This is a genomic window from Phaeobacter sp. S60 (assembly GCF_000826845.1).
GTDB classification, from domain to species: domain Bacteria; phylum Pseudomonadota; class Alphaproteobacteria; order Rhodobacterales; family Rhodobacteraceae; genus Phaeobacter; species Phaeobacter piscinae.
The window spans coordinates 1-57,671 of sequence record NZ_JSWJ01000005.1 but is presented as its reverse complement, the minus strand read 5'-3'; the positions used below and the strand labels follow the sequence as shown (position 1 = coordinate 57,671).

The 57,671-nt window shown below is 63.7% G+C and carries 43 protein-coding genes (1 of these 43 running past the window's edge); 14 read left to right on the top strand and 29 right to left on the bottom strand.

The features are described 5' to 3' along the window. From OO25_RS07220 to OO25_RS07200, 5 genes are all read right to left on the bottom strand, one after another. Nucleotides 1–193: the beginning of a glycosyltransferase family 2 protein gene (locus OO25_RS07220; protein WP_040179249.1), read on the bottom strand. Its footprint begins 725 nt before the window's first position; 193 of the gene's 918 nt are visible here — the first part of the coding sequence; it begins with the start codon at nt 191–193; the stop codon falls past the left edge of the window. Next, nucleotides 190–1,500, bottom strand: coding sequence for a hypothetical protein (locus tag OO25_RS07215; protein ID WP_242407000.1), 1,311 nt, complete (start codon nt 1,498–1,500; stop codon nt 190–192). The genes OO25_RS07220 and OO25_RS07215 overlap by 4 nt, the downstream gene beginning before the upstream one ends. A 147-nt stretch (nt 1,501–1,647) precedes the next feature. Next, on the bottom strand, nt 1,648–2,811 hold the full coding sequence (gene glf, locus OO25_RS07210) for a UDP-galactopyranose mutase (RefSeq protein ID WP_369808853.1): 1,164 nt from the start codon (nt 2,809–2,811) through the stop codon (nt 1,648–1,650). A gap of 148 nt (nt 2,812–2,959) precedes the next feature. Then, complete coding sequence (locus tag OO25_RS07205) at nt 2,960–3,616, bottom strand: ABC transporter ATP-binding protein (protein WP_027246738.1); 657 nt, start codon at nt 3,614–3,616, stop codon at nt 2,960–2,962. Between the two features lie 17 nt (nt 3,617–3,633). Continuing rightward, entirely contained in the window at nt 3,634–5,064 is a 1,431-nt protein-coding gene (locus tag OO25_RS07200) for a sugar transporter (protein WP_040179242.1), read from the bottom strand. Nucleotides 5,065–5,180: 116 nt separating this feature from the next. On the opposite strand from OO25_RS07200, the gene OO25_RS07195 reads away from it, so the two are divergent. Continuing rightward, nucleotides 5,181–6,089 (top strand): ABC transporter permease, encoded by a 909-nt coding sequence (locus OO25_RS07195; protein ID WP_040179268.1) that lies wholly within the window; start codon nt 5,181–5,183, stop codon nt 6,087–6,089. A gap of 8 nt (nt 6,090–6,097) precedes the next feature. Here the strand turns inward: OO25_RS07195 and OO25_RS07190 are convergent, their stop codons facing one another. Beyond that, nucleotides 6,098–7,144, bottom strand: a complete 1,047-nt coding sequence (locus tag OO25_RS07190; protein WP_040179266.1) for a glycosyltransferase — start codon at nt 7,142–7,144, stop codon at nt 6,098–6,100. A 153-nt stretch (nt 7,145–7,297) separates the two neighbouring features. Here OO25_RS07190 and OO25_RS07185 point away from each other — a divergent pair, with 153 nt between their 5' ends. Together OO25_RS07185 and OO25_RS07180 are read left to right on the top strand one after the other, a co-directional pair. Beyond that, a complete protein-coding gene (locus tag OO25_RS07185; protein WP_040179239.1) occupies nt 7,298–8,308 on the top strand; it encodes an NAD-dependent epimerase/dehydratase family protein in 1,011 nt (336 codons plus the stop codon). Between the two features lie 301 nt (nt 8,309–8,609). Beyond that, nucleotides 8,610–9,914, top strand: coding sequence for a UDP-glucose/GDP-mannose dehydrogenase family protein (locus OO25_RS07180; RefSeq protein WP_040175802.1), 1,305 nt, complete (start codon nt 8,610–8,612; stop codon nt 9,912–9,914). An 86-nt stretch (nt 9,915–10,000) separates the two neighbouring features. Here OO25_RS07180 and OO25_RS07175 read toward each other — a convergent pair whose 3' ends face one another. Both OO25_RS07175 and OO25_RS07170 read right to left on the bottom strand, forming a co-directional pair. Further along, nucleotides 10,001–11,128, bottom strand: a complete 1,128-nt coding sequence (locus OO25_RS07175) for a ParB N-terminal domain-containing protein (RefSeq protein ID WP_040179238.1) — start codon at nt 11,126–11,128, stop codon at nt 10,001–10,003. 102 nt (nt 11,129–11,230) lie between these two features. Then, on the bottom strand, nt 11,231–12,646 hold the full coding sequence (locus OO25_RS07170; protein WP_040175799.1) for an AAA family ATPase: 1,416 nt from the start codon (nt 12,644–12,646) through the stop codon (nt 11,231–11,233). A 496-nt stretch (nt 12,647–13,142) separates the two neighbouring features. On the opposite strand from OO25_RS07170, the gene OO25_RS07165 reads away from it, so the two are divergent. After that, nucleotides 13,143–14,156 (top strand): replication initiator protein A, encoded by a 1,014-nt coding sequence (locus OO25_RS07165; protein WP_052463968.1) that lies wholly within the window; start codon nt 13,143–13,145, stop codon nt 14,154–14,156. A 241-nt stretch (nt 14,157–14,397) separates the two neighbouring features. Here OO25_RS07165 and OO25_RS07160 read toward each other — a convergent pair whose 3' ends face one another. From OO25_RS07160 to OO25_RS07140, 5 genes are all read right to left on the bottom strand, one after another. Next, entirely contained in the window at nt 14,398–15,801 is a 1,404-nt protein-coding gene (locus OO25_RS07160; protein ID WP_040175797.1) for an HlyD family type I secretion periplasmic adaptor subunit, read from the bottom strand. Continuing rightward, complete coding sequence (locus OO25_RS07155; protein ID WP_040175793.1) at nt 15,798–17,555, bottom strand: type I secretion system permease/ATPase; 1,758 nt, start codon at nt 17,553–17,555, stop codon at nt 15,798–15,800. The genes OO25_RS07160 and OO25_RS07155 overlap by 4 nt, the downstream gene beginning before the upstream one ends. Before the next feature lie 162 nt (nt 17,556–17,717). Continuing rightward, the gene (locus OO25_RS07150; RefSeq protein WP_040179236.1) at nt 17,718–20,033 is read right to left on the bottom strand and encodes a calcium-binding protein; all 2,316 of its coding nucleotides are present in this window, start codon (nt 20,031–20,033) and stop codon (nt 17,718–17,720) included. A 380-nt stretch (nt 20,034–20,413) separates the two neighbouring features. Beyond that, entirely contained in the window at nt 20,414–21,316 is a 903-nt protein-coding gene (locus tag OO25_RS07145) for a hypothetical protein (protein WP_040179233.1), read from the bottom strand. Then, nucleotides 21,313–22,479, bottom strand: coding sequence for a helix-turn-helix transcriptional regulator (locus OO25_RS07140; protein ID WP_040179265.1), 1,167 nt, complete (start codon nt 22,477–22,479; stop codon nt 21,313–21,315). The genes OO25_RS07145 and OO25_RS07140 overlap by 4 nt, the downstream gene beginning before the upstream one ends. Nucleotides 22,480–23,453: 974 nt before the next feature. Between OO25_RS07140 and OO25_RS07135 the strand changes: the two genes are divergently transcribed. Further along, the gene (locus tag OO25_RS07135; protein ID WP_040179231.1) at nt 23,454–24,317 is read left to right on the top strand and encodes a helix-turn-helix transcriptional regulator; all 864 of its coding nucleotides are present in this window, start codon (nt 23,454–23,456) and stop codon (nt 24,315–24,317) included. A gap of 123 nt (nt 24,318–24,440) precedes the next feature. Here the strand turns inward: OO25_RS07135 and OO25_RS07130 are convergent, their stop codons facing one another. Then, nucleotides 24,441–25,685: a glycosyltransferase family 4 protein gene (locus OO25_RS07130; RefSeq protein ID WP_040179230.1), complete on the bottom strand. Its 1,245-nt coding sequence runs from the start codon at nt 25,683–25,685 to the stop codon at nt 24,441–24,443. A gap of 311 nt (nt 25,686–25,996) precedes the next feature. Between OO25_RS07130 and OO25_RS07125 the strand changes: the two genes are divergently transcribed. The 5 genes from OO25_RS07125 (at nt 25,997) to OO25_RS07105 (ending at nt 35,257) form a co-directional block, all read left to right on the top strand. Continuing rightward, nucleotides 25,997–28,006: a polysaccharide pyruvyl transferase family protein gene (locus OO25_RS07125; RefSeq protein ID WP_040179229.1), complete on the top strand. Its 2,010-nt coding sequence runs from the start codon at nt 25,997–25,999 to the stop codon at nt 28,004–28,006. A 402-nt stretch (nt 28,007–28,408) separates the two neighbouring features. Further along, nucleotides 28,409–32,800: a non-ribosomal peptide synthetase gene (locus OO25_RS23400; protein ID WP_040179228.1), complete on the top strand. Its 4,392-nt coding sequence runs from the start codon at nt 28,409–28,411 to the stop codon at nt 32,798–32,800. A gap of 245 nt (nt 32,801–33,045) precedes the next feature. Continuing rightward, a complete protein-coding gene (locus tag OO25_RS07115; RefSeq protein ID WP_052465602.1) occupies nt 33,046–33,822 on the top strand; it encodes an amino acid ABC transporter substrate-binding protein in 777 nt (258 codons plus the stop codon). A gap of 8 nt (nt 33,823–33,830) precedes the next feature. Continuing rightward, the gene (locus tag OO25_RS07110) at nt 33,831–34,505 is read left to right on the top strand and encodes an amino acid ABC transporter permease (protein ID WP_040179226.1); all 675 of its coding nucleotides are present in this window, start codon (nt 33,831–33,833) and stop codon (nt 34,503–34,505) included. After that, nucleotides 34,502–35,257, top strand: coding sequence for an amino acid ABC transporter ATP-binding protein (locus tag OO25_RS07105; RefSeq protein WP_040179223.1), 756 nt, complete (start codon nt 34,502–34,504; stop codon nt 35,255–35,257). The genes OO25_RS07110 and OO25_RS07105 overlap by 4 nt, the downstream gene beginning before the upstream one ends. A 140-nt stretch (nt 35,258–35,397) precedes the next feature. Here OO25_RS07105 and OO25_RS07100 read toward each other — a convergent pair whose 3' ends face one another. From OO25_RS07100 to OO25_RS22125, 6 genes are all read right to left on the bottom strand, one after another. Continuing rightward, entirely contained in the window at nt 35,398–35,604 is a 207-nt protein-coding gene (locus OO25_RS07100) for a hypothetical protein (RefSeq protein WP_040175777.1), read from the bottom strand. A gap of 181 nt (nt 35,605–35,785) precedes the next feature. Continuing rightward, nucleotides 35,786–36,511: a YjbF family lipoprotein gene (locus OO25_RS07095; protein ID WP_040175775.1), complete on the bottom strand. Its 726-nt coding sequence runs from the start codon at nt 36,509–36,511 to the stop codon at nt 35,786–35,788. Next, nucleotides 36,508–38,721 carry a YjbH domain-containing protein gene (locus tag OO25_RS07090; protein WP_242406999.1) on the bottom strand — a complete coding sequence of 738 codons (2,214 nt, stop codon included), beginning with the start codon at nt 38,719–38,721 and terminating at the stop codon, nt 36,508–36,510. The genes OO25_RS07095 and OO25_RS07090 overlap by 4 nt, the downstream gene beginning before the upstream one ends. A 304-nt stretch (nt 38,722–39,025) precedes the next feature. Next, nucleotides 39,026–40,900: a nucleoside-diphosphate sugar epimerase/dehydratase gene (locus OO25_RS07085; protein WP_040179221.1), complete on the bottom strand. Its 1,875-nt coding sequence runs from the start codon at nt 40,898–40,900 to the stop codon at nt 39,026–39,028. A 502-nt stretch (nt 40,901–41,402) separates the two neighbouring features. Beyond that, entirely contained in the window at nt 41,403–42,014 is a 612-nt protein-coding gene (locus OO25_RS07080; RefSeq protein ID WP_040179218.1) for a sugar transferase, read from the bottom strand. Further along, nucleotides 42,011–42,991, bottom strand: a complete 981-nt coding sequence (locus tag OO25_RS22125; protein ID WP_242406998.1) for an NAD(P)-dependent oxidoreductase — start codon at nt 42,989–42,991, stop codon at nt 42,011–42,013. The genes OO25_RS07080 and OO25_RS22125 overlap by 4 nt, the downstream gene beginning before the upstream one ends. A 108-nt stretch (nt 42,992–43,099) precedes the next feature. On the opposite strand from OO25_RS22125, the gene OO25_RS07070 reads away from it, so the two are divergent. Then, nucleotides 43,100–44,239, top strand: coding sequence for a polysaccharide biosynthesis/export family protein (locus OO25_RS07070; protein WP_040175838.1), 1,140 nt, complete (start codon nt 43,100–43,102; stop codon nt 44,237–44,239). 286 nt (nt 44,240–44,525) lie between these two features. Beyond that, nucleotides 44,526–45,413 (top strand): CatB-related O-acetyltransferase, encoded by an 888-nt coding sequence (locus OO25_RS23395; RefSeq protein ID WP_052463970.1) that lies wholly within the window; start codon nt 44,526–44,528, stop codon nt 45,411–45,413. Here OO25_RS23395 and rfbA read toward each other — a convergent pair whose 3' ends face one another. The 5 genes from rfbA to rfbC form a co-directional block, all read right to left on the bottom strand. Next, complete coding sequence (gene rfbA, locus OO25_RS07060) at nt 45,414–46,304, bottom strand: glucose-1-phosphate thymidylyltransferase RfbA (RefSeq protein ID WP_040175836.1); 891 nt, start codon at nt 46,302–46,304, stop codon at nt 45,414–45,416. After that, entirely contained in the window at nt 46,301–47,149 is an 849-nt protein-coding gene (gene rfbD / locus OO25_RS07055; RefSeq protein WP_040179216.1) for a dTDP-4-dehydrorhamnose reductase, read from the bottom strand. The genes rfbA and rfbD overlap by 4 nt, the downstream gene beginning before the upstream one ends. After that, complete coding sequence (locus OO25_RS07050) at nt 47,146–47,619, bottom strand: metal-dependent hydrolase (protein WP_040179215.1); 474 nt, start codon at nt 47,617–47,619, stop codon at nt 47,146–47,148. The genes rfbD and OO25_RS07050 overlap by 4 nt, the downstream gene beginning before the upstream one ends. An 88-nt stretch (nt 47,620–47,707) precedes the next feature. Next, a complete protein-coding gene (rfbB, locus tag OO25_RS07045) occupies nt 47,708–48,760 on the bottom strand; it encodes a dTDP-glucose 4,6-dehydratase (protein ID WP_040179213.1) in 1,053 nt (350 codons plus the stop codon). Between the two features lie 3 nt (nt 48,761–48,763). Then, the gene (gene rfbC / locus OO25_RS07040; protein ID WP_040179211.1) at nt 48,764–49,318 is read right to left on the bottom strand and encodes a dTDP-4-dehydrorhamnose 3,5-epimerase; all 555 of its coding nucleotides are present in this window, start codon (nt 49,316–49,318) and stop codon (nt 48,764–48,766) included. A gap of 210 nt (nt 49,319–49,528) precedes the next feature. Here rfbC and OO25_RS07035 point away from each other — a divergent pair, with 210 nt between their 5' ends. Beyond that, complete coding sequence (locus tag OO25_RS07035) at nt 49,529–50,980, top strand: M10 family metallopeptidase (protein ID WP_040179209.1); 1,452 nt, start codon at nt 49,529–49,531, stop codon at nt 50,978–50,980. A gap of 81 nt (nt 50,981–51,061) precedes the next feature. Here the strand turns inward: OO25_RS07035 and OO25_RS07030 are convergent, their stop codons facing one another. Further along, a complete protein-coding gene (locus OO25_RS07030) occupies nt 51,062–53,257 on the bottom strand; it encodes a calcium-binding protein (RefSeq protein WP_242406997.1) in 2,196 nt (731 codons plus the stop codon). Nucleotides 53,258–53,529: 272 nt separating this feature from the next. Here OO25_RS07030 and OO25_RS07025 point away from each other — a divergent pair, with 272 nt between their 5' ends. Then, complete coding sequence (locus OO25_RS07025) at nt 53,530–54,798, top strand: DUF2793 domain-containing protein (RefSeq protein WP_242406996.1); 1,269 nt, start codon at nt 53,530–53,532, stop codon at nt 54,796–54,798. Between the two features lie 31 nt (nt 54,799–54,829). Here the strand turns inward: OO25_RS07025 and OO25_RS07020 are convergent, their stop codons facing one another. The 3 genes from OO25_RS07020 to OO25_RS07010 form a co-directional block, all read right to left on the bottom strand. Continuing rightward, nucleotides 54,830–56,251 (bottom strand): mannose-1-phosphate guanylyltransferase/mannose-6-phosphate isomerase, encoded by a 1,422-nt coding sequence (locus OO25_RS07020; RefSeq protein WP_040175826.1) that lies wholly within the window; start codon nt 56,249–56,251, stop codon nt 54,830–54,832. 126 nt (nt 56,252–56,377) lie between these two features. Beyond that, nucleotides 56,378–57,367 (bottom strand): GDP-L-fucose synthase, encoded by a 990-nt coding sequence (locus OO25_RS07015; RefSeq protein WP_040179205.1) that lies wholly within the window; start codon nt 57,365–57,367, stop codon nt 56,378–56,380. A gap of 4 nt (nt 57,368–57,371) precedes the next feature. Further along, a partial coding sequence (locus OO25_RS07010; RefSeq protein ID WP_040179204.1) for a GDP-mannose 4,6-dehydratase occupies nt 57,372–57,671 on the bottom strand: 300 nt, incomplete at its 5' end.

Genomic DNA, 57,671 nt, shown 5'->3' with positions numbered 1-57,671 from the left:
CATGCTGAAACCGGGGGTCGTCCTGTTGCAGTTGGGTCAACCAGCTGCCGGTCTCATCGGTGGAGGCATTGTCGATCACAAAAACCCGCTCCGGCAGGCAGGTCTGCGCCTGCAGGGCCGCGATCACGCGCTTCAGCTTGTCCAGCCGGTTGTAGGTCACGATGACCGCAGCAAGGGAGGAACGGATATTCATGGCTGATCCTTCTGTGGCGCAGCGCCTGCGGCGGCATCTGCGAGGACGCGCGCGGGCGGTGACGGTGGTGTCTGGGCCGGCGTGTCAGATGTGGGTGTGGCGCTCTGGGTGGCGGGAGAGGCTGCGGTCTCGGATCCGGCAGGCATCTCTGCATCCACCTCCGGCTCCAGCGGATCGCCGTTTTCATCCAGCCCCAGACGCGCGTTCTTGTGCCGTTCGATATCCTTGATCCGGTGGCTGTGGAAATAGGAGGGCCATTTGCCCTGCCGCTCCAGCATGCCTTCGATGATCTTGGCCATGACGGTCAGGTTGCGCAGATGTTCGGGGCTGAAAAACTGGCTCGGATCCAGCGACGGGGCGCGCGGGGCGGATTGTTTTTCCATGTCGCGCAGCGCATTGCGCAACAGCGGCCGGCCGCCGAAGAATTCGGCATCCATAACCTCGGCATCGCAGCGATAGGCAGCGGTGGCGGCCTCGGCCAGATCGCGTGCCATCACCAGTTTGCGCACCTTGGCCTCGCTGTCGCCGCGCGAGCGGTCCAGCTGGCGCGACACTTCCCAGCCCAGCGTATGGCGCAGCCAGGGGTCCTGTTCCTGAAACTGACCTTGCAGGAAATACATCAACGCCAGCTCGCGCACGGTCATGGCCTGGTTTTCCGGCTCGAATTCCTCCACCGTGCAGGGCCGCCCGTCAAAGGCCACCTCGGCAAAATCATCCAGCACCGAGCCGTTTTTCAGCTCCTTGCGGATCATCGGGCGCAGGGTGAAATCCTCGCCGAACAGCTGGCGCCACTGGGCAAAACGTGGCGCGTAGTGAAAGCGGCCGTTTTGCAGATTGTGGTCAAAGAACTCCTGCATGCTGCCCCGGTACCAGCCGATCTTGATCTGCTCGGCATAGCTCGACAGGATCCGCTGCGCATGGGGGCGCACATAGGCCACGATATGGATGCGATCGGCGCAGCCGCGAAAGAAGGTCTCGACCAGATCGTGAAATTCCGGTGCCGGGATATTCTCAAACGCCTCGGCAGACAGCACCGCATAATCCGCATCCGAGGCCGCGATCTGGGCGGCCACCTCTGTCAGACCGTCGCGATCCTCCAGATGTTTGGGCAGGGGCGTGCCCTTGCGATAGCTGGTGATAAACCCGGTCAGATAATTGTGGTTCATCTTGGCCGGGTAGAGCAGCTTGGCGTCATGCAGCTGAATGCTCCCCACAGCCAGCGCGTTCTGGATGGTGGTGGTCCCGGTCTTGTGGTCGCCGATGTGAATCACAAGCGTCTTGGGTCTGGCTCCGGTCTTGTCGCTCATCGGCTCCATCTCGTTACTTCATCAGCCTTATTTTCCGGCGCCCAAGCCCTACTCTAACATCCCCCAAGCGTCCAGACCAAGCCGCCCGCCGGGCCCGCTAAGACCGCCTACAGCGCAGATTTCCCACCGGTTTCGGACAGGATCCGCTCAGAGTGGCGCCACAAAGAACGCAGGCGCCCGGTTGCCTGCCTCCGCCGCCGCCAGAAAGCCGCGCGCGGTGTCCAGCGCCTCGCGGATGGTCACATCCATATCGAGATAGCGATAGGTGCCCAGACGCCCCACAAAGGTGACGCCTTCGGCCTGTTCAGCCAGCGCCACATACTCTCCCAGCAGCGCTTTCTCCTCGACCTGGCGGATCGGGTAATAGGGAATATCCTCCGGCTCTGCGGCGCGGGAAAACTCGCGGTAGCAGACCGACCCGTCATGGCTTTCCCAGGGGGCGAAATGCTTGTGTTCGGTGATGCGGGTGTAAGGCACGGATTCCTCGCCGTAGTTCATCACCGCGCAGCCCTGGTAATCGCCCTGATGGGTGAACCGTTCGAAATCCAGCGTCCGGTAGCCGAGCCGGCCCAGCTGGTAGTCGAAATACCCATCCAACGGCCCGGAGTAGAACACATGGTCGTAATCTGCCGCCTGCGATTGGTCAAAAACAGTCTCTAACTTGACCGTTATGCCCGGATGATCGAGGATTTTTTCAATCATCGCGGTATAGCCGTTCTCCGGCATGCCCTGATATTTATGGAAGAAGTAATTGTCGTCGTAGTTGAACCGCACCGGCAGCCGTTTCAGGATCGAGGCCGGCAGTGCGCTTGGCGCCACGCCCCATTGCTTGATGGTGTAGCCCTTGAAAAACGCCTCATAAAGATCGCGGCCCACAAAGCGCAGCGCCTGCTCTTCAAAGGTCTGCGGATCGGTGATGGAGGTATCGGCCTGCTCTTGGGTGATGAACTCATGCGCCGCTTCGGGGCGCAGGGTCTTGCCAAAGAACTGGTTGATGGTGTGCAGGTTCACCGGCAGCGAGAACACCCCGCGCCGCCCTTCGGGGTCCAGGCTGGTGGTCTTCACCCGGTTTTTATAGGGCAGGAAGGTCTCAAACCCGTTCACATAGTCCCAGACCTCCGCGTCATCGGTATGGAAAATATGCGGCCCGTAGACATGCACCATGACGCCGGTCTCCGCATCGCGCGCGGTATGGCAATTGCCGCCGATATGGTCGCGGCTGTCCAGCACCGTGATCTTGTGACCTGCCTCGGCCAGATGCCGTCCGATCACAGCGCCCGAAAGCCCTGCGCCCACCATCAGTATATTCACCCCGGCACCCCGTCCTGTTTGCGTCCCCTGCCCTTTTTGTCAAACAATCCAAAAGCATACAAGGATCGGTTTCAGCGCCGGCAAAGACCTGCATTTTACTTTGATATCAAGGCATTACGGGAACACCCGCCGGACATCTCAGCCCCCGTCAGACCGCCATCAGGCGGTGATGCTCGGCAATGGCCTCATCCAGATCGCTGAAATAGCGCAGCCGGCCATTATCCAGCACCAGGCCGGCATTGCAGAACTGGCGCAGCTGGCGCATCGAATGATTGACCAGAATGGCGCTGGAATGGCGCATCCGGTCGGTGAAGATATCGCGGCTTTTGCGCTTGAAGGCGGCATCGCCCACCGCCGTCACCTCATCCACCAGATAGGTGTCAAACTTGATCCCCATGGAGGCGCCGAATGTCAGCCGCGCCCGCATGCCGGAAGAATAGCTGCGCATCGGCATGTGGTAGAATTTGCCCAACTCGGCAAAATCTTCCACAAACCCCACCAGATCATCGGTATCCACGCCGTAAATCCGCGCGATGAAGCGGACGTTTTCCGCGCCGCTCAGATCGCCGTGAAACGACGCCGCCAGCCCCACCGGCCAGGAGATCGACCCGTCGGAGATGATCTCCCCATGATCGGGACGCATGGTGCCCGCCACCAGCTGCAGCAGGGTGGATTTGCCCGCGCCATTGCGCCCCAGAAGCGCCAGCGACCGCCCCGTCGGCAGGGTCAGGTTCAGATTGTCGATGACTACCCGCCGCTCGCCCTTGAGCCAGAAGCTCTTGGTCAGATTTTCAAACCGGATCACCGCCCTGCCCCCTCGACTTAACTGCGATCGCGGATCGAATAGTAGATCAGCGTCAGGATCGACCAGGTCAGCAGCAGGAACAGCCCGGCCAGGGCGGCCAGCACCGCGCGGCGGGGATATTCCGCCTCGGTGGCACGGGTGGGGTTGATATAGGTCGCCAGATAGCGGCTCTGACGGGCGGCATCATCGCGCGCCACCTCCAGCGCCGTCAGCGCCGCACGATAGCTTTCCTCGGCATATTCGCGGTCCACCGTCAGCCGTTCAAACTCGGAAATCAGCGACGGGTAATCCTCCCCGACGCCCCCGGTGTCGGTGTTGTTGGAGGTAAAGGTCTGCCGTTCGATATTGATACGGTCACGAATGACGTCGATATGCTGCTGCGCTTTCTTGATCCGGGGATCTGATGGGCTGACGGAGGCCAGCAACAGATCCTGCTCAATCAGCGCCTCGGCCAGTTGCTGCTGGAGATTGTTCATCACCCCCATGCGGCCTTGGATATCCGCCTCGGGATCGACAATCCGGGTGCGGGTGCGGAATTGGGTCAGCGATTGACGGGCTTCCTTCAGCCGCTCCAGCGCCTCGTCCAGATCGGCGCGGGCATAGCGCATCGCATCGGCGCGCGCCTGTTCGTTCAGCGCATTGATCCGGGTCTGGCTCTCCGCCACGATGGCTTTTGTGATCGCCTGCGCAGTCGCCGCATCAAAGGCCAGCGCCTGCACCTCGATCAGCCCCGAGCCGCTGTCAAAAGAGATGCCGACAATGCGCTGCCAATACCAGGTCAGATCCTCCAGCGAGGCCTCCGGCCAGAGCGCAAAGACCCAGTCCCGCGGCCAGAGCGCGCTGTAATGCCCCTGCAGATCCACGGCTTTGTCGACCGCCGCCACCATTTCCTGGCTCTGGATGAATTCATAGAGAATATCACTGTCCGAGGCGCTGCTGGTGCCTGCAAACTGCGCCAGACCGCCAAGCAGATCATTGGCGCCGCTGCTTTCCTGGCTGCGCACGGTAAAGCCGGCGGTGGAGGCATATTGATCCTCGGCAAAGGTCCAGAGGTAGATCATCACCGCCAGAAGCGGCGCCAGCACCAGCGCCACAAAGCTGATCACCAGCCCCCAGTGGCGTTTTTTCATACTGGCGGGGCGCGCCAGCGGATAGGCCGGGCGCTGCTCGGCCTCGGCAATGCGCGCTTCCAGCTCGGCCACCGCGGCCTCAGCCTTGCGCGCCTTGCGGCGCACCCGTTTCAGCTGTTTGACGGGATCCGGCACCCGCTGGGCGGGGGCGGCGGCCTCTGCCGTATTCGGGGCGCTGTCTGATGCTGTGGCAGCAGGAGAGACCGCGGGGGTGCCGGTCGCTGGGCTGGCTGCGGTCTCTGCCGCAGCCACCTCCTCTGAGGTCGCCTCATCTGAAGCGGGGCGTCCGGTCAGGGCCGACGGGGGCGTCTGTGTCATGATCAACCTGTCCTGGCCCAAAAGCACCCTGCCCCAAGCCGTTTGTCATTGTCTTTTGTTTCTCTCATAATACCGTTCGCGATCCGCGTTTCACAATGGGTATTCATGGGGTGTTCATGGCCAGCCTGTCTTCTTCTGCGCCCCCGGCTCAGCCCCGCCCGTCAAGCCCGCCAAAGACACAAGGCGCGGCACAGATCCCCGCTCAGATCCCCGCTCAGATCCCCACCAGCCCCGCCGCCAATCCGCACCAGCGGCACCGCCGCAGCATGGCGACACTGCGCACCGTGGCGGCACTGGTGCTGCGCGAGATGTCGACCCGCTACGGGCGCACCCCCGGCGGCTACCTCTGGGGCATTCTGGAACCGCTCGCCGCAATCCTGTTTCTGTCGCTGGGCTTCTCGCTGGTGATCCGCACGCCCTCGCTCGGCACCAGTTTCCTGTTGTTCTACGCCACCGGATTTCTGCCATTTAACCTGTATCAGACTCTCTCCGGCACCGTTGCGCGGGCGCTGGCCTATTCCCGCCCCTTGCTGCGCTACCCCGCGGTCACCTGGCTGGATGCGATCCTGGCGCGCTTTGTGCTGAACAGCCTGACCGGGATTGTCATCACCACCCTGCTGATCACCGGCATCCTTGCGGTGATCGACAGCCGCACTGCCATCGACCTGCCGCCGCTGGTCGAAGCCATCACCCTCGCCATGGTGCTGGGACTGGGCGTGGGCTGCATCAATGCGGTGCTGATGGGGCTGTTTCCCTTGTGGGATGTGGCCTGGTCGATCATCACCCGACCGCTGTTTCTGGCCTCCGGCGTGATCTATATCTACGAGGACCTGCCGCCGGTGGCGCAGGACGTGCTGTGGTATAATCCGCTGCTGCATATCACCGGCCTGATGCGCACCGGGTTCTACCCCACCTATAATGCCGATTACGTCAGCCATTCTTATGTGCTGCTGATCGGCCTGGCGCTGACCGCCCTCGGCCTGATCCTGATGCGCCGCTATCACCGGGTGATCCTGAACCGCTGATCTGCGCTTTATTCGCGGGCCTCTGCCAGCACCTCGCCGTGGCTACGCCCCAGCCGGCGCAACAGCCCATCCTGCACCGCCAGCCAGGTCAGGCGTAGATAGGCCCGGCGCACGCCGGGGTGGTGGCGCACTTTCAGCACCCATTTGGGCAGGATCAGCAACAGCACCGGCCAGAACAGCCAGCCCGCCGCCTGCCGGTACAGCAGCAGCAGATTGCGGTGATGGTAATAGACCTTCCACAACGGCCGGAACCGCTGACCGCTGTCGCCCCCGGTGAAGGTGGAGAAATCATGCTCAAACCGCACATCGGCGGCAAAGCAGATGCGCCCGCCCGCCGCACTCAGCCCCAGCGTATAAAGCGCATCATCGCCGTAGATGAACAGCTTTGGATCCGGGTAGCCCGCCCGCCGCACCGCCGCTGCTGAAATGAAGAACCCCACAAAAGAGGTCACATCAATCGCACTCAGCCCGCCCTCATAGGCGCGGCGCGGAATATGGAACCCATCGCGCCCTTTGCGCGCGGTGGAGAGGAAATGCCCGAAGCTCCAGAACGGATTGCGCGAGGGGCGGTTCATCTCGCAGATCTCGCCGCTCGGGAAATAGACCGCCGCCGCCACCGCGTCCCAATGGGCCAGCGCGCCGCTCTGCCCCATGGCGTGAAACGCCGCCAGCCCACCGGGTTCCGGGCGGCCATCATCATCCATCACCACCAGCCAGTCGGGTCTATGGGCCTCCATCGCACGGCGCATTCCCAGGGCAAAGCCCCCGGCCCCGCCCTGATTGGTGGCACTTGTGACCACATCAACCCGCGGATGCTCCGCCGCCCAGCCGGCCAGCCAGTCACCGGTCCCATCGTTGGAGGCATTGTCCACCACCACCAGCGCCGCCAGGTCCTCAGCGGGGCTCTCCAGCAGCCGCGCCAGCGTCACCTTCAGCTTCTCCAGCCGATTGTAGGTGACCACCACCGCCACCAGACGTCCGGCACCGGCTTGCTGCATATCGGCCTGCTGCATATCAGCCTGAGGCGCAGGCTCGGGGATCAAGGTTTCGTTCACAGCGACAAGGGCTCCTGCGGGCAGCGGCGGGTTTGGTTCAGAGCGCAAAACTCATAAATAGACCGGGCTGTCAATTCACCTGCCGGCGACAGGTTGGTTTCCCCCGCCGCAGGACGCATTGACACCCCGCGCCCAAGCCGCCACCTAAGGGGCATGAAAACCGCTCTTATCACCGGATCGGCCGGCTTTATCGGCTATCACCTGGCAGATCGGCTGCTGACCGCAGGCTGGCGTGTCATTGGGCTGGATTGCCTCTCGCCCTATTATGATGTCCGCCTGAAAGAACGCCGCCACGCCATGCTGGCAGCGCACGCCGGCTTCACGCCAATCATTGGCAAGCTGGAAGATCCCGGCCGCCTGATGGCACTGTTTGACACCCATAAGCCCGATGCGGTGATCCATCTGGCCGCCCAGGCCGGGGTGCGCCATTCGATTGATGCGCCGCGCGATTATCTTGAGGCCAATCTCATTGGCACCTTTGAACTGCTGGAGGCCGCCCGCGCCCATCCGCCCGCCCATATGCTGATCGCCTCCACCTCCTCGGCTTATGGCGCCAATACCCAGATGCCCTTTGATGAGCGTCAGCAGGCCGATCATCAGATGTCCTTTTATGCCGCCACCAAAAAGGCAGGCGAGACGATGGCGCATTCCTATGCCCATCTCTATGGGCTGCCCACCACGATGTTCCGCTTCTTCACCGTCTACGGCCCCTGGGGCCGGCCCGATATGGCGCTGTTCAAATTCACCAAGGCGATGCAGGCCGGTCAGCCGATCGATGTCTATAATCACGGCAGGATGAGCCGGGATTTCACCTATATCGACGATCTGGTGACCGGCATCACCGGGCTGATCGACGCGGTGCCGGGGGATCAGCCGGTCTCGGAACAGGACAATCTCAGCCCTGTCGCCCCGTTCCGAGTGGTCAATATCGGCGCCTCCAGGCCGACACCGCTGATGGAGTATATCGCGGCGCTGGAAACCGCGCTGGGACTCCCGGCCGAGAAAAACCTGATGGAGATGCAGGCCGGGGATGTACCGGCCACCTGGGCCGACACCAGCTTGCTAAGCCAGCTCACCGGCTATGAACCGCAGGTCAGTGTCGCAGAGGGCGTGGCGCGGTTTGTTGCCTGGTACCGGGCGTATTACAGCGACGCGGAAGGCTGATCCGGGGCAGGGCTAATCCGGGGCGACAGGCATCTCTGACCTGTCACCTTTCCCTAAAGACGCGCGCCGCAGGCCTGCCGATTTCTGTGAAATTGGCAGCAAGACTCTCCCCTTCAATTAGGTCAGCATGATTGACCAAATGTTTCGCACGCGAAACATTTGGTCCGAACCGGACCTATTTTGCCCACCCCCGTCAGCGGCCCAAAATTCCGGTTCCCGCCCCCCGCGCGCCCGTATATGTCTGATATCCAAAGCCCTCCCCCAAGCGAGGGCCATGAGGCAACAGCAAAGGACCACCCCCATGCGCATTGCAATGATTGGCACCGGATATGTCGGATTGGTCTCCGGCGTCTGTTTTTCCGACTTTGGCCATGACGTGGTCTGCGTCGACAAGGACGCCGCCAAGATCGCCCGGCTACAAGCCGGTGAGGTGCCGATCTATGAGCCGGGGCTGGAGGATCTGATGGCGCGCAATGTGGCGGCGGGCCGGCTCTCCTTTACCGATGATCTGGCCGCCGCCGTCGCCGAGGCCGAAGCGGTGTTCATCGCCGTTGGCACACCAACGCGGCGCGGCGATGGTCATGCCGATCTCACCTATGTGATGGCCGCCAGCGAGGAAATTGCCGCCGCCCTGCAGGGCTATACCGTGGTGGTCACCAAATCCACCGTTCCCCTCGGCACCAACCGGCAGGTGAAACAGGTGATCGCCAAATCCAATCCGGCGGCGGAGTTTGATGTGGCCTCCAACCCGGAGTTCCTGCGCGAAGGGGCGGCGATTGATGATTTCATGCGCCCCGACCGGGTGGTTGTGGGCGTGCAGAACGACCGCGCCGCTGAGGTCATGGCCGAGATCTACCGGCCATTATATCTGCGCGATTTCCCGATCCTCACCACCGATCTCGAAAGTGCCGAGATGATCAAATATGCCGCCAATGCGTTTCTGGCGACCAAGATCACCTTCATGAATGAAATCGCCGGTCTCTGTGAGCGGGTGGGATCCGACGTCAAAGAAGTCGCCCGTGGCATCGGGCTGGACGGGCGCATCGGCAATAAGTTCCTGCATGCCGGTCCCGGCTATGGCGGGTCGTGTTTTCCCAAGGACACTGCCGCGCTGGCGCGCATCGGTCAGGACCATGCCTATCCGATGCAGATCACCGAAACCGTGATGCGGGTCAATCAGGAGGTCAAGGCGCGGATGCTGGAGAAGCTGCGCGACGCCTGTGACGGCAATTTCAACGGCAAGACCATCGCGGTGCTGGGCGTCACCTTCAAACCCAATACCGATGACATGCGCGAGGCGCCGAGCCTCACCATCGTGCCGGCCCTCATTGGCGGCGGCGCCAAGGTGCGGGTGGTGGACCCGCAGGGCGAGGCCGAGGGGCGCGATCTGCTGCCCGGTGTCAAATGGGAGGACGATCCCTATAAGGCCGCGCGCAATGCCGATCTGGTGGTGCTGCTGACGGAATGGAATGAATTCCGCGCCCTCGATCTGAAGGCGCTGGCGCGCAAGATGGCGCAGCCCCGGATGGTGGATCTGCGCAATATCTACACCGCCAAAGCCGCCAAACGCGCCGGGTTTGAAACCTATGTCGGGGTGGGCCGATAAGCCCGCCGAAACCTATCTCCCAGAAACGCAAAAGACCCTGATACGCCTGTATCAGGGTCTTTTTGCATGCTCTTGTCAGGCTCCGTTCAGCGGCGGCGCAGCCAGGCCTTCAGATCTTCCATCAGTGTCGTATCCACTGCCGTGCCGGTGAGTTCGATCCGCTGCTGACCGGGGGTGAACCCCAGCCGCACGCCCGCAGCGGCTTGCACGCTCACCCGCTCATCCGCGCCAATGTGATCCGCAGGATCAAGGCTGCGCACCCGGGGCGCCGGGGCAGGCTGTTCCGCAGGAGCCGGCGCCCGCTCAGACGTCGGGACGGCAGAGGCCGCTTGATCCACAGCGGGGCCCGGAATCTCACTCCCCTCATAAGCCGCCAGCAGCTGGCTCAGCACCTCCTGTTCCGCCTCTGCCGTGGGGCGGGCGGTGGCGCGCAGGGCCGCGACAACCTCATCGGCAAAGCCGGGCGTATGCGCAAAAGCGCGCGCCAGCCCCAGCCCCAGTTTCTCGCGGATGGCGGTGGGAAACAGCAGATCCTCATCCAGCGCCTCAACCAGGGTGACAAAGCTGCCGATCTTGGAGCGTTTGGCGCGGGTGGCATTGGCAAACAGCGATTGCAGCGCATATTTCTGGCTGCTGTAGACCCCTTCGCGCAGCGCCCGCACCGCAATGCGGGCCCGTTCATAGTGGGAGAGGTTCACCCGGATTTCGTTTTCCTCAACCATCGCCACATAGGCGCCCTCAGCGCCATCGGGCTGGATCACCAGCGCCTTGATGGTGGCAAAGGCGGGATCGCCGGTTTCGGCATGCAGCCTGCGCATCGCCCGCAGACGGCGCCAGCCGGAAATCAGACCGTGGGTCTTGCCATCTGCGGTCTGGCCCAGCTCGACCACCTCGATCGGGGTCTGCTGGCCACGGGCGCGCAGGGATCCCACCAGCGCCCCCATTTCCTCCTCGTCCTGTTCCAGCCGGTCGCGCACCAGATGGGTCTCATCAATGGCCTCAAGCGCGATCTCCTCGATCATCAGCCCCTTGGCGCGGGCGGTCTCCAGCACCGCTGTCAGCTCCTGCAGCGCGCCCTCTGTGGCGGCTTCGGAGGCGACCTGCGCAATCGGCGGCGCTGACAGCGAACCGGGGCCGCCGAGGGCGGATTTGCTCTCCGGCGCGGTGCTGAGATAGGTCGGCTGTGCCGGGGAAAGCCGTTTGCGTTTTGCCATCTGCCTGTCCTTTTTTGTCGCGCCTAGTCTGATCTCTGCGGTCCTGTCTGCCCTTGGGGGCCGCCGGGGTCACAGTATGGGGCGCGGTGTGTTTTTAGCCCGTTACTGCGCCGCGCGCTGCATCTGCAACTCATCCCGGCGCCAGACCGCCAGCAGGAGCCGCTTGAAGGCCGCATAGGTGGCGTCGAAGGTCTCGCGCCCGCGCGCATAGGTTTCGCGGTTGAAATCGCGGTAATCGGCCTCGTAGATGCCATTGACCTGCTCGCCGGCCTGACCGATCAGCGCGGTGTAATCTTGCCGGTGCGGCGACAGGGTGGGGCCCAGATAGGCCTGCATCAGGGCTGCCAGCTCCCCCTGCTGGGCGCTGTCATAGCGGGTGATCACCGTGCGCACCGCATCCCATTCAAAGGCAATCTCCGGCCGCCCCAGCGCGCGCGCGGCCAGGTTCTCACCCTCCTCGATGGAGGCGAAGGTGGAATGCAGCATATCGAAAAACCGCCCCGTACTGTCGAACTCCAGAAAGGACGCGCCCATCGGCACCAAGAGGATATCCGCCGCCGACAGCCCGTTGATGGTCAGGTAGCCAAGGGCCGGCGGCGTGTCGATGAAGATCACGTCATATTGGTCCAAGACCCCGTCGGCCTCCAGCCGTTCGGTCAGCGCATCCCAGAGCTTCCAGCTGCGCGCGGCCATGCGCCAGACCGGGATCTGGAATTCCGCCCAGTAGAGGTTCAGCTGCGCGCCGATGAGATCGATATTGGGCCAATGGGTGGGCTGGATCACATCCGCCGCCGTCATCTCCATCGCTGCCGACAGGCTGTCGTCCAGCGGCTGGGGCGCATCGCCGCGATCCAGACGGCGCTGGTTTTCCAGCCGCAGGTGATCGCCGTAATGGCGCGCCAAAAGCGGGAAGGCGGTTTGCCATTCATCCTCCACGCGGCCGCCAAAGATCGAGGTCATCGAGCCCTGGCTATCGAGATCGATCACCAGCACCTTGTAGCCATCCAGCGCGGCTGACATCGCCAGATGGGCTGCCGTGGAGGTCTTGCCCACGCCGCCTTTGAAGTTGGCCACCGCCACCATTTTGGCGGGCAGCCCTTCGGGGCGGTAGGGTTGGTAATCCTTGGCCTTGGAGCCCTGGGCGGCGAAATGCGCCCGCAGCCGCAGCACCTCGTCGAGGGTGAACCACTTGGCGCCGCCTTCGGTTTCAGAGCGGCCCTGCGGCAGTTCGGGGTTGGCCTTCAGCACCCGGCGGAAATGGGCCTGGGCGACCGGAATCAGATAGCGGGTGATTTCCCAGGTGGAGAACAGGCGCAGCGCTTTGCGCCCCTCTTCGTTCATGCCCCGGCTGGAGAGATCCGCCCGGCCCCGGGCGCAGGCCTCGGCGATATCGGCAAAGCCACCGGTGCTGGTGGGCGCATCCAGATCGCTGAGCGCGCTGTCGGGATCGATGTTGAAATAGGGGGGCAGCCCGGCCGCGCCGCGGCTTGGGTCTTTCTTCTGGGTCTCTCGTGCCATTGCTCTCATGCCTCTGCCTGTGCCCCTTCCATCCGGACTGCCCCCGAAGGGCAGCCCGGATGTGCGGCCTTTTACGGATGATAGCAGAAAACAGCGCACATGAAAGATATATGCGCATCTCTTTTGAATTTTCTAAGCAAATCCGGGGGTTGCGGCGTCAAAATCGGGTGGCTCTGGGGCGCGACCGGGGGTGATTTTTCCGGCGTCGATTTTTTCTACCTGTTATTATTGAGTTATATATAAGTTAAGGCGCAACACCCATCGGCGCAAAGCCCTTTTTTCATTGGCGATGCGGGACTTTTTTCAGGGCTTTGCGATTCTGAAACCCCGATAGACTGACTCTGATCCCCCGAAGCAGTGACTCTGAACCCCCGTTGAGAACTGGTGTGGATAACTTTAGGGTGGGCGTAATCAAAACCACGAAGACGCGAGTCACCCCGAAAGAGGCCATAAGGCCCGCACAGACGAGGGGCGGCAGAGCAGACAGGACAGTGACATGGCAGGCCAGATTTCAGGCCAGATGACCGCAGGCGGCGGGGCGCAGGGCGGGGATTTTTTCCTCTGCGATATCTTTGATGCGATCCCGAAAAACGATCTCGCCTCGATGGAACACCCGCTGTTCTCGCTTGGCACACGGCCGGACCGGCGGATTCTGAACTACGAACACAATGGTGCCGAGATCACCGTGGTGCCTTCGGTCAAAGGGCTGGCGACGATCCACGACAAGGATATTCTGATCTTCTGCATCAGCCAGCTGATGGCGGCGGTGAACGCGGGCCGCCAGGTCAGCCGCACGCTGCATCTCACCGCCCATGATCTGCTGGTGGCGACCAACCGCGAAACCTCGGGCGATGCCTACCGCCGTCTGCGCGAAGCCTTTGAGCGGCTGGCCGGCACCCGCATCACCACCAATATCGTCACCGGCGGTCAGGAGGTCACCAGTGGCTTTGGCCTGATCGAGAGCTGGGAGATCGTGCGCAAGGCGCGCGGCGGGCGGATGGTCAATGTGGTGGTGACGCTCAGCGAATGGATCTATCGCGCGGTGCTGTCGAAATCGGTGCTGACCCTCAGCCGCGATTACTTCCGGCTCAGGAAACCGCTGGAGCGGCGCATCTATGAGCTGGCGCGCAAACATTGCGGGCGGCAGGACAGCTGGCAGATCTCGGTGGAGGTGCTGTTGAAGAAATCCGGCTCGGCCTCGCCGCGCCGGGTGTTTCGCAAGATGCTGCGCGACATGATTGCGGCCCAGCCCTTGCCGGATTACGCGATGGAGGAGCTGCCGGGGGATCTGATCCGGTTTTCCCAGAAACATGCGGTGCTGGACAACAGCCAGCGCCCGCCGGTGCTGAGCGCGCGCACGCTGGAGCAGGCCCGCAGCCTGATCCCCGGCGTGGATGTCTATGCGCTGGAGGCCGACTGGCGCACGATGTGGGTGCGCTCTGGCGCGCCACGGCTGCGGCGCCCGGATGCGGCCTTCCTTGGCTGGGTCAGAAAACGCGCGGCAGAATAGGGCAGGGCTGGCTCCTTTGTCAGAGCCACATATGCCCTCAGATATAGGTCAGCATTCCTGTCTAAATGTTTCGCACGCGAAACATTTGGTCCGAACCGGACCTAATTTGCAACGCGCCGCCAGAGGGTGTTTGCCCACATAAAGACCCGCCCGGCCAGGGGCCAGGCGGGACGAAAGGATGGCTGATCAGGTCCCCCCCAGGTATGAAACGCCAGACGCCTTACCGGCCGCGCATCCCTGATCAGCCACTCCCCTCTCTCAAGGCGTTCGACATGCTGCGCAGCACCGGGCTGAGCAGGTAATCCGCCAATGTCTGCCGGCCTGTCTCGATCATCGCCTGCGCGGGCATGCCGGGCAGGGTTTTGACATTGGGCAGCGCCGCCAGCTCTTCGGGCGGAATGCGGATGTGAACGCGGTAATAGGGAATGCCGCTGTTGAGATCGGCGATACTGTCAGCGGCCACCATCACCACCTCACCTTTCACCGGCGGGGTGGAGCGGAAACTATAGGCGGTGAGCTGCACCCGGGCCTGCCCGCCGGTCACCACCTCGTCAATGTCGGTGGGCGAGACGCGGGTTTCGACAATCAGATCGCTGCCCGAGGGCACCAGCTCCAGCACATTCTCGCCGGGGTCCAGCACCTGGCCCAGGGTGTTGATGGAGAGTTCCACCACCCGGCCGGCCTGCGGTGCGCGGATGGTCTGGCGCTCCAGCACATCCTCCGCCGCATCCAGCCGCTGGCGCAGATCCAGAATGCGTTCCTGCACCAGCTGGGTTTCGCTGGAAATCCGGTTCACCGTATCGCGGTGCACCTGCAGGATGCGTTCTTCGGTCTCGGCGATCCGCACCTGGATATTCTCGCTGTCGCTTTCCAGCGCGCCAAAGGTGCCCATCAGCCCGGTTTCCTGCAGCTGCCGGTCGCTGAGCCGGGTTTTGGGCACCAGCCCTTTTTCATAGAGCTTGTGCAGATCGGCGACCTCGCCTTTGATCAGGGTCAGCTGATCCTCGATAGCGGTGATCCGCGCCCGCCGCCCGTCGAGCTGCTTGCCCAGCTGAGAAATCCGGTCGCGCAGGATCTGCACCTGCCCCTCATACAGCGCGCGGTTGCTGGCAAAGACATCGCGCTGCACCTCAAACAGGGAGATCAGCTGCGGATCTGCGGCCATCAGCTGGTCCAGCTCTGCCGGGATCTCGATCTGATCGGCCTCGGCCAGTTCGGCCTGCAGCCGCGCCTGCTGGGCCAGAAGGCTGGCCATCTGGCTGGTCAGAATGGCGTGGCTGGCGCGCATCCGGCGCCCGTCCAGCACCGCGATCACCTCACCCTCGGCCACCATGTCGCCCTCGGCCACATTGATCTCGCGGACGATGCCGCCCTCCAGATGCTGCACGCTGAGCCGGTCGCCCGCCACGGTAAATTCCCCCGCAGCCACCACGGCGCTGGTCAGCTCGGCTTTGGTGGCCCAGAACACCAGACCGCCAAACAGGCCAAAGCCGCAGACCAGCATCCACAGCACCAACTGGCGCACGCGGGTGGGCGGGGTGCGGGGCAGGGTGAAGCCATCGGGCATCAGGTCCTGAAAACCCCGGCTCATGTCAATCTCGCTGCCCCTGCGGGGCACCAGATCTCTGCTGTCGCTGCGGCTCATGACTGGGCTCCTTCTGCGACACTGGCGTCAGCCCCGGTCCGGGCCTCACGGTGCGGCGTCAAATTGGTCACTTTGGGATCGCTCTGTGTCCGGCTCATCGGCTGGGCGGCGGCCTCGATGATCTGGCGGGCCTCGCCAAAGCGGGCGATGCGCCCCTCCTGCACCAGCGCGGCATGGCTGACCCGGCGCAACAGGTTGAGCCGATGGGTCACCACCACCACGATGGCGCCACGGGCGCAGGCCTCCTCAATGGCGGCGGCCAGCGCCTCTTCGCCTTCGGGATCGAGGTTGGCATTGGGTTCATCCAGCACGATCAGCTTGCGCTCCCCAAAGAAGGCGCGTGCCAGACCGATCCGCTGGCGCTGGCCTGCGGAGAGGAAGCTGCCGCGCGGGCCGACCTCGGCGTTATAGCCACCGGGCAGGGCCAGGATCAGCTCATGCACCCGCGCCAGTTTGGCGGCGGCCACCACATCCGAGGGTTTGGCGCTCGGATCCATCATGGCGATGTTTTCGGCAATGGTGCCGCGGAACAGCTCCACCTGCTGCGGCAGAAAGCCGATGTGGCGCCCGATCTGTTCAGGGTCCCAATCGGTGAGGGCGGCATCATCAATGCGCACATGGCCCCGCACCAGCGGTTGCAGCCCTACCAGCGCGCGGGCCAGCGTGGTCTTGCCAGCCCCCGACGGGCCGATCAGCCCCAGCGCATGACCCGGTTGCAGCGACAGGGTAACATCCAGCAGCAGCGGATCCTGCCGCCCCGGCAGCACCACGGTGGCATTTTCCACCGACAGCCGCCCGCTGGGTTCGGGCAGTTCCATCCGGTCGCTGGTGTCCTCGGCATGGGCCAGCAGCAGGTTCAGCCGCTCCATGGCGCTGCGCGCCTTCAGCAGGGCGCGCCAGCCGGCGATGGATTGCTCCACCGGCGCTGCCGCCCGGCCCAGAAGGATCGAGGAGGCAATCATCAGACCTGGTGTCAGCTGGTTGTTGATCACCAGGACCACGCCCACGCCCAGCACCGCGATCTGCAGCCCCATGCGCACGGTCTTGGCCAGCGAGGTCATCAGCGCAACCCGGTCGGTGACCAAGGTGCCAAAGAGGATCGCGGTAAAGGCGCGTCCGCGCCAGCGGCCGATCTGGGCAGAGGTCTTGCCCATGGCGTGGATGATCTCGGCATTGACCATCATTTCCTCAACCGCGGCATTGGTTTCGCGAGCGGCCTCCTCAGAGGTCTTGCCCGGGGCCCGCCCCATCAGCTCACTCATCACCCCCAGCCCCAGCAGGACCAGCAGCCCCGCCACCGAGACCAGCCCCAGAATCGGGCTGAACACAAAGATCAGCGCGATGAACAGCAGCGACCAGGGCGCATCCAGAAGCGCGATGAACACCGGGCTGGTGACAAAGCCGCGCAGATCCTGAATGTCGCGGATCGGTTCCGCCGTGCGCAGCTTTGCAGGCAGGTTGCCGCTGATCATGCCCTGCAGCACCGCCGGGCTCAGCCGCGCCTCCAGCCGCGAGCCGAGGCGGGCGACGAGGCGTTGGCGAATGACATCAAAGAGAAAAAAGAACACCAGCGCGATCGCCGCGCCGGTGGTCAAAGCAATCAAGGTTGGCATGCTGCCCGAAGCCATGACCCGGGCAAACAATTGCAACATGTACAGCGGCGCTGTCAGGACAAGCAGGTTAACAAAGATACTCGCTACAAAAATTGAGGTGATGACACCCCGTTGTCCGTCAAAGACCCGTTTCGTCTTCATACCCGTGACCCCCCGGTTGCACGATGTGAAGTTACTGAAGCTGGCAGATCAGCGCCCTGGTCCAAGGTGGCAATCCTTGGCCGGGGACCAAATCGCTGTCCTGAACCAGGGCTAGACCCCCCCGGATGGCGGCCGCCACCCGGGAGGATCATTCCTTATGGCTCAGATGGTGTGACCCCAGATGTTGTCATAGCTGTCATCAAAGCCGTCATCGCTGGCGACAACGCGGATGGCTTCGTAGCTGCCGGCATCACCTGTGGTGATCGCATTGATGCCAACACCGCCGGAGGGCAGGGCGTCCTGTCCCAGGGAGGTGAAGCCGTTGACATTGGTCAGACCTTTGATGACCACAGTGGCGCCACCAATGGAAATGGTGGTGTCGGTGCCATTATCCATCACGCTGGCCGCGCCATCGAGAGCCGTAAACGCAGCCCCGTCTGAGGTGCCGGTGCCACCGCCGGTATTGGTGACGCGGAAGGCCAGCACATCGTGGTCTTCATCAATGTCAAAGTCATTGATGCAGTCGGTGCCATCGCCGGAGCTGAAGCTTGCACCATCCCAGTCCAGATCGATGATGAAGACATCCTTGCCGTTGCCACCGGTCAGATCGTCATCTCCCGCGCCACCTTTCAGGTAGTCGTTGAAGTTGCCGGCCCCGCCATGCAGCGTGTCATTGCCTTCACCGCCGTCCAGGAAGTCATGGCCACGGCCACCATCCAGATTGTCATCGCCAACTTCGCCATAGAGGCAGTCGTTGCCGGCGTCGCCGTTCAGGTCGTCTTTGCCGTTGCCGCCCAGAAGGACGTCATCGCCATTGCCGCCGTTCAGCTCATCGGCGCGCTTATCCCCCATCAGCAGGTCGTCGCCATCATCGCCGTTGACAGTGTCTTCACCGTCGCCGCCGCTCATGACGTCATTGCCGGTGCCACCATTCATCAGGTCATTGCCATGACCGCCATACATGGTGTCATTGCCGGCGTCGCCGTTCAGTGTATCGGCCTGGTTGTTGCCGTAGATCAGGTCATCGCCATCGCCGCCATTGACGGTGTCGTTGCCTGAGTTGCCGAACAGCACATCGTCGCCAACATTGCCGTGGACGCAGTCATCGCCTTCGTTGCCATAGAGCGTGTCATTGCCCTGGTTGCCATAAAGACGGTCCCGACCGGTGCCGCCAAAGCCGAGGTCGAAGCCACGGCCACCGATGATGACATCATTGCCGGCTTCGCCGTACATGGTGTCATGGCCAGAGCCACCGCGAATGCGGTCATTGCCGGATTCGCCATAGTCGTAAGGCGTGTAGCAGTCCGGGCAATCAACGCCGCGCAGATCGTTTTCATTGCTGGTGTGGAGGGCTTCAACGGCTGTTTGGTCGTCGTCGTCGCAGCAACTCCAGTCAATGTCATAGCCGTCGACCCGGGCATGGTCACCAAAGATCAGGTCCCCCTGGGCCCCGCCTTCGAGCACATCATTGTTGCTGCCGCCGCGGATCGTGTCCTTGCCAGCATCCCCGTTGACGTCGTCACGGCCTTCGCCACCATCCATCAGGTCACGGCCGCGGCCGCCCTGCATCAGATCGTCGCCGGTCTCGCCGAACATGGTGTCACGGCCACCCTGACCATCCATGGTGTCATGGCCAGAGCCACCCAGCATGCAGTCATGGCCATCTTCATTGGGGCCTTTGCCAACCGGACCGCTGTCAGCACCAAAGTCGAGATCGTCGCCCTGCGCCTGACGTTCGTCACCGAACATCTCGTCATCGCCGGAGCCACCAATCACCAGGTCGTCACCAAGACCACCGGCCATACGGTCATCACCGCCCTGACCGTTCATCCGGTCATTGCCGCCACGGCCATACATGGTGTCGTCGCCGTCAAAGCGGGTCTCGCCGGACTGTCCGCGGTCACCCCACATCCAGTCATCGCCACCTTCGCCGTCCATGCAGTCGTCGCCCAGATCGCCATAGAGGTAATCACCGGCGTCGCCGTTGGTCTCGTCGCCGTCAGCATCGTCACCAAAGATCTGGTCGTCGCCATTGCCGCCAAAGACCGTGTCCTGATCCTTGCCACCGAGCAGCGAGTCATTGCCGTTTTCACCGTCAATGTAATCGCAGCCATCGCCGCCATCGATCCAGTCATTGCCGTCGCGGGTCGCATTGGTGCCATTGCCACCATAAAGGGTGTCATTGCCGCCATCGCCATTGATGGCATCATTGCCGCCGCGGCCTTCGATATAGTCCTGCCCGGATTGACCATCGAGCCGGTTGTTGCGCGCGTTGCCATAGACAGCATCATTGCCGCCCCCGGCTGCGGCGTTGTCGCCGGCATCATGGTCGTTCAGATTGATGACATTGCCATCGCGGCCGCCACGTTCCGTGGTGCCATCGTTGTAATTGGGACTGAACTTATTGTCCTCGTCAAAGATGATTTCGCAATCTGGATTGCACTCTTCCCATGGTGAGCCTTCGTCTGGTCTACCCATCTTAAACATCCTCCTAATTAATATACCGGAAGTCTGATGCGCCCCCCGACGCGACCCCCTCTAGAAATCTGACCAGGAAAAATTGGGTGTGGGACCTGGTCAGTGACACAAGACCGCTTGGGTCTCTGATGGTGATTGCACCGCAAATCGGGCGGGGCGGATGCCCCCAAATGGGGACAAATTTTCGTCAAATTGTCGGTTTTCGGGGGCGCTGTGTCAGAGGCATGGCTGGCTCCGCTGCGAGATCTGTGGGACAGGCCGGCAGCCAGACGGGGCCTCTCTACGTGTCTCTGTGCCAGGCAGGGGTTTGGGACAGCGATCCTGCCTGAAAGAGATATGGCGCCCCCGAAAAAAGGAGACTCTTTTGCCTTTGTTAGAGTCTATTCAGATGTGTTATTCAGTAACTGGCCTGGGTCAGCCGTTGTGGTTTCAACAAAGTCGACAAAGCTGGCCCAGTGGATCTGGGCTGCGCTCCAGGCGGTATCGGAGGTGGTGGCGATCCGGCTGTGATAGAGCGTGCCCGCGGCCAGTCCGAGGGCCAGGATCAGGGCCAGACCGCTGCCTGTGGTGATGCCGCGCTTCAGCCGTTGCCCCAGGCTGCGGCGGCGGGTGGCACGATCCTTGGCCAGCACTTTGGCAAAGCTGTCGCGCAGCACCGGCTCCAGTTCGATGCGCAGCGCGCCTTCCATCCGGTTCACCGCCTCTTCCAGCGTGTCCATGCGGGCGCTCAGAACCTTGCGGTCGGCGTCCGCCTTCCGGGTGTACATCTCACCCAGCCCCTCATTGAGGGTGGCAAACATCCCGGTGATCCGCTTGTGCAGTTCGATGAGATCGCCACGGGTGCCCAGCGGCTGGGGACCGCCGCGCAGATGCGCAGCCAGCTGCTCCAGATCGTCCGGAGCCAGAGCCGACCCGGCGGATCCCGTATCTGTCGGACTGGTATCCGTCTGATCTGCTTCCGTCTGGCCCGGATCTGCCGGGTTTTGATCTGGGTGTTGATCTGGGCCGTTTTTGTCTGTGCTGTCCGTGGCGCTCTCCATATGTCTGTCTGAATGTCTGTCTGATGGGGCCTCTGCTGTCTGGGGGGGCTTGTCCCCACCCGTCTCTGAAGTGCCCGCCTCTGAAATCGCGGTGCCATCCTCTGTGAGATCATCGGAATGGCCATTGGCCTGGGCCGTGCGGCGGGTCTGAGCGGCCAGGGCTGCGGCGCCGATCGAGGCGGAGGTCGGCGCGACCGGTGCGGGTGGCCCCTGGGTGAGGCTCTCATGGGTCACCTTGTTCATGACGCTCTCCCCAGGGAGGCCTGCCAGGTCAGCCGTTGCGCCATTTCGGTGCGCCCGGCGACTTCAAGCTTGGACAGCACCCGCTTGGCATAGGTGTTGAAGGTCTGTTCCTTGATGCCCGCGATATGGGCCGCCTCGCGGTTGGAGAGGCCAAGTTGGATCAGTGCCGCCACCCGGGCCTCGCAGGGGGAGAGGCCCATTTTCTGCGCCAGCATCTCGATCCGCTGCTGGTCGGGCTGGCGCGGCAGGATGGCGACCACCAGGGTATGGCGGGTGTCAGCGCAGAGATAACAGGTGAGCGAGACCGGCAGCCGCATGCCGGTGCTGGCATCCTGCAGGAACAGGATCAGCTCCTGGCTGGCGCGGCCGGCTGGCATGTGGGCGCCGGCGCTGGCCTCGGTGGGTGTTTTGGCGCAGCTTTGCACCGCTGTGTAAAACGCGCGGGTCTCACGGCTGTTGGCACAGCGCAGCACACCGTCGCTGTTGCGCAGCAGGTTGCCCGCCGCCAGCATGTCACAGCCCGCTTCATTGCAATCCAGCAATCGGCCGGCGCCATCCAGCACCAGAACCGCGCTGTCGCTTTTGGTGGAGATGGTCCAGAGCATCGCCTCGGTGGTGTCGCGCGCGGTTTTGGGTTCCGCTGCGCTGGTCAGCATCTCGCGCAGCGCATCCTCGCGGGCCAGCGGCCAGATCGCAGGCAGGATTTCGATGCAATGGGCGTCATGCTGGCTGCCCTCCAGATGCAGCGCGATCCGATCTTCGCTGCCATCGGCAAAACGGCAGGAAAACACCATCCAGCGGCCAGATCTGTGACCTGACCGAAGATCAGAAGCATCCGCGCGCAGGGCGGCAGGATCAAGCCAGTCCGGCCAGCTGTTGGGATTTTCCTGCGGATCATGCAGTTGGGTGCAATGGCAGAGCGATCCGCTGCGCAGAAGGGCCTGCAACGTGCCTTTGCTGCGGCTGTCCTGCTCCAGATCGGCGTGTTTTGCACCGCCGGTCTCGCAGGTGGTCACCAGCAAACGGCTTGGCCCCGCAGAGGCGGGTCCGGTGCAGTCGATCTCAGCTATGGCAGTGGTGGTAATGGATGAAACTTGTCTTTGAAACGATCGCGCAAAAGCGATCTCGCCCGTGTGGATCACGGCGCCCCCGAACACATTCATGTTGCCCCCCGGCATATCAAAACGAATATGTCTCAGCCTAGCATATCGCCGCCGCGGTCAAATTGCGCAGAGGGGGTACCCCTTCGGACGAGGCGATTCCGGGCCATCCGGGGGCTGCCAGATGATCAACCAATAGGAGAACCCACAGGACATTGAGATTTCATCAATATCTAGCAGGATGACCCTAGGTAATCCACAAGTGACAGGGTAGGTCACCTTTTGGGCTTCCTGTAATATTTATATTTTTCAATTGGTTGCATTTTGGCGGAGTTCCGCCGGTTGTGAGCCCCGGTCTGAGAGACCTACCTCAGAAGAGGTATGAGCGCCGCCCATGCGGGGGCAAAGGGAGAGTGATTCCATCCTTGGCGGGAGGATTTGACCCAAAAACACATGCTTAGGTTGTTGATTCCTGCGAAAACTGGCCTGAAATTGAGAAATTCCCACATCTTTGGAGTCAGGCCAGATGAGGATATTCCTGTTGATAAAACAAAAGCCTATATCAAAAAAAATACTTTAGGAGGGATGTATGGTGGCGCCAACATCTCTCCAGGAGGTAAGTTTTTTAACAAAAACGGATGGATTCGGGCTATTTTGGAGTGCCGCAAAGCGGTGCAGCGCCGATATGGGCTGCGATTTGGAGGCAGGGGCCAGAGGTATTGGGGCCCGTCATTTTGCAAGTCCCGATCACACCGCTGGTCGGGCCGTTGGCTGAGGGATCACTGAGGGGTTGCTGATGGATCCCCCTGGCAGACGAGGCCGTAAAACCGGCCGTCATCTGATCGAAAGGACAGGACAGACACATAAGACAAGACCGGGGTGCCATCTGTGACGGGGGTCGCAGCCGCACCGCGAGGGCCAGGGCGGGATGTTCCAAACCCGCACCCAGGGCCCGGTGACCTCCCTGTTCCGGAGATCATTCATTGAGACCATCTGATCGTGTTTGGATCAGATTTTTAAGAGTATGGGGGTATATCATGCCTGTGCATATTGTGGGCGAAAGTCGCTTGTTGCGCGACATGTTTCTGGCCATTTGTCAGAGCAATGACTACCAGATCGGGACCTGCTGCGATGAGCTGTCAACGCTTGCGGGGTTGGGGGTCGACGATCTGGTTTTATACTACAGCCATGAAACGGGACCGGAACTGGTGGAGGAATTGCGCCAGTTCAAAGAGGGCAATGACGCCTCTCTGCTGATCCTGATCATGGGGCGGGAATGTTCCACCAGCATGCAGACTGCGCTCAGCGCCTATGCTGAGGCGGTGATCCCGCAACGCAAATCCGCAGAGGCGCTGATTGCGGCGCTGCGGGTGGTGCAAAGCGGCTATCGGATTGTGCCATCGGATATCTCTGCGGCGCTGCGGGCGGCGGATGTGACCACATCAGGGGGCGACCGCGCGGGTGAAACCCTGGGGCAGGGGGCCGCTTCCGGAGTGATCTCCGGGGCAATCCCTGGGGCAATCCCTGGGACATCCTCGGGGCTGGGAGCTGGGGGGGAGACCGCCGGCGGGGTTGCTCGCAAAATAGGCTCTGACACTGGGAAAATGAACGGAACACTCAACGGAGAGGCCAGCCCAGCCCCGGCTGAGGCCGGGCTGGCAGCGCATCCGGGGCAGGACCTGCGCCGCATGCCGGCCTCGGCGGCGGCCTGCGGGCTGTCCGGGCGCGAATGGCTGATCCTGACCAAGCTGATTGACGGCGCCACCAATAAATCCATCGCCAATGAGCTGGGCATCTGCGAGGCCACGGTGAAGGTGCATCTGCGCACCTGTTTTCGCAAAATCGGCGCCAAGAACCGCACCCAGGCAGCGATCTGGGCGTCGGAGCAATTCCTGTCCTGATCCCGCAATGCGCGGGACTGGGCAGGTCGGGACTGCGTCGGCCGGGCACCCATGCTGGGGGGCTGGGCTTCTGGTCGACGCAGATCACCCCGGGATCGGTCTTGCCAGTCCCGCTGTGAGGGGTCAGATCTTCAGCTGTTTGCTGGCAGGCAGGAGCGCGTTGATCTGGCGGGCGTGCTCGGGCATGCAGCGGGTCAGGAAATCATAGGTTTCCACCACATGGGCGCGGGCATTGGGGCCCAGATGGGTATAGGCGCCGGGATTGGCCAGCACATCCACCACCTGATCGGCCAGCGCGCCGGGGTCAAAGAAATCCACCAGCATGCCAGTTTCATTATGGGTCACCGCCTCGCGCACCGGTTCCACATCAGCCGCCACCACCGTGGCCTGCATCGACATCGATTCCAGCAACGACCAGCTCAGCACAAAGGGCATGGTCAGATAGATATGGCAGCGGCTGATGCGGATGATCTTGCACAGATCACCGTAAGGCACCCGGCCGAGGAAATGCACCCGGCTCCAGTCGACGCTGTCGCCCAGCTCATCCTCCATCTCGCCACGCAGACCTGCGGGATGGGTGCTTTCGCGCCCGTAAGATGTCTCATTGCCGCCGATCATCAGGATCCGCGCATTGGGGCGTTCCGACAGGATCTTGGGCAGGGCGCGCATCATCACGTGAAAACCGCGTGCGCGTTCCATATTGCGGGCGATATAGGTGATCACCTCATCGTCGCGGCTGAGCGGCTTGGGCAGACGGCCGAGACCGATGCTGGCCTTGGCGTCCGGTTGCAGCCGATCGGTGCGGATGCCGTCATGGCTGACATAGATCTTGTCGTGAAAGCTTTTGGGGAAGCGGTCGCGCTGCCAATAGGTCGGGCTGTGGCCCAGATCGACCACATCGATATTGGCAAAGGGCACGGTGTTGCGGGCATGGGCGAAAAACCCGGCGTGTTCGCCGGGGGGATTTTCCGGGTCAAAGCCCACCAGACCGCCAGTGGTGCGGTAGAAATATTCAAAGAAGCCAATAATCGGCACATCCGGCCAGACCTCTTTCATGAAAGTCAGCTCCCCCCAGCCGGTATGACCGATGATGATATCGGGCTTGAAACCATCTCTGGCCTCCAGCTGGCGCGCGGCGAGGGCGGCGCCAATGCCATTGCCGGCCGCGGCCTCCCAATCCTTGGACAGCCCATAGGCATCGGCGGCGGGCTGATGGTGGCTTTTGTAGGTCGCGGTGGAGACGCCGGGCAGCTTCACATCGTTCCGCTGGGTCAAAAACACGATCTCATGCTCGCCCTGATCGGCCAGCCACTGGATCATCTCCCGGTACTGGCCGGGCATGTTCTGGTGCACAAAGAGAAATTTCATGATCTATCCATGCCGCGAGAGCGCTGCGGGCGCAACCCTTTCGACAGGTGGGCACAGGCACAGATCGCGGGGCAGGGGGCGCGCCAGGGCGAAACCCAGGGCGAAACCATGGGCAGGGTTTCACCACCCGAGGTCTGCGCGCGGCTTTCCGGGCTTGTTCCCAGAGGTCACGGCGCTAACATGCGCGCAACGCAGCAATCCCGGGGGCTGCGGCTGCCGGAGACGCCTTGGCGTGGTTGCCGACCCCCTTTCCCAACAGGCCATGACCCCGGTTTTTACAGGGGCCCATGGTGAGTAACATCTGGTGATATATGAGAATCCTTTTCCACGCTCCCGTGCTTTCGGCCCATCGTCCGGATCCGGCGCTGTCCAGTATCCTGGGCGTGCCACCAACCGTGACGGACACGTTGTTTGGCCTGAAACCGGCGCATAAGCTGACCGGGAATCGCGGCAATATCATTCATGCCGAAGCCCCGGCCCGCAGCCTGCGCAAGGATCCCGAGGGGTCTGCGGTGGGCAATATCGCCAATCTGCAGAAAAACCTCGGTGACGGTTATGCCGAAGTCATGGCCGCGCATTTCGACATGATCGTGGTGTCGCTGGCCAATTTCATCCGCCCCAACCACGATGGCATCCGGTTGTTTTCCGCGCTTGAGGCGCTGGATGGGCGGGTGCCTTTTGTGGTGCTGGGCGCCGGGATGCAGGGCAGCCATGCGTTTGAGGATCTGATGCCGGGCAACCGCGATCTTCTGGCGCTGCTCAATGAGCGGGCCAATCTGTTCGGGGTGCGTGGCACCCAGACGGCAGAGTGGCTGGCGCAGAACGGGCTGGAGAACACCACCGTGCTGGGCTGCCCCAGTCTTTATGTCTATCCGCAGTCGATCATGGCCATTGACGGCACCGCGGCCCAGGCCAAGGGGCGTCGGGCCAATGTGATGACCGCTGGCCATTTCTCCATGCGGGAGGGGGCCATCGTTGAACGCGGCACCGAACTGGCCAAGGCGTTCGACAAGATCGAGGCCTCTTATGTGTTCCAGGATGAGATCTTTGCCTATGGCAAATTCATCAAGGACCGGTTTGGCTATAATGAGGGCAACAATATTGCTCAGCCGGAGATGCTCAATCGCTGGCTGAGCCGCAAATGCGGTCATAAGGTTGATTTCAACCGCTATTACTACTTCTCTGAGGCCGGCGCCTGGCGACAGGCGGCGATGCTGCATGATGTCTATATCGGCGACCGTTTCCATGGTGGCGTGGCGGCGCTGCAGGCGGGCCAGCCGGCAATTTTCCTCAAACATGACAACCGGGTGGCGGAGCTGACCGAACATTTCGGCCTGCCGGCGCTGAACACGCAGAAATTCATGCGCAAGGGTCTGAAGGCGGTGCTGGATGAATATCTGTCGCCCGAGATGCTGGACAAGATGAAGGCGACCTATCGTCAGCGCCACGCCGAATATGTGGCAGCCCTGGCCGAACATGGCCTGGAGGTCGATACCATCGTGCCGGAGGAGCCTCAGCCAGTGCCCGCAGTGGACAGTCGCACCCAGATGGGTGCGATTCGCAGGGCTCAAGATCCCGAAGCCACGCTGCCGGAGGGGCTGTGGCCCACCACCACGCTGACCCCGTCTTATGCCATGCGGCGGCTGCACCCGGAGGGCGCGCGGGAACTGGTGGTCACCTTTGAAGGGGCAGGCCAGGCGCTGGACCGCAAGGATCCCCTGCGTCCGGGTTTTGGTGAACGTTTCCTGATCAAATCCGGCTATGCGGTGCTGTCGGTCTTGCCCCATCAGCAGAACTGGTACCGTCCGCTGGATCTGGAGCAGTATTTCCAGGCACCCGACACCCGCGCCTGGATGGCCGGGTTTGACAAGGTGCATGTGCTGGGCTCCGGCATGGGGGCTTTTGGTGCCATGGCCTTTGCCGATCTGATCGGTGCGGAAAACGTGGTGGCGCTGCAGCCGATCACCACGCTGGCCGAAGATCTGATCCCCGACGAGACCCGGTTCCCGGCTGCGCGCAAGCTGGACTGGAGCGGCGCTTATCGCGATGCCTGCGCGGGCTGTGATACGGCGGCGCGGATCTATGCCATCCATGGCGACCATCCGCTGGATCTGGCCCATGTGGCGCGGTTGCGCGATGCCTTCGGGGCGCGGCTGATCAGTGCTGAGCTGTCCCATGACAGCAAGCGCCCGGTGACTCCGTTGCTGCGCGCCAAACGCCGTCTGCCACGGACCGCGCTGACCTGCCTGCGCGGCGGCGACGCGGCGGCGCTGAACGAGGTGCTGGGCGCATTGGTGCAGCTCAAAACCCCGGCGGAGTGATCCGCACCACGCCCGACCGGAACTGTGAACACCAAAGGGCCGCTCTCACGAGCGGCCCTTTATTGTGCATCTGCTCTCTGCAGATATCAGGCCTATATGTTTTTATTTAACATAAGATGGATTAAGGGGTTCTGAGCCATTCACAGGCGCGGGCCGCATGGCTGCAGGCATGAGGCGGCGGGCAGAGATGTGAGTGCAATCCGGTGGTGTTTTGTTGCTTGCCCGTCCCCGGGTCTGGTATCCTTGGGTCTGCGGCGGGGATCATGGGGGTGATCCTGGCCTGAGGGGACCGCTAAAAAGTGGATATTAAGAGCGACGTGATACCCGGGTGATCCGGGGGCGGCACAGCATGAAGAAGTATGGCCCGGGTTGGCCCAAGCCCGGTGTCAGGTAGGGGGCATCATGAGTGATCTTTCGCAGGCCCAGCCACAGGCGCCATCTTCGGCCCAACCCGACGTCCGGGCCGCGACGCAAGCGTCCTTTGAGACTGGCACCGCCCCCCCCGCCGAAGGATCCAGAGAGCGCAACCATGGTCACAGCAGCGGTCAGGAAATCGCGCTGACCCCGATGCAGCAGGGGCTGCTGTATGAAAGCGCCGCCGCGGGCAGACCTTGGGTCAATCTGGAACAGATCGTGGTGCATCTGGACGCAGAGGCGCCAGATCCGAGGGCGCTGCGGCTGGCCTGGCAGCAGGTCTGCGCGCGTCATCCGGTGCTGCGCAGTGCGGTGTTGTGGCAGGGCCGTCCGCTGCCGGTCTTGCAGGTCGCGGATGTGGATGCGGCCACCGATCAGATCAGGGTGGAGACACAGGACTGGCAGGGGCTGGAGGCGGAGGATCAGGCGGCGCGGCTGGAGCAGTTTCTCAGCGAGGATCGCAATCGGGGCTGCGCGTTGGAACAGGCGGTGTCCTGGCGGGTGATGCTGGCGCGGCTGGGGGCGAACCGATCGGTGATGGTCTGGACCATTCACCATGTGCTGGTCGATGGCCGCAGTATGGCGGTGGTGCTGGAAGATGTCTTTGCGGCGCTCATTGGGGGCGAGCTGCCTGCCGCCACGGCGCCTGTGACCGGCTTTGATGCCTTTAGTCCGGCGGTGGCGCAGGTGTCCGAACAGCCGGCCAGCCAGGCGTTTTTCCGGGCGCATCTGGACGGGTTTGAAACCCCGAACCAGATTGCCCGGCTGACCGGGTCGGATGATCGGCCTGCTGTGGCAGCACCGGATGCGGCGGGCCATGGCCGCAAGCAGATCCTGCGGCGGCAGCTGCCGACCGAGCTGCGCCGCGCGCTGGTGCAGCGGGCCGGTGGGGTTGCGACAGAGAATGACGCAGGACCGGCCACCCTGGCCAATATGATCCATGCCGCCTGGGGGCTGCTGGTGGCGCGCTGGAGCGGCCGGGAAAGCGCTGTCTTCGGGGTCACCCGGTCGGGGCGCTATCTTTTGGAAGGCTGCGGGCGCACGGTGGGCTGTCTGATCAATACGGTGCCCCTGCATCTGCATCTGTCCGGGGCCACAACTGTGGACGGGCTGTTGTCGGCGCTGCGCCGCGATGCGGTGGCGCTGCGCCCGCATGAACAGGCCTCGCTGGCGGATATGCGCCGCTGGTGCGGGCTGCCGGGCAGCGTGCCGCTGTTTGACACCATGGTGATGTTTGAACGCGACAGCCTGAATGCGCGGATGCGCAGCCTGGGGGGAAAGGACGACAGCCCCTGGACCCAGCGCCGGGTGGAGCTGCGCGAAGAGGGGGCGATGCCGCTGACGCTGGCGGTCTATGGTGATGAGCAGCCGCTTTTGATGCTGGAATATGACCCCGAAGTTTTGCCGGCCAGCCAGGTGGCGCACATGCTGGACCATCTGTGTCAGCTGCTGCAGAGCCTGGCCACGGCCCCTGCGGATATGGCGCTGCGCGATCTGGAGATGTTGCCGGAGGCCGAGGCGACCCAGCTGTTGCAACAGGGCCGCCCGGATCCGGCGCTGGCGCAGGTTCTGGCGCGGGAGATGGCGGCCGCCCCGCCCTGCATGGCAACCCGGCTGGAGGCCACGGCGGCGCGCATGCCGGAGGCCCCGGCGCTGCAGATGGCCCCCGACGGCGCGGTTCTGAGCCATGCCGATCTACAGGCCCGCGCGGATCGTCTGGCGGTGGTCCTGCAGGCGCGGGGGGCCACGGCCGGGGATATCATCGCCATCTGCCTGCCGCGCAGCCCGGAGTTCATCATTGCCATGCTGGCGGTGCTGAAGGTCGGCGCCGGCTTCCTGCCGGTGGACCCGACCTACCCGGCTGCGGTGATTGCCCATATGTTGCAGGACAGCGGCACCAGGCTGGGCATTGGCGGGCCGGATTACGGCACGGTATCAGAGCCTGATATAGGCTCTGATAAAGGGAAATCTGCACATGGGCACGATGCTGCCCTGACCCCGGAGGGGGTGGTCTGGGTGGCGCCTGATGCGGGGTCTGAGCTATCGGAACAGCCGGACAGGCCGCTGCGGCCTGCCCCGGACCCGGGGCGGCTGGCCTATGTGATCTACACCTCCGGCTCCACGGGAAAACCCAAGGGGGTGCGGGTGCCGATGCGGGCGTTGCTGGCCCATGCCAGCGCCATCACCGCCGCCTTTGAGTTGCAGAGCAATGACCGGATGCTGCAATTTGCCAGCCTGTCCTTTGATGTGGCCATTGAGGAGGTGCTGCCGAGCCTGTTGGCTGGCGCCTGCGTGGTGCTGCGCGCGCCGGATATGATCGGGGCACCGGGGCTGTTTCTGGACCGGGTGGCGGCGCTGGAGCTGACGGTGCTCAATCTGCCGACCGCCTTCTGGCATGTGCTCTGTGATGTGATGGCCGACAGTGGCCGCAGCCTGCCACCTTCGGTGCGGCTGGTGATCGTCGGCGGCGAGCAGGTCAACCCGCAGTCCCTGGCGCGCTGGCAGCAGCTGGTGCCGGGGGTGCGCTGGCTCAATGGCTATGGGCCGACAGAAACCACCATCACCTGTACGCTGCATGATCCGGGTCTGGATCAAGGGCGCCCTGTGAAGGCGCATGAAGATGTCCCCATCGGCCGCCCCACCGCCCATGCCCGCGCCTATGTGCTGGCGGCGGATGGCAGTCTCGCCCCGGCGGGGGTCGCGGGGGATCTGTGGATTGGGGGCCCGGCGGTGAGCGATGGCTATATCGGCCGCCCGGAGGACACCGCAAAGGCGTTTCGACCCGATCCCTTTGCGCCGCAGAATACGGGCGGCGGGCACCACACAAGCTGCCCCGCCGCCCGGATCTATCGCACCGGTGATCGCGCGGCCTGGCGCGGGGATGGCACGCTGGCCTTTCTCGGGCGGCAGGACCGGCAGGTGAAACTGCGCGGCTTTCGCATTGATCTGCGCCATGTGGAGCAGGTGTTGGAGCGCGCCTATCCGCAGCTGCAGGCGTTGGTGGCGGTGCATGGCAAGGACAGCCCGGCGGCGCAGCTCTGCTGTTGGGTGCGGGGCCTTCGGGAGGCCGGAGAAGCTGGCACCGAAGAAAGGGCTGGCGATACCCGCCCGGATCTAGCGGCGCTGCAACAGGTGGTGCAGCGCGATCTGCCCGCCCATATGCGCCCGGCGCTGGTGCCGGTGGCGGCGTTTCCCCGCACCGCCGGCGGCAAGATCGACATGGCCGCCCTGCCCGCGCCGGCACAGGCCTCAAGCGGCCTGCGCCTGCGCCGCAACGGCGGCGCGGCGATTGACACCAGCGCCCCGCCCTCGCCACTGGCGCAGCAGCTGATGGCGATGATGGCGGATCTGCTGGGCCAGCCGGATCTGGGCGTGGATGACAGTTTCTATGATCGCGGCGGCCATTCCCTGCTGGCGATGCGGCTGATTGGCCGGATCGAGGCGGAACTGGGCCAGCGGCTGAGCCTGGCGGCGCTGCATCTGACCCCCAGCCCGCGGGCGCTGGCGGACGCGCTGAGCCCGGGAGATGGGGACGGTGACAGCCCGGAAACACCGGAGGGCCACACCCTGCCCGATCACCTGGTGATCATTCAGGACGGTGGCGCGCGCGCGCCGTTGTTTGGCGTTCATGTGCTGGGCCGCAACGAGGAATTCTATCGCCCGCTGGCTGCCGCGCTTGGCCCGGACCAGCCGGTCTATGGGCTGAGCATCGGCCTGTTGGACAGCCGCACCCCCACCGGGGTGCGCGCCACCGCAAAACTGTATCTGGAGGAAATCCAGAGCCATTACCCCAGCGGAGTTGTGCATCTGGCGGCAGTGTCCCTGGGGAGTTACTTTGCCTTTGAACTGGCGCGTCAGCTGCTGGCGGCGGGGCGCGACTTGGGATTGGTGGCGCTGTTTGATGCCGAAGGCCCGGCCGGGCGCAGCCGGGTGCAGGGGCGGGCCAGACTGGGCGCCCATCTGGGGCTGCTCCGGCGCATGGGACCGGCCTATCTGGGCCATGTGGCCCGCCACCGGATTGAGACCTTGCGCAACTCCTTTGAACGGCGGCGGCTGGAATGGACCGGCGGCGGTGGCGCGCTGTCGATCGAGGCGCTGATCGCGGCCAACCAGCAATCGGTGGAGCGCTACACGCCGGAACCGCTGGCCACACCGCTGACCGTGTTCCGGGCCGGCGATGATCTCTTTGACAGTCCCGAGGGGCTGCGTCAGGGGTTGGGCTGGGCGCCGGTGGCGGCTGCCGGGTTTGAGCTGATCGAGGTGCCGGGCTCCCATCTGTCGATCCTGCAGGAGCCGAATGTGCAGGATATGGCCCGGCATATGGCCCGCATCATGCAGCGCCCGGATCCGCATGAATCAGGGATCAAAGGACAGGCCTGACCAAGGCGGCAGCGGATCCGCCGTGGATCCTGGATTTTTCTCTGCCCTGATCAGAACAAATCCGCAAAAACACGCCCGCTGGGGGAACAAACTCCCGCTTTGCGGCGTCTGTCATGTGAACCGATCCCCCGCCCGTGGCCTGCCTGCGAACAGGCGGGCTTATTTGCCATGGTCAGTGCCGCGACATCTTGGTCCCCGACGTCAGGGGGATTAGGTCGGGGCGGAAAAGAAAAGGAATCTCTGACATGATGAAAACATTTGCCTGGGCCGCGGCCGCCGCTGCGAGCCTGACTGCCGCATCGTCCGCTTTTGCCTCTGACACGCTGCGTGTGGGCATGTCGGGTGGCTATTTTCCCTTCACCTTTGTGCGTCAGGACGTGCTGCAGGGGTTTGAGGTGGATGTGATGAACGCCGTGGCCGCGGAAACCGGCCTGGAGGTGGAATTTGTCACCATGTCGTTTTCCGGCCTGATTGGCGCGCTGGAATCCGACCGCATCGACACCATCGCCAACCAGATCACCATCACGCCGGAGCGCAGCGCCAAATTCGCCTTTACCCAGGCCTATGTCATCGACGGCGCGCAGGTGGTGGTGAAACGCGGCAATGAGGACAGCATCGCAGGCCCGGATGATCTGGCGGGCAAGACCGTGGCGGTGAACCTCGGCTCCAATTTCGAGCAACTGCTGCGGGAGCTGCCAGAGGCCGACAAGATCGAGATCAAAACCTATGAGGCCAATATCGCTCAGGATACAGCTCTGGGGCGGGTCGATGCCTTTGTGATGGACCGGGTGTCCTCGGCCCAGCTGATCCAGGAAAGCCCGCTGCCGCTGGCGCTGGCGGGCGCGCCGTTCTCCGAGATCCGCAATGCGCTGCCGTTTCGTCAGGACGCGGACAGCCTGGCGCTGCGCGACCGGGTGGATGCGGCGCTGAGCACGCTGCGCGAGAGCGGCGAGCTGGCGGGCATCTCGCAAAAATGGTTCGGCACCGATATTACGGCGGTTTCCGCCCCGGCTGAGAAGTGAGCCGGTAAATGCAGGGGTTGGACATCGCCTATATGCTGGGCCTGGTGCCGGTGCTGCTGAGCTATGTGCCGCTGACGCTGTTCATGGCGGTGGTGGCGATGGCCCTGGCCTTGGTGCTGGCGTCGCTTCTGGCGGTGGAGCGGGTGCTGCGGATCCCGGTGCTGGATCAGCTGGTGGTGCTGTTCATCAGCTTCTTTCGCGGCACGCCGCTGCTGGTGCAGCTGTTCCTGTTCTACTACGGGCTGCCGCAGGTGCTGTCGGTGCTGACCCAGATCAATGGGGTCAGTGCTGCAATCATGGGGCTGACCCTGCATTTTGCCGCCTATATGGCCGAAAGCATCCGCGCCGCCATTCTGGGGGTGGATCGCAGCCAATGGGAGGCGGCGCAGTCGATCGGCATGACCCGTGGCCAGATGATGCGCCGTATCGTGCTGCCGCAGGCGGCCCGGATCGCGGCGCCGACGCTGGTCAATTATTTCATCGACATGATCAAGGGCACCTCGCTGGCGTTTACCCTTGGGGTCACGGAAATGATGGGTGCCACCCAGAAAGAGGCGGCCGGCAGTTTCCTTTATTTTGAGGCCTTCCTGGTGGTGGCGGTGATCTACTGGATTCTGGTGGAGGCGCTGTCGCTGGTGCAGCGGCTCTTGGAGACACATCTGAACAAGGCCTATGCACGATGAACGACGCACAAGCTGACACTGCCATTTCCATCACCGGCCTGCGCAAGACCTTTGGCGACAGCGTGGTGCTGGATGGCATCGACCTGACCATTAAGCCCGGCGAGCGCATTGTCATTATCGGCCCTTCGGGCACGGGTAAATCGACGCTGCTGCGCTGTCTGAATTTCCTGGATGCACCGGACGGTGGCCAAATCCGCATCGGCGATCTGGAGGTGGAGGCTGCCCGCGCCAGCAAGGCGGAGATCCTGGCCCTGCGCCGGCGCACCGCCTTTGTGTTTCAGAACTATGCGCTGTTTGCCAATAAGACAGCAGCGGAAAACATCATGGAGGCGCTGGTCACCGTGCAGAAACAGCCCCGCGACGCCGCCCGTGCCCGCGCGCTGGACATCCTGGCAGAGACCGGTCTGGCGGATAAGGCCGATGCCTATCCCGCCAGCCTGTCCGGCGGCCAACAGCAGCGCGTCGGCATTGGCCGGGCGATGGCGCTGGGGGCCGAGCTGATGCTCTTTGACGAGCCAACCTCGGCGCTGGACCCCGAATGGGTGGGCGAGGTGCTGGCGCTGATGCACAAGGTCGCCGAAGAGCGCCAGACCATGCTGATCGTCACCCATGAGATGCAGTTTGCCCGCGAAATTGCCGATCGGGTGGTGTTCATGGAAGGCGGGCGGATTGTGGAACAGGGCCCGCCGACGCAGATCTTTGATGCGCCGCAGGATCCCCGCACGCGGGCCTTCCTGCGCCGGGTGGGGTGACCGGCCCTCTTCTGTACCCCGAATATCCAAATGCAAAAAGCGGGCCACTGGCCCGCTTTTTTCCATCCAAGGATGGTCATTCATAAGACGCTGTCAGCGCAGGATCTGCGATCCCGCCCCACCGGTCTGATCACAAATGATCAGTTGGTTGTGGTGGTGGTGCTGGTTTCGTCGTCGTCGTTCAGGATCACACCCAGAATGACCGCACCGGCAACGCCGCCCGCGATCAGGGTGCCTTGCTCAAGGCCGGTGCCGCCGAGCAGGGTCGGGGTGCCTTGGTCCTGAGCGGAAGCGGTGGTGGTTGCGGCCAGGGTGGCCAGAGCGAATGCTGCGAAGAACTTGTTCATAATCCAAAACTCCTTTGGAGACCGTTGAGCCGAGAGTAGGTGAGTTACCTCGTGAATTCAACGCAGCTTTTAGCAGCAATATCCCGACGGCTGGAAATTTTTTTCTGCCGTTGCCGAGATATCGCTCATTTGGGCGGATATGGCCCCAAACCGCCTGTTTTTTAACGCGTCAGACCTGGGGTCAGCCACCGGTGGTCAGCTGGCGGATGCGCAGATAGCCCACATTTGGCCCAGCCCATTGGCGCGATTGCCAGACCCGGCCACTGCGCGAATCTACCCAGTAGTCATTGACGATTTCGCCGCTGCGTCCCGGCTGGCTGGGATGGCAGCGTTCCTCGATGTGGCGGGTGGGGTAGCGCAATTCAACGATCACGATGGGATCAACACCCAGATCTCGGCGGCTGCAGAGCAGATCCAGCTGCCAGGCGCCATTGTCGAGCCCGCGGATATGATAGCGCCGCGCGCCACTGCGCAGAGGGCCACCCGTGTCTCCTTCGACCAGCGCTGAGCTGGACAGGATGTCATTGCCAAGGTTGCGCGTCGCCACCAGCACCCCGTTGCGCAGGGTCAGGCTGATATTGTCCTCGGTGCGCCAGACCGCCACGGTGCCGGGGCTGTCATCGCGGCGCAGCTGCTGGCGCGACAGATAGGCGAAGACATCGTTTTTCTCGATGGTGACCTCGATATAGGGGTCTTTGATTTCATCCAGACCGGCGCGGGTCAGCGGCGGGCGGGCTGCCTGTTTTCCCTTGCCCCCAGACAGCCGGGCGCTGACTTTATCAGAAAGGCTGCGCAGCAGTTCCACCTGCAGGGGCGCTTGATCCGGCCCGCGGCTACAGGCGGTCAGCGCCAGCAGACCCAGAATCGGCAGCAGCCCGGCAAGGCGTGTGATTACAGGCGTCATCATTCCCAGATCCTTGCCCGCTGTCGGGTCAGCTGTATGCGATGGGCTTCGCGGATTTGTCCATAAAGCCGGTCGGGCACATGCACCCGCTGGCCGCCGTCGCGCTGGGTCGGGCGCACGGTCATGCCGAATGTATTGCGGCTGGGTTTGCCCAGCAGCCAGTCCAGCGGAATGCTGAAGCGGAAGCCCTTGTCAAAAGAGCCTTCGCCGAAATCCTCCGAGGAGACATCGGTGAGGGTAAAGAACCCGCCGACCCGCCAGCCATTGGCAAATTCACGGTCCAGCGCAAAGGTGGCGCCATAATCACCGGCCAGATAGCGCCCGGCATCCACCTGCACATGATAGCCCTTGTCCATCTGGTAATAAGCCGAGGCATGACCGGTGAAGGTTTTGTAATCGCGAAACGACAGCCGCTGATCAAAATCGCGCTGCACCACGTAATTGCCCTCGACCCCCAGCGCCAGACGGCTGGAGACCGGTTTCCACAGCACCTCGCCCGAGACCCCGCCAAACATGCTTTCAAACAGGCCGACGGTGCTGCGGGCATAAAGATCGCGCCCCATCTGCCATTGCCGCGTGACATAGAGATTTTCCAGGGTGGTGCCAAACTGGGCATATTCCGTCGCATCGGTGCGCACATGCGGCAGCACCGAATTGGAGGCGCGCCCGTCCTTCACATTGCCCCAGATCCGCTGACGGATGGCGCCCGCGATGCGCCAGCCGGGGGCCGGTGCGTAGGAGGCCTTCAGATCCACGCCAACATCCAGCCGGAACGGCAGCTCGGGATCGAAATAGGAGGGCGCGGTATAGGGGCTGAGGGAGGTGGAAAACGCCGGGTAGAGATCGCCTGAGACCAGCGCCTCTTCAGCCAGCGGTTCGGCGGCCTGCAGACCGGTCACCGCCCAGAGCGCCTCGGTGGCGTCGGGGTTATGTTCCAGCGCCTCCAGATCGCTGCGCCGGATCACCACCTGCGACAGCGCCAGCCCGCCGCGCATCGGCACGATTTTCAGCGTCTCCACGGAGGGCGGCAGCAGCCGCGCCATGGCGCGTGCACTGCGGCCAATGGCCAGGGTCTGGGCGCGGTAGCGCGGATTGCGATAGCGCAGTTCAGCCTCGGTGCCATCTGCAGGCAGGCTCAGCGCCTCCAGGATCAGCCCGTCCTGCTGCAAGGCCTCGGCCAGCGCATCGCGCAGGGTAGTCTTGGCGCGGGTGCTTGTGGCCCAGTCGCGACTCCAATGGGCCTCGTCGGTGGCCCAGCTGCTGCGCGGCACCACCGGCACCGGTGCGTGAACCCGCATGGGCTGGGTGGGGTGTTTGGGATTGAGCTGGATCTGCGCGGTGACGCCCAGTTCCGAGCCATAAAGATAATAGGCCCCCAGCCGCAGGCCTGGTCTGGCCTGATATTCGGCGCCAAAGTTGACGGAGGATTTGCGCGCAAACACATTTGGGGCGCCGGTTTCCAGCACATAGGCATCCGAGGAATATTCCGCCTTGAACCCCCAGCGGTCATTGGGCTGCCATTCGATCCCCGCAAACGGTGCCATCTCGCCGCGGAACCACTGATCATAGGACAGCTTGCCCCCGGTGTTGCCAGCAACAAACCCCGGACGGGTGCCGGAGATACTGCCGATGGAGCCGTTGGAGCCCAGGCGTCCCCAGCCCAGACCTGCGGTCAGCTTCAGCCGTCCTGCGCCGCCGCGATGGCTGAGCGCCGGGGTGTCAAAATTCTTGGTGGCAACGATATATTCGCCGGCATAAATCCCGGTGCCGGCAAAATCCTGCAGACCCAGGGTTACGGCCGGGCGATAGCGCCCCTCGCGCAGGAGCCGCAGCCGCACGTCAAAGCCGCGGTCGTAATAGGTGCTGAACCCACCAATCTGGGCGCCATTGGTCTGGATGCCATTGTAGCGGAAGGACGCGCTGAGCCAGGGGGTGGCCTGAAAGGTCAGATTGTAACGCGCCTGACCGCCAAACCAGGAATAGGTGGTGGCAAACTGCCCGTCCGGCAGCATCTCCGCGCTTGGCATATCCACCAGACCGGGGGAGCCGTAGAAATTGAGGCTGGGGGCGGGCAGCGGTTTGAAGCGTGGTGCCTCCGGTTTGGGCGTGGTGAGCGCGTCTTGCGCCTGTGCAGAGAGTGCCACCGAGGCCATGACCACAGAGGTTGCCAGGATACGGGCGGCCGGCATATGGGCAGCCGGCATATGGGCCATTGGCAAAAGCCGCGCCACATGAAGAGATCGAAGACTGGGGATCACGGGTTCGGGCTGCCTTGTTGTCTGGCTTGTGGTCTGGTCGAAATGCCGGAGCAATGAAGGGCGGATCGGCCGCCCTGCCCCCGCGGCTGGTGTTGGCCCGGTTAGACCATAAAACCCGCAGGCGGATCAACGATCCGGCCCATGCCGGCCCGCGCTGCCGGCTGGGCTGTGACCCGTAAACTATAGTGCCGACTGCAAGACCCCGTCGCAGGTCCCCTGCTCCTCCTGCTCCTGCCAGCAAGGCGGATCCAAGGCGCGTTCAGGAGGTCTTGCGATCCTCTTCCGGGGCGCGGTAGCCCTCGACCCAGCGTTTGATCAGGACCCGCGCAACCCGTTCGTCGCCGGCGGCCACCGCCTGACGCAGCCCCCGGATCAGGGTTGCAACCTCGATTTCCGACAGCACCGCTTCGCGGGCGCAGAAAATCTTCTGGTGGCGGGTGGTGATCAGATCCGAGCTGAGGGTCAGCTCTTCCTGCATTTTTTCCCCGGGCCGCAGGCCGATGATATCGATGGCGATATCGCCGTCGGGGTGATCGTCGTCCCGCACGGAATAACCGGCACTTTCGATGACCTGACGGGCCAGTTGCAGAATTGAGATCGGCTCGCCCATGTCGAGCACAAACACCTCGCCCCCCAGCGCCTCGGCGCCGGCCTGCAGCACCAGCTGCACCGCCTCGCGGATGGTCATGAAATAGCGTTTGACGCGCGGATCGGTGACGGTGACCGGCCCGCCGCGGCTGATCTGCTCCTGAAACAGCGGCACCACGGAGCCCGAGGAGCCCAAGACATTGCCAAAACGCACCATGGTGAAAACGGTGCCGGGATTGCGGGTGGCCAGATCCTGCACCACCAGTTCCGCCATGCGTTTGGAGGCGCCCATCACATTGGTCGGGCGCACCGCCTTATCGGAGGAAATCAGGATGAAGCGTTCCACCCCGCTGCGCGCGGCGGCCCGGGCCAGCGTCTGCGTGCCAAAGACATTGTTGGCCAGACCGGGCAGCGGGTTGGCCTCCACCAAGGGCACATGTTTATACGCTGCCGCATGCAGCACCACCTGGACGCCGTGATGGGCCAGCACCATGCGCACCTGACGCGGATCGGTGACAGACCCCAGCACCGGCACCAGGGTGATTCCGGTGCCTTCGACCTGCTGCTCCAGCTCCTGATGAATGGTGTAAAGCGCCAGTTCCGACAGCTCATACAGCACCAGTTTGCGCGGGCGGCAGGCCAAGACCTGACGGCAAAGCTCGGAGCCGATGGAACCACCAGCGCCGGAGACCAGCACCACCCGGTCCTGATAAGATCCACTGGCCTCCTGCAGGGGCACATCGCGGGTGGCGCGGCCCAGGAAATTCTGCGGCGCTACCGGGGTCAGCTTGTCGACCAGCGCCTCTTCCCCGATGAGCTGAGCAAAGGAGGGCAGCGCCTGCACCTCCAGCTGCATCCGCTGCAGTCGCTGGATGATCTGCGCCTGTTTCGGCTGGCTCTGCGACGGCATTGCCAGCAAGACCCGCTTGATCTGGCGGGCCTCGGCGATCTCGGCGATGCGGGCGGGCGGGAACACCGGCAGCCCCACCAGCGTCACCCCCTGCAAGGAGGTATTGTCATCCACAAAGGCAACAGGATCGATGCCATCATGGGCCTTCAGCGCCTGCGCCAGCTGGGCGCCGGTGGTGCCGGCGCCATAGATCAGCACCCGGCAGCGCGGCTGGGCGCGGCGGTAAATCGCCACCACCACCTGATAGAGCAGGGCACGCGCGGCCAGCAGGCAGAGAAAATAGGTGGTGGCAAAAACCACATGGGTGCCGGGCGGCAGATCAGGACCAAACAGCAGCGTCAGCCCGGCCGTGGCCCCGGCGGTGATTGAGGCCAGCAGCGCCGTCAGCCCGACCGCATGGCGTTCATAGGCATTGAGCTGCACCTTGGGCAATCCGAGCCACAGTGCCACCGCCGCCGCCAGCGCCAGCACATAAGGCAGCACCGGCAGCATCGCTGCCAGCGTGGCCAGAGCGGATCCCGGCAAGGGCAGCACCAGAAAGGTCAGGAACAGCGCCAGCGGGATCAGGGTCAGATCAATGGTGAGAAAAATATAGGATTTCTGTTTGCGTGACAGCGCACTGATCAGATTGAACATCCCTGGCCGTCCCCACTTCCAGTCCCCGGTGACCGCCTCGCAGTCCGGGCGGCCTGTTTATATGTCGCGATGTGGCGCCGAGGTCTTTCTGGCGCGCATCGTTTCAAATGCGTTTTTATCAATTCCCCGCGCCAGACCCCCGGACCCGCATGTGACGGCTCTCTCTGGCATCGGGATGTCTTTCGCGTCGTCTATCCCTCCGGGTGCCCCTGGTTCCTCCGCAGCAGGTGTGACAGGCCCTACGCCGGGGGTTTCATGGGCGCCCCAAGCATCACTTTAGACGTATTTCGGGGCTAATACAAAACCACGGGCAGCAAAAAAGCGCCGTCTGACGGTGATTTGCCCGTTTTGGCGCCCCCAGGCGGCGTCGGTGCAGGCCTGACGCAGGGTTTGGCCGATCCCTCTGCGCGCGGGACCGCCAGCGGGCAGCTTGGGCAGGACACACCCGTCCGGACCCGCCCGGACCGGGGCGAATCGCCGAATCGCCCCGCAATCTCATCCCTCAGCCGCGCCGGAACAGATTGCCGATGGTCTGAAACACCAGATCAAAGTCGTAACACATGCTCTGGTGACGCTGGTAAATGAGATCCAGCCGCGCCTTCATCGGCACGCAGAGGCGGGAATAGACCTGATCGGTTTCCGCGGAGGTGGTGCAGCGCGCCAGCAGGGCAGCCTCATGTTTGTGATAGGTGATGGAGGCCAGCCCGGTGACCCCGGGGCGCGATTTCAGCACCCGGGCATAGAGCTCGGGATTGGCCTCAACATATTGGCGCAGCGGCGGGCGCGGCCCGACAAAGGAGAGATCCCCTTTCAGGATGTTCCACAGCTGCGGGAATTCATCCAGCCGCTTGGCGCGCAGCCAGGCGCCGGTCTTGGTGATGCGGGCCGATTTGTCGCCGCCGGAGACCCCGGTGTCCTGCGCCACCACCTGCATGGTGCGCAGTTTCCACAGGGCAAAGGGCTGATCGACCCCCTTCATCCGTTCGGCCACGTAAAACAGCGGGCGGCCTTCCTTCAGCAGCAGCCAGGCCATCAGCCCCAGCAGCACCGGCCCCAGCACCACCACCAGAAGGCTGGCAAAGAAGAGATCAAAGAGGCGTTTGCGCCAGGTCATATGCGGGTGTCCTTATCAGGGGCGGATTGGGGCAGCAGGCTGAGCGCGCGCGCCTCCGCCACCAGATCAGCGGCTGTGGCAACAGGCAGGTGAGCTGGCAGATCTGCGGCAGGCACGGGCTGTGCCGCCAAAAGCCCGATCAGCCGCGTCACGTCAAGCCGCACCTCGGCGATGGCCTGCGCGGGCGCCGGTTTGCGGGCACAGTCCAACCCCGCCGCCTGCAACAGATCGCCCATCGCCACCGCGCCCGGCTGGGCGATGTTCAGCACCTGCGGCAGATCGGGACATTGAATCAGGCTTGCCAGCACCTCCGCCAGGGTCCGGGGGCCGATATAGCTGCGCCGGGGGGTCTGCCCATCGGCAAATTGATCCAGACAGAACCCCGCCCGCCAGCCGCCCAAGATCGCATCAATACCGGCAATATTGCCGATCCTGAGCAGGCTGATCTCCAGCCCCAGTTCAGCGGCACGCGCCTGTGCGGCCTGTTCCATCTCGGCCTTGGCGACCCCGTAAGGGGCCATCGGGGCCAGCGGGATGTCCTCGCTCAGGGGGCCGGGGGCCGCGCCATAGACCGCCGCCGAAGAGGCCAGCAGCAGCCGCGGCGCGCCTGTCCCTGCCCCTGTCCCTGTCTCTGCCTCGCGCACACGCGCCGCCGCCTCAAGTGTGGCCAGCGCCAGATCACGATGTTGCATCAGCTGGTGCGCACTCAGATCCCGGCCCGCCGCGCCGCCGGGCACCGGACCCGCCAGACAAAGGATCGCCGCCGTGCCCCGCGCCGCCGCGGCCAGCGCCTCTGGATCCGCCAGCGGATCAAAGACATGCCAGCCTGCTGCGTCGGGCTCTGCCCCGTCAGGCCGCGCCCGCCGCTGCCAGCGCAGGTCCGCCCCGGCAGAGGCCCATTGGTGGCGCAGGATCCCGCCGATCCGCCCGGAGGCGCCCAGGATCAATATGGGTCCCAATGTGGGTGGAAAACGCATCAGCCCCCCTGTTACCGTTGCCCATGCGGTTGACGCAGTCTGCATGCCCAGTATCTTGCCGGGAACAAAAATCAAGCCGTTTTCGGCCGTTTTCGGACAAGGATCCTCATGCGCCGCTTTACCTTCCTACTTGCCGCTCTTGGCCTTGCCCTGCTGCCGGCAGCCTGCGGTCGCCTGCCCGGTGGCGCCCCCGCCAGCGAAGAGATCCTGAAAACCGCCGATGATGCGGATGCCGATTTTGCGCTTTATCCCGTCACCCGCGCCTTTCTGCCGACGGTGGCCCATTGGCCTGAAACCGGCCCTGAAAGCGGCGGTGCCCATAGCGGCAAACGTCCGCTGAAATGGATCGGCGCCACCCAGGGCGCCAAGACCCAGATCATCCAGCCCGGGGATCTTCTGACCCTGCGGATCTGGGACAGCAGCGACAATTCCCTGCTGACCACCCCGGATGAGAAAATGGTGCAGCTGCAGGATGTGACGGTGGCGGCCAATGGCAGCATCTTCATGCCCTATGTGGGCAATGTGAATGTGAACGGGCTGACCCCGGATCTGGCGCGCGAAAAACTGCAAACTGCCATGGAAGAAATCGTGCCCTCGGCCCAGCTGCAGCTGGACATGACCGAAGGGCGCGGCAATTCGGTGGATCTGGTCAGCGGCGTTGAGACCCCCGGCACCTATCCGATGCCGGATCGCAATTACACGGTGATGGGGCTGATTGCAGCGGGCGGCGGCATCAGCGCCAGCCTCAACAATCCGCAGATCCGTCTGGTGCGCGGGCGCAGCATCTATGGCACCTCGGTGGAGACCCTGCTCAATGATCCGCGCCGCGACACGCTCCTGCGCGGCGGCGACCGGGTGTTTGTGGAAGAGGACGCGCGTTATTTCCTGTCTTTCGGGGCCACCGGCCGTGAGGATCTGCACACATTCACCAAGGATCAGATGTCGGCAATGGATGCCATGTCGGTGGCGGGCGGCTTTCAGGACAGCCGCGCCGATCCGCAGGGGCTTTTGGTGCTGCGCGAATACCCCGACAGCGCCCTCGCGCCGGGCCAGCGTGGTCCGCGCCAGCCCCGGGTGGTGTTCACGCTGGATCTCACCTCAGCTGACGGGCTGTTCTCGGCGCGCCGGTTTCAGATCAACTCCGGGGATCTGTTGATCGCCACCGAGGCGCCAGTGAATGATGCGCTGACCATCTCCAATATCATCGGCAACTTCTTCGGCGTCTTCAGCCGCGCAGGCGCGCTCTGATCAGCCACTGCTGGGAAACGACAGGCACATGCCCCTCTCTTTTAGGAAGGGCATGTGCGTAGCCAGACAACGCCTGCGCCTCAGGCCGCAGGTGTGGAAAATCAATCTCAGGTAGAGAATTTATACTGGCCCTCCCTGCTCTTGGAGGCTAATCTGCTCCTGTCCTGTTTACCCCGGTTTCTGGCCTTGGGTTTCTGGTTGATTTCTGACCGCGAAACCCACCCCGCCTGGCTCCGGGTCGTCTTATTATTTCGCAACAACCTTTATTCAGAGTCCTTCTTTTTCGATGAAACCGACAACTCTTCGGGTGACCGACAGCATGCGCAAACTGCTGGCCGACCGCCATGTGATGCCGAAACCCTGGCGTGACGAACGGGATCTGACCGCGCTCAAACGGCTCAGCTTTCCACCGGATCTGAACCTCTCGGTTGTCACCCGGCACGGGCTGAAAGCAGGTGGCCTGCTGCCGCTGAGCAGTATTGGCTACATGAGCTACAGCCACTCCCCCTCCCGCAACTGGTCCGCTGGAGCCTTCTGTTCAATTGCGGCCGGGCTGCGGGTCCTGGGGGATCGCCACCCGATCCGGCGGGTGTCTTCCCACCCGTTCAGCTATGGGCCCTACTACGCCAAACTCGCCCGCAACCTGGGCGCCGAGAGCTATGAACCACACGCCCGGTTCAATACCAAAACCCCGCCCGTGCGCATTGGCAATGACGTCTGGATCGGGCGCGGGGTGCAGATGGCCGGCGGAATCACTATCGGCAATGGCGCAGTGGTGGCCGCAGGCGCCATCGTCACCAAGGATGTGCCGCCCTATGCCGTTGTTGGCGGCGTGCCGGCCCGGGTATTGAAATACCGGTTTGCAGCGCCGCTGATCGCTCGGCTGGAGGCCACGGCTTGGTGGGACTATCCATTGGAAACACTGGCCGCCTTCAAGATGGGGCATCCGCGCCGGTTCTGCAAAGCCTTCGAGCCGGAAAAAGCCAACCTGGCCAAACGGGAGGAACGCTGGATCACCGCCGCAGACCTGCAGGCGCTGGCAGCTCCGGTTGATGTCGCGCGCGCCTCATTGAGCAGAGCAATCACCCTGCCTGAAGGCCGCAGACTGGGACCGGTGTCCAAACAAATCCGCCGTATTTCAGACCGCCTGACGCGCATTGTGCGCTCGGCCTGATCAGTCCAGCAGCCGTTCCAGATAGGCGCCATAGGCGTTTTTGGCGAACATCTCGGCGCGGGTGCGCAGCTGGGCGGCATCAATCCAGCCCGCCTCATAGGCGATTTCCTCAGGGCAGCCGGTCTGCAGCCCCTGGCGCTCCTGCAGGGTGCGCACGAAATTGCCGGCATCCAGCAGCGATCCATGGGTGCCGGTGTCCAGCCAGGCATAGCCGCGGCCCATGGTCTCCACCCGGAGGGCGCCTTGGTCCAGATACATCTGCAACAGATCGGTGATCTCCAGCTCGCCGCGGGGGCTGGGGGTGACCTGCCGCGCCCGTTCCGGCGCGCTGCCATCCAGGAAATACAGCCCCGTCACCGCATAGTTCGAGGGCGGCACAGCGGGTTTTTCGATGATCTCGCGGGCGCGGCCCTCGGCGTCGAAATCCACCACGCCATAGCGTTCGGGATCGGCCACGTGATAGCCAAAAACAGTGCCGCCGCTGGTCTGCGCATCCGCCGCCGCCAGGAGTTTCGGCAGACCATGGCCAAAGAACACATTGTCCCCCAGCACCAGCGCCGAGGGCGCGCCATCCAGAAACTCTTCGGCCAGCACAAAGGCCTGCGCCAGACCGTCGGGGCTGGGCTGCTCCACATAGGTGAGAGAGATGCCCCATTGGCTGCCATCGCCCAGAAGCCGGGTGAACTGATCCTGATCCTGCGGCGTGGTGATGACGCAGATCTCGCGAATGCCCGCCAGCATCAGCACCGACAGGGGATAGTAGATCATCGGCTTGTCATAGAGCGGCAAGAGCTGTTTGGAGACCGCCATGGTGATCGGATAAAGCCGGGTGCCGGAGCCGCCTGCCAGAATGATGCCTTTGCGGCCCGCGCCGGATGTGCCTGTGGTCATGCCCGCTCTCCCAGATCTTTCAGAATATCCTTCAGCCCGGCCTGCCAGTCCGGGCGCGTGATGCCAAAAACCCGCTCCAGCGTGCTGCAATCCAGCCGCGAATTCAATGGCCGCGGCGCCGGGGTCGGATAGGCGGAACTGGGGATTTCCGCCACCGCACAGGGGATTTCCGCCGCGGTGAAAATCTCGGTCGCGACCCCGGCCCAGCTGGTCTCCGGCTGGCCTGCAAAATGATAGGTGCCGGATTTTTCAGGGACTGCGATCAGCTGGCGGGCAATCTCGATACAGGCGGCGGCAATGGCGCGGGCCGGGGTTGGTGCGCCGATCTGATCGGCCACCACGCGCATCCGCTCGCGCGCCTTGCCCAGACGCAGCATGGTCTTGACGAAATTGCTGCCATGGGCCGACACCACCCAGGAGGTGCGCAGGATCACATGCGTCCCCCCCGCCAGGCGCACGGCCGCCTCGCCCACCTGTTTGGAACGCCCATAGGCATTGAGCGGCGCCACCGGTTCATCCGGATGCCAGGGGCTGCTGCCCTTGCCGTCGAAAACATAATCGGTGGAGAGGGTGACAAAGGGAATGCCCAGCGTGGCGCAGGTTTCGGCCATGACCCCGGGGGTGGTGCCATTGATCAGTGTCGCCAGATCCTCCTCCGCCTCGGCCCGGTCCACAACCGTATAGGCGGCGGCATTGATCACCGCCGCAGGCGCATGGGCGCGGATCACCTCGGCGCAGGCCGCAGGATCCGTGAGATCCGCCTGATCGCGGCTCAGGCAGGTGACGGTTTCCTCCGCCGCCAGCTCCCGCGCCACCTGACCGGTTTTGCCAAAAACAAGGATCATATGCGGCTCCTTTTACGCCATAGGTACAAGGCCAGAGCCCAGATACCCAGTTCCAGAATAAAGGTCCAATGCAGCAGGAAAGACAAAACCCAATGGGACTGGGTCGCAGGCACATGCACCAGCGTATAGAGGTGATCGCTGAACGGTGCCCCCCACAGGATGCCGCCACCGATTGTGTCCAGTACCATGTGCAGGAAGAGAGCGGCAAAAAATATTCCCGCAGGGGCCAACAGCGACCGAGCAAAACAAGCCAGCCCAACCAGCACCGGCACCGCAATCATGGCCCAAAAAGCCGGAATATGCACCCAGTAGCGGTGATGATGAATGCTTCCGTGATCTACGAAGTGAAACCACAGCATGTCAAAATCTGGTAATACAGCACCGATAAGCGCGGCAGGCAGTAAGAGCCCTTGGCCCTCAGGCACCAGCCGCGCCAGCACATAGCCCGATGGCAGATGCGCTGTCAGCATTAGGACAACGACCCCATAGAAGAAACTGCCCGGCGGCACGCCGGGCGCGCCTGACCTTGGGAAGGCGCCCTATGTGGCGGGTTGCAGATCACGCCTTGACCCCCAGCCGCTGGCCAACGCCGTCGCGGTTTTGCAAGGCCTGCCACCAGGCCTCATTGTCCAGATACCATTGCACCGTGCGCGCCAGACCTTCCTCCACGGTGACGCTGGGCCGCCAGCCCAGTTCGTCGCGGATGCGGCTGGGATCAATGGCATAGCGCGCATCATGGCCCGGGCGGTCGGTGACAAATGTGATCTGATCCTTGTAAGACCCCCCGTCCTCCCGGGGCCGTTTCTCGTCAAGGATCGCACAGAGCGTCTCGACCAGCTCCAGATTGCTGCGCTCATTCTCGCCGCCGATATTGTAGCTGCGCCCGACGCGCCCCTTGGCCACCACGAGGAGCAGCGCATCGGCGTGATCCTCCACATAAAGCCAGTCGCGCACATTGGAGCCATCGCCGTAGATCGGCAGCGCTTTGCCCGCCAGCGCATTGAGGATCACCACCGGGATCAGCTTTTCCGGGAAATGATAGGGGCCGTAGTTGTTGGAACAATTGGTCAGCACCACCGGCAGGCCGTAGGTCTCATTCCAGGCGCGCACCAGATGGTCGCTGGCGGCCTTGCTGGCGGAATAGGGCGAGCGCGGATCATACCCGGTCTCTTCGGTGAACATCACACTCGGGTCCGCAGGCAAGCTGCCATAGACCTCATCGGTGGAGATATGATGGAAGCGGAACGCCTCCGGACGCCCCGCCTCGGCCCAGTATTTGCGCGCCGCCTCCAGCATCTGATAGGTGCCGGTGATATTGGTCTCGATGAAATCCCCCGGCCCGTCGATGGAGCGGTCCACGTGGCTCTCGGCGGCCAGATGCATCACCACATCCGGGCGGTGGCGGGTAAAAACAGTGTCTAATGCGGCGCGATCGCGGATATCGACCTGCTCAAAGGCATAGAGCGGGCTGTCCGCCACAGCCGCCACATTGTCCAGACAGGCCGCGTAGGTCAGCGCATCCAGATTGACCACCTGATGGCCCCGCGCCACGGCCAGTCGGACGACGGCCGAGCCGATGAACCCAGCGCCACCTGTCACCAAAATCTTCATCTCTTATCCTTCCCACACGAAGGGGCTGTCGAAGTCTTCAAACCGCGGCGCCGCAGCATCCTTTTCAGAAAGCACCGGTGTGCCCTCAAAGCCCCAGTCAATGCCGCAGCTGTCCCAGGCCACCGCGCCATCACAGTCCGGCGCGTAATACGCATCGCATTTATACAGAACTTCGGTGCCAGGGCTGCGGGTGATGAACCCATGCAGGAACCCCGCCGGGATCAGCAGCTGGCGGCCGTTTGCCGCCGACAGCTCCACCCCGGTCCAGCGCCCATAGGTGGGCGAGCCTTTGCGGATATCCACCGCCACATCAAACAGCGCCCCCTGACCACAGCGCACCAGCTTGGCCTGAGCCTGGGGCGGCGTCTGAAAATGCAGCCCGCGCAGGGTGCCAACCTCCATCGACAGCGAATGATTGTCCTGTACGAAATCGACATCCAGCCCCGCCTCAGCCATCCGCGCCTTGTTCCAGCATTCGGAGAAAAACCCCCGCGCATCGCCAAACCGCGCCGGTGTCAGGATCTTCACCCCTGGCAGGTCCGTGTCTTCAATCTGCATGCCCTCTCCCCCGATCTGCTGCCGTGGTCCTGTCTTCTGTCCTAACGCGCAGACGCGCGTGACGCCACGGGAAAGGCACATTTTGCCTGCCGCTGCGCCCTGTGTGGGCTAAACAGTGAGAGCACATATGATTTCATGGGAAATTAAATATATCTCCGCAATGCCTTGATAGGCTGGCCGGAGCCACAGATCAAAACGGGGGATATAAAGATGCCAACCTATCAAGATTACCGGGCGCTTCTGGTTGGGGGTGCCGAAGGCTGGCATGAGGGCAGCGACGTCATTCGCTATCAGTTTCTCACCTCGATCCCGGCGTATTACGATTATGATCCGGTTTTTGGCGATTATGACATCGGCGGCAGTTATCTTCCCGAAGGCGCCAGCGTGAATATGGATCCCGCTGAGCAGCAGATGATGCTGCAGGCGGTTGCGGCCTGGAATGAGGTGGCCAATCTGAACCTGATCCCGGCTCAGGACGGGATCGCGGATCTGACCTTTGCCAGCGCCCATTTTTCGGAAGACGGGTTGTTTGGCTTCGTTGCCGATTTCCCCGACCCTTCCGACCTCGGCACCAACCCGTCGGCTGCGGGGGATCTCTGGATCAACAGCAACAACCCCGATCAATATGTGCCGGGGATTGGACCAATGCTGGGCCACACCAGCTGGAACACCTATCTGCATGAGCTGGGCCATGCGCTGGGGCTGCACCACCCCAATGAGATGCCTGATAACACGGCCACCAACGGCCAGTTCACAGTGATGTCTTATGTGGCGCACCCGGGCGAAGAAGACGTGGCGTATGACCTCCAGGGCTGGGCGTTGACGCCGATGCTATGGGACATTCAGGCATTGCAGGCGCTTTATGGCGCCAATACGGAGACCCGCACCGATGCCACGGTCTATCTGGGTGCCGGCGACGGGCGCGGCACCCTGGCTTATCAATATGGCGCGGATGGCATGACCGTGCAGGGCGGCGACGGGGTGGCGCGCAATGTCAGCCTGACGATCTGGGATGCCGGCGGGCAGGATCTGATGGATGCCTCCGACCTTGAGACCAACAGCCGGATCGATCTGCGGCCCGGGCAATATTCCAGCATCGGAGCGCTGGAGAACAATGTGGCCATGGCCGCCGCCGTGCGGGTGGATGGCCGCACCCTCAATCTGATCGAAGACGCCTGGGGCGGGGCCGGCAACGACCATCTGATCGGCAATGGCGCTCCCAATGAACTGCTGGGCAACGCCGGGCGCGACACGCTGGCCGGGGCGCGCGGCGGGGATGAGTTGAGCGGCGGTCAGGGCAGCGACCGGCTGCAAGGCGGCAAGGGCCATGACGCGCTGGAGGGCGGGCGCGGACGCGACACGCTGAAAGGTGGCGCCGGACAAGACAGGCTGGACGGCGGCGACGGCAATGACCGGATGGCCGGCGGGCGCGGTGCGGATGTCTTTGTGTTCTCGCAAGGGGCCGATGTGGTGATTGATTTTCAGCGCGACGACCGCCTTGATATGCGCGCCACCACCGGGATCTCGGATTTTGCCGATCTGCGGGATGATCACCTTGAGGTCCGGGGCACAGATCTGGTGATCCGGGATGACAACGGCTGGTCCCTGACCCTGCAGGACATTGCGCTGGACGCTCTCAGGGCGGATGACTTTCTGTTTTGAAGGCGCCTGAGCCTCGCGGCCTTATTGGTCTGATCTGATCCCGACACGCCTTTCGGATTGGCCCCGGAAGATGGGCCGGGATCAGAAGATAAAATCATCCGCACTCAGCTCTGCCGCACTCTGATTGAGCAGCAGGATGTCCCCGGCCCCGGTCTGGATCCGCGTGTGATCGCCCTGCTGCTGCAGGATCAGATCGCTCATATCCTCAGAGATGCCCGCCCGCGCCAGACGCCCCAAATGGATCACATCCTCGCCTTGGGTGAAATCACGGATCCGGTCACTGCCATGACCCGCCCCGAAGACAAAAACATCCGCGCCTGCGCCGCCGGTCAGCGTGTCATGCCCGCCGCCGCCATCCAGCAGGTCATTGCCCTTCTGGCCAAACAGCTTGTCCCGGCCGCTCTGCCCCAGCAGGCGATCACCTTGGGCGCCGCCGCGCAACAGGTCATTCTCCCCGCCGCCGCGCAGCAGATCCGCATCTGCCCCGCCCAATAAGCGATCCCCGCCGCGCCCGCCATCCAGCGTGTCACGCCCGAGGCCCCCCACCAGCAGATCGCGCGCCTCCTGCCCCAGCAGCACGTCATTGCCCGCCTGCCCGCGCAGCCGGTCGACGCCCTTGCCACCGATCAGCCGGTCATGCCCCGCATCCCCCCAGAGGCTGTCGCTCCCGTCACCGCCCAGCAGCGTGTCATTGCCGCCCAGACCGTTGATCTGATCGCCCGCGCTGCGCGCGGTGATCCGGTCGGCGCCGCCGCTGCCATAGCGCATCGGATCCGGCGCCTCCGCCGGGGGCAGCATGCGATCGGCAAAGACAAAGCCATCCGCAAAGAGATCCGCCGCATCCAGACTGTCGCCATCGCGGCTTTGCACCACAACCTCGGTGCGGCTGCCATCCGCCGCCTGATGGGTGAGCGTGGCGCCATCGCTGCGGCTGCGGATCTGCAGCCCCTCAAGACTGCGCAGCCCGTCAAACCCCGACAGATCCAGACTGTCCTGACCCGCCTCGAAATCCGTTATGCGCAGGCTGCCACTGCGCCCCTCCTCGGCAGGGCGGAGCACAAAGACATCCGCCCCCGCCCCCCCGCTCAGCACCGCGCCGATGCCGCCGGCCAGCACATCCGCGCCGCCAGTGCCGCTGATCCGGCCGCCTGCGGTGGTGATCACATCGCCCAGCTCTGCCAGCGACAGGGTGAACTGCGACAGCCCCTCGGCACTGCCGGAGCTGGCAAAGATCTGCAAATCCTCTCCGACCACTGCTGCCGCCAGCGCAGTGACATTCTCCAGCCCCAGCCCGGCATCCTCCGTGCCACTGGCATGGGCCAGGCTTGTGACATGCACCAGCTGCCCCTCGGGCAGGATCCGAAACAGCGCCAGCCCGTCGTCACTGCCCGCCGCCAGCACCAGCACCTCGCCTGCGACCTCCACCACCTCCAGCGCGGTGACCCCGCCAAAACGGGTGGCGGCCGTGTCCAGCACGTGATCACGCAGGCTCATCTGGCCATTGGCTGCCAGCGCAATCAGGCTGAGCGAGCCGCTGCCCGCCGCCGCAACCACCACCCAGCTGCTGCCAAAGGCGGTGAAGCTCTCCAGCGCGGTGGGTTCCGCCAGCCCCAGCCCATCCGCCGCCCCCAGACTGTCCGCGACGCTCAGCGCGCCAGTGGCAGCATCCACCCGGTAGCTCTGCACCCCCTGCTCAACCCGGTCCGCCAGCAAAAGCAGCTGCGCGCCACCGCCCAGATCCACCAGCTCCAGCGCCACCGCGCCGGGGCGGGCGTAGGCCGCCGCCGCGCCAAGGGTGGCGACCTCTGCGCCGGGGGTGCCGCCCGCGCCCAGCTGCCAGCCGCTCAGCTGGCCCTTGGCCAGACCGTAGACCACCGATCCGCCACCGCTCAGATCCCCCGCCACCGTCGCTGTCAGCCCGGCAGCACCCGCGCCCGGCAGGCTGGCCTGCTGCTGCGCCGACAGCTGACCATTGCCGCCGATCTGGTGAAACGCCAGCGCGCTGCGGGTGCTGCCCTCCACCAGCAGACGCGTCTCGCCGCCGATCTCGGCCAAGGTCGCCTCGCCCCCCGCCAGCCCCAGCGCGCGGTGATACAGGCTGTCGCGCAGCACCGGCGCACCGCCACCCAGACTGTAGCTGGCAATGCCGCCATTGAGCCCGCTCACCGCAAATAATTGCACCGCGCCATTGGCCGCCTGATGGAGTTCCAGATCGCGCAGATCGCTGTCCAGCAGGTGATCATTGGCCCCGAACCGTCCTGCAAACTGTAGATCCATCCTGCTGCTCCCGCGCTGTGTCATCACCCGACCCGTCGGGGCGATTGCCCGGGGTCGAAATCAACCCTCACGGGTGGTCGCGGCGGTGGAGCGGACGGGAATGGGGCAGAAACGCGGAGATTGTTTACATATTGAAGACAATCCCTGTGGTTCCGGCATGAGAGAAACAATCCCCGCGCAGGTGTTGCGCAGGCGGCGCGCGCGCTCTTAGGGGGTGGGTGATGTGGTTGCGGCAGGATGGCGCCATCCCCCCGTGATCAGGAGCCGCCAGAATGTCAGAAAGTCTGCCAGAGACCCTGCCCGAAACCTCACCCCGCCTTGCCCTGCCCTATCTGATGCCCGCGCAGGCGCAGAAACATGTGACCCACAACGAGGCGCTGCGCATGCTGGATGCGCTGGTGCAGCTGCGCCTTGAAGCGTTTGACGCCACCACCCCGCCCGCAACCCCGGCCGCGGGCGCCACCTATGGGCTGGCCGACAGCCCGGCGGATGCCTGGGCCGGTCAGGGTGGCCGTCTGGCGATCTGGCAGGAGGCCGCCTGGCAGTTCCTGACGCCGCAGCCGGGCTGGCGCGCCTGGGTGCCGACGGATCAGGCGCTGCGGATCTGGGATGGCACCGCCTGGGTGCTGCCGCCCCTGACTGGCGACCGGCTGGAACGCCTGGGCATTGCCACCGATGCCGATGCCAGCAACCGCCTGTCCCTGCGCAGCCCTGCCAGCCTGTTCAGCCATGATGGCGGCGGCCACCAGCTGAAGATCAACAAGGCCTCAGGTGGTGACACCGCCAGCCTGCTGTTTCAATCCAACTGGGCGGGCCATGCCGAGATGGGGCTGGCAGGCAATACCGATTTCACCGTGAAACTCTCCCCCGATGGCAGCAGTTGGGAGGCCGCCATGGTGCTGAAATCCGCCAGCGGGCGGGCCGGCTTTGGCACCTATGATCCCGGCGCCCGTCTGGAAGTGCAGGGCGATGACAACACGCTTCTGGCGCTCACCGCGACGGGCAGCGGGCAGGATTACCTGACCGCCGGCGATGGCAGCGGCGCGATGTTCCGGCTGAGCCAGAATGGCAATGGCTATTGCGATGGCGCCTGGAGCGGCGGCGGCGCGGATTATGCCGAGTTTTTCGAATGGCTGGATGGCAACCCGGACGGGGAGGACCGGCGCGGGATCTCCGTGGTGCTGGAGGGCGACCGGATCCGCGCCGCCCAGCCCGGCGAGACACCAATGGGGGTGATCTCCACCACCCCGTCCATTCTGGGCAATGATGATGGCGGGCGCTGGCAGGGCCGCAGCCTGCGCGATGGCTTTGGCGCCATCCTGCGCGATGCCGGTGGCGCGCCCTGTCTCAATCCGGCCTATGACCCCACCCGCCCCTACCGCAGCCGGGCTGAGCGGGTGGAATGGGATATGGTCGGGCTTCTGGGCCGGTTGCGCCTGCGCGCAGGCCAGCCCACCGATCCCCGCTGGATCCGCCTGCGCGCGCTGCCGCCCGGCAAAACCACCCCGCCCGAAGGTCTGGAAGACTGGCTGATCCGCTAGGATCAGGGCGTGAGGGGGATAGACCCAACCGTCACTTGCGGGCGTAGATGTCCTCGTAGCGGATGATGTCATCCTCGCCGAGATAGCTGCCGGTCTGCACTTCGATGAGGACCATCGGCACTTTGCCGGGGTTCTCCATCCGGTGCACCGCGCCAAGGGGGATGTAGACCGACTGGTTTTCGCTCACCAGCTGGATGCTGTCATCCACCGTCACCTTGGCGGTGCCTTCCACCACGATCCAATGTTCCGACCGGTGGTGATGGCTCTGCAGGCTGAGCGCTGCCCCGGGATGCACATGGATACGTTTCACCTGAAACCGCTCGCCCACCACCAGGCTCTCAAACCAGCCCCAGGGGCGGTGATCCTTGGGGAAGGCCTCGGCCTGGCGGGCGGATTGTGCCTTCAGTGCGCTGACCGCCTGTTTGACGTCCTGCGCGCGGGAGGCATCCGCCACCAGCACCGCATCCGGCATCGCCACGGCGATCACATCCTTCAGCCCGATGCCCACAACCTCCAGCCCGTCATCTTCCGAGCGCAGCAGGCTGTTGCGACACTCAATGGCCGTCGCGCGCCCCTGGGTGACGATGCCATCGCCATCGGGGCCGCTTTCACGCCAGACCGCATCCCAGCCACCGAGATCGGACCAGCCGCCCGCATAGGGCACCACCGCGAGGTTATCGGCCCGCTCCATCACCGCATAGTCGATGGAGATATCCGCCGCCCCGTCCCAGGCGTCCGGGTCCAGTCGCAGAAAGCCGAGATCAGGTTCGCCCTTGTCCACCGCGCCCTGCACCGGCGCCATCAGATCCGGCGCATGGGCCTCAAAGGCGGCGATGATGGCTTTGACCGAAAACAGGAAGATGCCGGCATTCCACAGGAACTGCCCGGAGGCCAGCATATCCTCGGCGGTGGCGAGATCCGGTTTTTCGACAAACCGTTTGAGCCCGATCACCTGCGGTGTGAAATCACCCGGATCGCCATCCAGTTCAAGATAGCCATAACCGGTTTCAGCCCGGTCCGGTTTGATCCCGAAGGTGACCAGCTGGCCTGCGCGCGCCGCCGGCTCCGCCGCCGCAACAGCTGCGCGAAAGGCCGCCGCATCGGGCACCACATGATCCGAGGGCGCCACCAGCATCAGCCCCTCCGGATCGCGCGCCCGCAGCCAAAGCGCCGCCGCCAACACCGCAGGGGCGGTGTTGCGCCCGGCCGGTTCGATCAGAATGGCGCCCGGATCAATGCCCGCCTCCGCCAGCTGTTCGGTGACGATGAAACGGAAATCCGAATTGGTCAGCACCATCGGGGCGGCAAATCCCGCGCCCGACAGGCGCAGGGCGGAGGCCTGAAACAGCGTGGTCTCCCCCACCAGGGGGACAAATTGCTTTGGATAGCTCTTGCGTGAAAGCGGCCACAGCCGTGTGCCGGAGCCGCCGCACAGGAGAATGGGGGTGATCATGAGCTGTCCCTTTCCGACCGGTCTCTGAGTCCTAGTCTGACCCGTTTGAGGCAAATGTCTGCCCAATTTCTGGGCCATCTCCCTGTCTTTTCTGGACCTTTTTTGCGGCGATGGCCAGCAGGCAGGTTATTTGCTGCGCAGGCTGGCCTGGTCCTGCGCGCGGTACCACGCATAGGTCTGGGCGATCCCGTCGCGCAGGGCAATTTCCGCCTGCCAGCCCAGGCGCGCCAGCCGCGAGACATCCATCAGCTTGCGCGGGGTGCCGTCGGGCTGATCGGGATTGGTGCGGATCTCACCGTCAAAGCCCACCACATCGGCCACCATCCGGGCCAGCTCCAGAATCGAGATATCCTGCCCGCAGCCGACGTTGATATGGCTCAGCATCGGGCTGGTTTCACGCCGGTAGATCGCCGGATCCAGGTCCAGCACAAACAGCGAGGCCGCCGCCATGTCATCCACATGCAGGAATTCGCGCCGGGGCGTGCCGGTGCCCCAGATCGTCACATGATCCTCGCCGGCCCGCACCGCCGCATCAAACCGACGGATAAGCGCTGGCAGAACATGGCTGTTTTCGGGGTGAAAATTATCCCCCGGCCCATAGAGATTGGTCGGCATCACCGAACGGTAATCGCGGCCATATTGGCGGTTGTAGCTCTCGCAGAGCTTGATGCCGGCGATCTTGGCAATCGCATAAGGCTCATTGGTGGCCTCCAGCACATCGCTCAGCAGGGCGGCTTCGGCCATCGGCTGGGGGGCGTGTTTGGGGTAGATGCAACTGGATCCCAGCTGCAACAGCCGCTCAACGCCCTGTTGATGGGCGGCATGGATCACATTGCATTCGATCATCAGGTTTTCATAGATGAACGCCGCCGGATAGGCGTTGTTGGCATGAATGCCGCCCACTTTGGCCGCCGCCAGCACCACCTGATCGGGGCGTTCTGCGGCGAAAAACGCCTGTACCGCCGCCTGATTGGTCAGATCCAGCTCGGCGCTGGTGCGGGTGATCAGCTGAATGTCTGCCCCCGCTTCCTGACGCGCCTGCAATCGGCGCAGGATGGCGCCGCCCACCATGCCGCGATGGCCGGCCACATAGATTTTTACAGCGCTGGTGCCCATGCTCTCAGCCCTCTGTGCTGACCGGCAGGTCCATGCCGTGCTCTTTCAGCAGGGCGTGGCGGCGGGCGGTCTTGAGGTCTTCGCGCACCATTTCGGCGCACATCTCCTGGGTGGTGATTTCCGGCTCCCAGCCCAGTTGCTCCTTCGCCTTTGACGGATCACCCAGCAGCGTCTCCACCTCGGCGGGGCGGAAATAGCGCGGGTCAATGCGCAGCACCACATCGCCCACTTTCAGCGCCGGGGCCATATCGCCCTCAATCGCGGTCACCGTGGCAATTTCCTCGACGCCTGCGCCCGAAAACGC

Coding starts and splice junctions, on each gene's coding strand:
- OO25_RS07105 (WP_040179223.1), top strand. CDS start 34,502: ATGAACGACGCACAAGCTGACACTGCCATTTCCATCACCGGCCTGCGC.
- OO25_RS07100 (WP_040175777.1), bottom strand. CDS start 35,604: ATGAACAAGTTCTTCGCAGCATTCGCTCTGGCCACCCTGGCCGCAACC.
- OO25_RS07130 (WP_040179230.1), bottom strand. CDS start 25,685: ATGAAATTTCTCTTTGTGCACCAGAACATGCCCGGCCAGTACCGGGAG.
- OO25_RS07015 (WP_040179205.1), bottom strand. CDS start 57,367: ATGGGCACCAGCGCTGTAAAAATCTATGTGGCCGGCCATCGCGGCATG.
- rfbC (WP_040179211.1), bottom strand. CDS start 49,318: ATGCAGATTGAAGACACGGACCTGCCAGGGGTGAAGATCCTGACACCG.
- OO25_RS23395 (WP_052463970.1), top strand. CDS start 44,526: ATGAAACCGACAACTCTTCGGGTGACCGACAGCATGCGCAAACTGCTG.
- OO25_RS07115 (WP_052465602.1), top strand. CDS start 33,046: ATGATGAAAACATTTGCCTGGGCCGCGGCCGCCGCTGCGAGCCTGACT.
- OO25_RS07070 (WP_040175838.1), top strand. CDS start 43,100: ATGCGCCGCTTTACCTTCCTACTTGCCGCTCTTGGCCTTGCCCTGCTG.
- OO25_RS23400 (WP_040179228.1), top strand. CDS start 28,409: ATGAGTGATCTTTCGCAGGCCCAGCCACAGGCGCCATCTTCGGCCCAA.
- OO25_RS07150 (WP_040179236.1), bottom strand. CDS start 20,033: ATGGGTAGACCAGACGAAGGCTCACCATGGGAAGAGTGCAATCCAGAT.
- OO25_RS07160 (WP_040175797.1), bottom strand. CDS start 15,801: ATGAGCCGCAGCGACAGCAGAGATCTGGTGCCCCGCAGGGGCAGCGAG.
- OO25_RS07110 (WP_040179226.1), top strand. CDS start 33,831: ATGCAGGGGTTGGACATCGCCTATATGCTGGGCCTGGTGCCGGTGCTG.
- OO25_RS07215 (WP_242407000.1), bottom strand. CDS start 1,500: ATGAGCGACAAGACCGGAGCCAGACCCAAGACGCTTGTGATTCACATC.
- OO25_RS07080 (WP_040179218.1), bottom strand. CDS start 42,014: ATGACCTGGCGCAAACGCCTCTTTGATCTCTTCTTTGCCAGCCTTCTG.
- OO25_RS07155 (WP_040175793.1), bottom strand. CDS start 17,555: ATGAAGACGAAACGGGTCTTTGACGGACAACGGGGTGTCATCACCTCA.
- rfbA (WP_040175836.1), bottom strand. CDS start 46,304: ATGACCACAGGCACATCCGGCGCGGGCCGCAAAGGCATCATTCTGGCA.
- OO25_RS07125 (WP_040179229.1), top strand. CDS start 25,997: ATGAGAATCCTTTTCCACGCTCCCGTGCTTTCGGCCCATCGTCCGGAT.
- OO25_RS22125 (WP_242406998.1), bottom strand. CDS start 42,991: ATGCGTTTTCCACCCACATTGGGACCCATATTGATCCTGGGCGCCTCC.
- OO25_RS07170 (WP_040175799.1), bottom strand. CDS start 12,646: ATGGCACGAGAGACCCAGAAGAAAGACCCAAGCCGCGGCGCGGCCGGG.
- rfbB (WP_040179213.1), bottom strand. CDS start 48,760: ATGAAGATTTTGGTGACAGGTGGCGCTGGGTTCATCGGCTCGGCCGTC.
- OO25_RS07090 (WP_242406999.1), bottom strand. CDS start 38,721: ATGGCCCATATGCCGGCTGCCCATATGCCGGCCGCCCGTATCCTGGCA.
- OO25_RS07195 (WP_040179268.1), top strand. CDS start 5,181: ATGGCCAGCCTGTCTTCTTCTGCGCCCCCGGCTCAGCCCCGCCCGTCA.
- OO25_RS07200 (WP_040179242.1), bottom strand. CDS start 5,064: ATGACACAGACGCCCCCGTCGGCCCTGACCGGACGCCCCGCTTCAGAT.
- rfbD (WP_040179216.1), bottom strand. CDS start 47,149: ATGATCCTTGTTTTTGGCAAAACCGGTCAGGTGGCGCGGGAGCTGGCG.
- OO25_RS07050 (WP_040179215.1), bottom strand. CDS start 47,619: ATGCTGACAGCGCATCTGCCATCGGGCTATGTGCTGGCGCGGCTGGTG.
- OO25_RS07030 (WP_242406997.1), bottom strand. CDS start 53,257: ATGGATCTACAGTTTGCAGGACGGTTCGGGGCCAATGATCACCTGCTG.
- OO25_RS07085 (WP_040179221.1), bottom strand. CDS start 40,900: ATGTTCAATCTGATCAGTGCGCTGTCACGCAAACAGAAATCCTATATT.
- OO25_RS07020 (WP_040175826.1), bottom strand. CDS start 56,251: ATGATCACCCCCATTCTCCTGTGCGGCGGCTCCGGCACACGGCTGTGG.
- OO25_RS07025 (WP_242406996.1), top strand. CDS start 53,530: ATGTCAGAAAGTCTGCCAGAGACCCTGCCCGAAACCTCACCCCGCCTT.
- OO25_RS07180 (WP_040175802.1), top strand. CDS start 8,610: ATGCGCATTGCAATGATTGGCACCGGATATGTCGGATTGGTCTCCGGC.
- OO25_RS07145 (WP_040179233.1), bottom strand. CDS start 21,316: ATGAACAAGGTGACCCATGAGAGCCTCACCCAGGGGCCACCCGCACCG.
- OO25_RS07095 (WP_040175775.1), bottom strand. CDS start 36,511: ATGATGACGCCTGTAATCACACGCCTTGCCGGGCTGCTGCCGATTCTG.
- OO25_RS07035 (WP_040179209.1), top strand. CDS start 49,529: ATGCCAACCTATCAAGATTACCGGGCGCTTCTGGTTGGGGGTGCCGAA.
- OO25_RS07140 (WP_040179265.1), bottom strand. CDS start 22,479: ATGAATGTGTTCGGGGGCGCCGTGATCCACACGGGCGAGATCGCTTTT.
- OO25_RS07135 (WP_040179231.1), top strand. CDS start 23,454: ATGCCTGTGCATATTGTGGGCGAAAGTCGCTTGTTGCGCGACATGTTT.
- OO25_RS07185 (WP_040179239.1), top strand. CDS start 7,298: ATGAAAACCGCTCTTATCACCGGATCGGCCGGCTTTATCGGCTATCAC.
- OO25_RS07175 (WP_040179238.1), bottom strand. CDS start 11,128: ATGGCAAAACGCAAACGGCTTTCCCCGGCACAGCCGACCTATCTCAGC.
- OO25_RS07165 (WP_052463968.1), top strand. CDS start 13,143: ATGGCAGGCCAGATTTCAGGCCAGATGACCGCAGGCGGCGGGGCGCAG.